Origin of the sequence: Desulfovibrio sp. SGI.230 (genome assembly GCF_050313065.1) — a bacterium.
GTDB lineage: Bacteria > Desulfobacterota > Desulfovibrionia > Desulfovibrionales > Desulfovibrionaceae > Desulfovibrio.
This window is the reverse complement of record NZ_JBNPKS010000002.1, coordinates 283,485-340,571: the sequence shown is the minus strand read 5'-3', so window position 1 is coordinate 340,571 and position 57,087 is coordinate 283,485. Positions and strand designations below refer to the sequence as shown.

48 protein-coding genes and 1 pseudogene (1 of these 49 cut by a window edge) are annotated in these 57,087 nt (G+C 64.6%); 25 read left to right on the top strand and 24 right to left on the bottom strand.

Going from position 1 to position 57,087, the window contains the following annotated elements; all coding sequences use genetic code 11:
* Positions 1-351 precede the first annotated feature (351 nt).
* From gatA to dnaK, 5 genes are all read right to left on the bottom strand, one after another.
* A complete protein-coding gene (gene gatA, locus ACQRAG_RS03520; RefSeq protein ID WP_168936169.1) occupies positions 352-1,812 on the bottom strand; it encodes an Asp-tRNA(Asn)/Glu-tRNA(Gln) amidotransferase subunit GatA in 1,461 nt (486 codons plus the stop codon).
* A gap of 12 nt (positions 1,813-1,824) precedes the next feature.
* Positions 1,825-2,121, bottom strand: coding sequence for an Asp-tRNA(Asn)/Glu-tRNA(Gln) amidotransferase subunit GatC (gene gatC / locus ACQRAG_RS03515; protein ID WP_304044341.1), 297 nt, complete (start codon positions 2,119-2,121; stop codon positions 1,825-1,827).
* Between the two features lie 23 nt (positions 2,122-2,144).
* On the bottom strand, positions 2,145-3,551 hold the full coding sequence (locus ACQRAG_RS03510; protein ID WP_303934700.1) for a hypothetical protein: 1,407 nt from the start codon (positions 3,549-3,551) through the stop codon (positions 2,145-2,147).
* Between the two features lie 544 nt (positions 3,552-4,095).
* Positions 4,096-4,389 (bottom strand): hypothetical protein, encoded by a 294-nt coding sequence (locus ACQRAG_RS03505; protein WP_303930715.1) that lies wholly within the window; start codon positions 4,387-4,389, stop codon positions 4,096-4,098.
* Positions 4,390-4,506: 117 nt separating this feature from the next.
* A complete protein-coding gene (dnaK, locus tag ACQRAG_RS03500) occupies positions 4,507-6,423 on the bottom strand; it encodes a molecular chaperone DnaK (RefSeq protein ID WP_304044342.1) in 1,917 nt (638 codons plus the stop codon).
* Positions 6,424-6,847: 424 nt separating this feature from the next.
* On the opposite strand from dnaK, the gene ACQRAG_RS03495 reads away from it, so the two are divergent.
* The gene (locus ACQRAG_RS03495) at positions 6,848-7,684 is read left to right on the top strand and encodes a split-Soret cytochrome c (protein WP_304020089.1); all 837 of its coding nucleotides are present in this window, start codon (positions 6,848-6,850) and stop codon (positions 7,682-7,684) included.
* A 172-nt stretch (positions 7,685-7,856) separates the two neighbouring features.
* Here the strand turns inward: ACQRAG_RS03495 and ACQRAG_RS03490 are convergent, their stop codons facing one another.
* The 5 genes from ACQRAG_RS03490 to ACQRAG_RS03470 all read right to left on the bottom strand — a co-directional run bounded on the left by ACQRAG_RS03490 (position 7,857) and on the right by ACQRAG_RS03470 (position 13,005).
* Positions 7,857-8,672, bottom strand: a complete 816-nt coding sequence (locus ACQRAG_RS03490; RefSeq protein WP_168936080.1) for a ZIP family metal transporter — start codon at positions 8,670-8,672, stop codon at positions 7,857-7,859.
* 438 nt (positions 8,673-9,110) lie between these two features.
* Positions 9,111-9,719, bottom strand: a complete 609-nt coding sequence (gene recR / locus ACQRAG_RS03485) for a recombination mediator RecR (protein WP_168936081.1) — start codon at positions 9,717-9,719, stop codon at positions 9,111-9,113.
* Between the two features lie 3 nt (positions 9,720-9,722).
* Positions 9,723-10,034: a YbaB/EbfC family nucleoid-associated protein gene (locus tag ACQRAG_RS03480; RefSeq protein WP_006007936.1), complete on the bottom strand. Its 312-nt coding sequence runs from the start codon at positions 10,032-10,034 to the stop codon at positions 9,723-9,725.
* The gene (gene dnaX, locus ACQRAG_RS03475) at positions 10,027-12,024 is read right to left on the bottom strand and encodes a DNA polymerase III subunit gamma/tau (protein ID WP_427804125.1); all 1,998 of its coding nucleotides are present in this window, start codon (positions 12,022-12,024) and stop codon (positions 10,027-10,029) included. The genes ACQRAG_RS03480 and dnaX overlap by 8 nt, the downstream gene beginning before the upstream one ends.
* Positions 12,025-12,084: 60 nt before the next feature.
* Positions 12,085-13,005, bottom strand: a complete 921-nt coding sequence (locus ACQRAG_RS03470) for a branched-chain amino acid transaminase (protein WP_006007938.1) — start codon at positions 13,003-13,005, stop codon at positions 12,085-12,087.
* A 410-nt stretch (positions 13,006-13,415) separates the two neighbouring features.
* Here ACQRAG_RS03470 and ACQRAG_RS03465 point away from each other — a divergent pair, with 410 nt between their 5' ends.
* From ACQRAG_RS03465 to ACQRAG_RS03385, 17 genes are all read left to right on the top strand, one after another.
* On the top strand, positions 13,416-15,152 hold the full coding sequence (locus tag ACQRAG_RS03465; RefSeq protein WP_427804126.1) for a hydantoinase/oxoprolinase family protein: 1,737 nt from the start codon (positions 13,416-13,418) through the stop codon (positions 15,150-15,152).
* A gap of 268 nt (positions 15,153-15,420) precedes the next feature.
* Positions 15,421-15,906 (top strand): tRNA (cytidine(34)-2'-O)-methyltransferase, encoded by a 486-nt coding sequence (locus ACQRAG_RS03460; RefSeq protein WP_168936084.1) that lies wholly within the window; start codon positions 15,421-15,423, stop codon positions 15,904-15,906.
* Positions 15,907-16,248: 342 nt separating this feature from the next.
* Entirely contained in the window at positions 16,249-16,989 is a 741-nt protein-coding gene (locus ACQRAG_RS03455) for a sulfite exporter TauE/SafE family protein (protein WP_006007943.1), read from the top strand.
* Positions 16,990-17,130: 141 nt separating this feature from the next.
* Positions 17,131-20,283 (top strand): efflux RND transporter permease subunit, encoded by a 3,153-nt coding sequence (locus ACQRAG_RS03450; RefSeq protein WP_427804131.1) that lies wholly within the window; start codon positions 17,131-17,133, stop codon positions 20,281-20,283.
* Positions 20,273-20,899 (top strand): YkgJ family cysteine cluster protein, encoded by a 627-nt coding sequence (locus ACQRAG_RS03445; RefSeq protein WP_168936087.1) that lies wholly within the window; start codon positions 20,273-20,275, stop codon positions 20,897-20,899. The genes ACQRAG_RS03450 and ACQRAG_RS03445 overlap by 11 nt, the downstream gene beginning before the upstream one ends.
* Positions 20,900-21,075: 176 nt before the next feature.
* Positions 21,076-22,290 (top strand): bifunctional 3,4-dihydroxy-2-butanone-4-phosphate synthase/GTP cyclohydrolase II, encoded by a 1,215-nt coding sequence (locus tag ACQRAG_RS03440; RefSeq protein ID WP_204625544.1) that lies wholly within the window; start codon positions 21,076-21,078, stop codon positions 22,288-22,290.
* Between the two features lie 741 nt (positions 22,291-23,031).
* The gene (locus tag ACQRAG_RS03435) at positions 23,032-24,012 is read left to right on the top strand and encodes a lipoate--protein ligase (protein ID WP_204625887.1); all 981 of its coding nucleotides are present in this window, start codon (positions 23,032-23,034) and stop codon (positions 24,010-24,012) included.
* Positions 24,013-24,157: 145 nt separating this feature from the next.
* Positions 24,158-25,240: a glycine cleavage system aminomethyltransferase GcvT gene (gcvT, locus tag ACQRAG_RS03430; RefSeq protein WP_427804127.1), complete on the top strand. Its 1,083-nt coding sequence runs from the start codon at positions 24,158-24,160 to the stop codon at positions 25,238-25,240.
* Positions 25,241-25,474: 234 nt separating this feature from the next.
* Positions 25,475-25,858 (top strand): glycine cleavage system protein GcvH, encoded by a 384-nt coding sequence (gene gcvH / locus ACQRAG_RS03425; protein WP_040369793.1) that lies wholly within the window; start codon positions 25,475-25,477, stop codon positions 25,856-25,858.
* 77 nt (positions 25,859-25,935) lie between these two features.
* Positions 25,936-27,267: an aminomethyl-transferring glycine dehydrogenase subunit GcvPA gene (gene gcvPA / locus ACQRAG_RS03420; RefSeq protein WP_204625885.1), complete on the top strand. Its 1,332-nt coding sequence runs from the start codon at positions 25,936-25,938 to the stop codon at positions 27,265-27,267.
* Entirely contained in the window at positions 27,264-28,715 is a 1,452-nt protein-coding gene (gene gcvPB / locus ACQRAG_RS03415) for an aminomethyl-transferring glycine dehydrogenase subunit GcvPB (protein ID WP_427804128.1), read from the top strand. Before gcvPA ends, gcvPB begins: the two co-directional genes overlap by 4 nt.
* A 662-nt stretch (positions 28,716-29,377) precedes the next feature.
* Positions 29,378-29,839: an EVE domain-containing protein gene (locus tag ACQRAG_RS03410; RefSeq protein WP_006007954.1), complete on the top strand. Its 462-nt coding sequence runs from the start codon at positions 29,378-29,380 to the stop codon at positions 29,837-29,839.
* A gap of 522 nt (positions 29,840-30,361) precedes the next feature.
* On the top strand, positions 30,362-31,747 hold the full coding sequence (locus ACQRAG_RS03405) for an FAD-binding oxidoreductase (RefSeq protein WP_006007961.1): 1,386 nt from the start codon (positions 30,362-30,364) through the stop codon (positions 31,745-31,747).
* 11 nt (positions 31,748-31,758) lie between these two features.
* The gene (locus ACQRAG_RS03400) at positions 31,759-33,051 is read left to right on the top strand and encodes a heterodisulfide reductase-related iron-sulfur binding cluster (protein WP_427804129.1); all 1,293 of its coding nucleotides are present in this window, start codon (positions 31,759-31,761) and stop codon (positions 33,049-33,051) included.
* 29 nt (positions 33,052-33,080) lie between these two features.
* A complete protein-coding gene (locus ACQRAG_RS03395) occupies positions 33,081-33,719 on the top strand; it encodes a lactate utilization protein (RefSeq protein ID WP_204625883.1) in 639 nt (212 codons plus the stop codon).
* A gap of 3 nt (positions 33,720-33,722) precedes the next feature.
* A complete protein-coding gene (ldhH, locus tag ACQRAG_RS03390; protein WP_303739792.1) occupies positions 33,723-35,879 on the top strand; it encodes an L-lactate dehydrogenase (quinone) large subunit LdhH in 2,157 nt (718 codons plus the stop codon).
* A 390-nt stretch (positions 35,880-36,269) separates the two neighbouring features.
* Positions 36,270-37,967: an L-lactate permease gene (locus ACQRAG_RS03385; RefSeq protein ID WP_204625882.1), complete on the top strand. Its 1,698-nt coding sequence runs from the start codon at positions 36,270-36,272 to the stop codon at positions 37,965-37,967.
* Between the two features lie 134 nt (positions 37,968-38,101).
* Here the strand turns inward: ACQRAG_RS03385 and ACQRAG_RS03380 are convergent, their stop codons facing one another.
* The 3 genes from ACQRAG_RS03380 to ACQRAG_RS03370 all read right to left on the bottom strand — a co-directional run bounded on the left by ACQRAG_RS03380 (position 38,102) and on the right by ACQRAG_RS03370 (position 40,405).
* Positions 38,102-38,506 (bottom strand): hypothetical protein, encoded by a 405-nt coding sequence (locus ACQRAG_RS03380; RefSeq protein ID WP_204625881.1) that lies wholly within the window; start codon positions 38,504-38,506, stop codon positions 38,102-38,104.
* Between the two features lie 165 nt (positions 38,507-38,671).
* On the bottom strand, positions 38,672-39,271 hold the full coding sequence (locus ACQRAG_RS03375) for a hypothetical protein (RefSeq protein ID WP_168935628.1): 600 nt from the start codon (positions 39,269-39,271) through the stop codon (positions 38,672-38,674).
* Positions 39,272-39,346: 75 nt separating this feature from the next.
* Positions 39,347-40,405: an alpha/beta hydrolase family protein gene (locus ACQRAG_RS03370; protein WP_204625879.1), complete on the bottom strand. Its 1,059-nt coding sequence runs from the start codon at positions 40,403-40,405 to the stop codon at positions 39,347-39,349.
* Positions 40,406-40,538: 133 nt separating this feature from the next.
* Between ACQRAG_RS03370 and ACQRAG_RS03365 the strand changes: the two genes are divergently transcribed.
* Positions 40,539-41,222, top strand: coding sequence for a DedA family protein (locus tag ACQRAG_RS03365; protein ID WP_300644291.1), 684 nt, complete (start codon positions 40,539-40,541; stop codon positions 41,220-41,222).
* A 325-nt stretch (positions 41,223-41,547) separates the two neighbouring features.
* Here ACQRAG_RS03365 and ACQRAG_RS03360 read toward each other — a convergent pair whose 3' ends face one another.
* From ACQRAG_RS03360 to ACQRAG_RS03330, 7 genes are all read right to left on the bottom strand, one after another.
* A complete protein-coding gene (locus ACQRAG_RS03360; protein WP_320619832.1) occupies positions 41,548-43,023 on the bottom strand; it encodes an ATP-binding cassette domain-containing protein in 1,476 nt (491 codons plus the stop codon).
* A 419-nt stretch (positions 43,024-43,442) separates the two neighbouring features.
* Positions 43,443-44,270: a histidinol-phosphatase gene (locus ACQRAG_RS03355; protein ID WP_204674748.1), complete on the bottom strand. Its 828-nt coding sequence runs from the start codon at positions 44,268-44,270 to the stop codon at positions 43,443-43,445.
* Between the two features lie 150 nt (positions 44,271-44,420).
* The gene (gene gltA / locus ACQRAG_RS03350) at positions 44,421-45,836 is read right to left on the bottom strand and encodes an NADPH-dependent glutamate synthase (protein WP_204625875.1); all 1,416 of its coding nucleotides are present in this window, start codon (positions 45,834-45,836) and stop codon (positions 44,421-44,423) included.
* The gene (locus tag ACQRAG_RS03345; RefSeq protein ID WP_040369795.1) at positions 45,826-46,665 is read right to left on the bottom strand and encodes a sulfide/dihydroorotate dehydrogenase-like FAD/NAD-binding protein; all 840 of its coding nucleotides are present in this window, start codon (positions 46,663-46,665) and stop codon (positions 45,826-45,828) included. The genes gltA and ACQRAG_RS03345 overlap by 11 nt, the downstream gene beginning before the upstream one ends.
* 268 nt (positions 46,666-46,933) lie before the next feature.
* The gene (cobM, locus tag ACQRAG_RS03340; protein ID WP_168935634.1) at positions 46,934-47,686 is read right to left on the bottom strand and encodes a precorrin-4 C(11)-methyltransferase; all 753 of its coding nucleotides are present in this window, start codon (positions 47,684-47,686) and stop codon (positions 46,934-46,936) included.
* A gap of 122 nt (positions 47,687-47,808) precedes the next feature.
* Positions 47,809-49,230, bottom strand: a complete 1,422-nt coding sequence (gene cbiE / locus ACQRAG_RS03335) for a precorrin-6y C5,15-methyltransferase (decarboxylating) subunit CbiE (protein WP_427803819.1) — start codon at positions 49,228-49,230, stop codon at positions 47,809-47,811.
* Between the two features lie 103 nt (positions 49,231-49,333).
* On the bottom strand, positions 49,334-50,182 hold the full coding sequence (locus ACQRAG_RS03330) for a hypothetical protein (protein WP_427803820.1): 849 nt from the start codon (positions 50,180-50,182) through the stop codon (positions 49,334-49,336).
* Between the two features lie 274 nt (positions 50,183-50,456).
* Here ACQRAG_RS03330 and ACQRAG_RS03325 point away from each other — a divergent pair, with 274 nt between their 5' ends.
* Together ACQRAG_RS03325 and ACQRAG_RS03320 are read left to right on the top strand one after the other, a co-directional pair.
* Positions 50,457-51,452 (top strand): OmpA family protein, encoded by a 996-nt coding sequence (locus ACQRAG_RS03325; RefSeq protein WP_168935637.1) that lies wholly within the window; start codon positions 50,457-50,459, stop codon positions 51,450-51,452.
* Between the two features lie 73 nt (positions 51,453-51,525).
* On the top strand, positions 51,526-52,026 hold the full coding sequence (locus tag ACQRAG_RS03320) for a translation initiation factor 2 (RefSeq protein ID WP_168935638.1): 501 nt from the start codon (positions 51,526-51,528) through the stop codon (positions 52,024-52,026).
* Positions 52,027-52,319: 293 nt separating this feature from the next.
* Here the strand turns inward: ACQRAG_RS03320 and ACQRAG_RS03315 are convergent, their stop codons facing one another.
* The 4 genes and pseudogenes from ACQRAG_RS03315 to thrB form a co-directional block, all read right to left on the bottom strand.
* On the bottom strand, positions 52,320-53,432 hold the full coding sequence (locus ACQRAG_RS03315) for an HlyD family secretion protein (protein ID WP_427803821.1): 1,113 nt from the start codon (positions 53,430-53,432) through the stop codon (positions 52,320-52,322).
* Positions 53,433-53,448: 16 nt separating this feature from the next.
* Positions 53,449-54,342, bottom strand: a complete 894-nt coding sequence (locus ACQRAG_RS03310; RefSeq protein ID WP_427803884.1) for a hypothetical protein — start codon at positions 54,340-54,342, stop codon at positions 53,449-53,451.
* Positions 54,343-54,427: 85 nt separating this feature from the next.
* Positions 54,428-54,886 (bottom strand): annotated as a pseudogene (locus ACQRAG_RS03305) (MFS transporter); the annotation flags it as partial.
* Positions 54,887-55,207: 321 nt separating this feature from the next.
* Positions 55,208-55,765: a homoserine kinase gene (gene thrB / locus ACQRAG_RS03300; protein WP_168935641.1), complete on the bottom strand. Its 558-nt coding sequence runs from the start codon at positions 55,763-55,765 to the stop codon at positions 55,208-55,210.
* A 325-nt stretch (positions 55,766-56,090) separates the two neighbouring features.
* On the opposite strand from thrB, the gene rpmH reads away from it, so the two are divergent.
* The 4 genes in view from rpmH to yidC are tightly spaced (at most 42 nt apart) and all read left to right on the top strand, a layout consistent with a single transcriptional unit that may run on beyond the window.
* Positions 56,091-56,225, top strand: a complete 135-nt coding sequence (gene rpmH / locus ACQRAG_RS03295; RefSeq protein WP_006007995.1) for a 50S ribosomal protein L34 — start codon at positions 56,091-56,093, stop codon at positions 56,223-56,225.
* A 42-nt stretch (positions 56,226-56,267) separates the two neighbouring features.
* Positions 56,268-56,663 (top strand): ribonuclease P protein component, encoded by a 396-nt coding sequence (gene rnpA, locus ACQRAG_RS03290; RefSeq protein ID WP_168935642.1) that lies wholly within the window; start codon positions 56,268-56,270, stop codon positions 56,661-56,663.
* Between the two features lie 2 nt (positions 56,664-56,665).
* Complete coding sequence (yidD, locus tag ACQRAG_RS03285) at positions 56,666-56,896, top strand: membrane protein insertion efficiency factor YidD (RefSeq protein WP_006007998.1); 231 nt, start codon at positions 56,666-56,668, stop codon at positions 56,894-56,896.
* 27 nt (positions 56,897-56,923) lie between these two features.
* Positions 56,924-57,087, top strand: the start of a protein-coding gene (gene yidC / locus ACQRAG_RS03280; RefSeq protein ID WP_297137693.1) for a membrane protein insertase YidC. 1,486 nt of this gene lie beyond the right edge of the window; 164 of the gene's 1,650 nt are visible here — the first part of the coding sequence; its start codon is at positions 56,924-56,926; the stop codon falls past the right edge of the window.

Below are 57,087 nucleotides of genomic sequence, written 5' to 3'. Positions count from 1 at the left end.
ACTGTGTACCATGTCGTCCACTTGGGGCAGTCGGGGGGCTGCGGCCCAAGGGGCAGGAGGACTGCAGGACGCCTTTGCTCCCTGCAAAAAAGCTCAGACGAGAGGAGCCCGGTCAGGAACTGACCGGGCTCCTCTCGTCTGGCGGTCCTTCATCCGAAGACGGGGACCTGCATGCAGATCTGAAGAAAAGGTTTTGGAAGGGAGGGGAAAGGCCAACCAGGGGCGGGCCGCAGGGCCGTGCCCGTTACGACGAAGGAAGCTACGGGCATCGAGAGCTGGCTGGAGGGAGGACCTTTTCCCTGAAAAGGTTTCCCTCCCCCTCAGCTTTCTCTTTGAGTCTGACGTTACGACCTACAGCTGTGCCAGACCGATGCCGGGCAGGGCGGCTTCGAGACCGGCGCCCAGGCGGAAGAGGCCGGCTTCGTCAAAGGCCTTGCCGATGAGCTGCATGCCCACGGGCATCCTGCTTTCGGCGGCCATGCCCACGGGCAGGGACAGGCCGGGCAGACCGGCCAGGTTCAGGGACAGGGTGTAGGCGTCCATGAGGTACATCTGCAGCGGATCGGCGCTGTGGCAGCCCATTTCCCAGGCCGTGACGGGGGAGACGGGGGCCAGCAGGGCGTCGCACTGTTCGAGGGCGGCCAGATATTCGTCGCGGATGAGGCGGCGGACCTGGGCGGCCTTGCGGAAGTAGGCGTCGTAGTAACCGGAGGAGAGCACATAGGTGCCCAGCAGGATGCGGCGCTTGACTTCCTGGCCGAAGCCTTCGCTGCGCGAGCGCACATAGAGCTCGGCCAGCTGCTTGACGTCGGCGGCACGATGGCCGTAGCGCACGCCGTCAAAGCGGGCCAGGTTGGAGCTCGCTTCGGCCATGGCGATGATGTAGTAGGTGGCGATGGCCGCATTGGTATGCGGCAGGCTCACTTCCACGATCTCGGCACCTTCGGCGCGGGCCGTTTCGATGGCTTTTTCGCACACGGCGCGCACTTCGGGGGCCAGACCTTCGGCATAGAATTCCTTGGGCAGGCCCAGGCGGGCGCCCTTGAGGGAAGGCGCGGCGGCAGCGGCGTCATAGTCGTCCACGGGGCGGGGATCGCAGGTGGCGTCGCGCTGGTCATGACCGGCGATGACGCCCAGCACGCGGGCGCAGTCGGCCACGCTGCGGCCCAGGGGGCCGATCTGGTCCAGGGAGGAGCCGTAGGCGATGAGGCCGTAACGGGACACGCGGCCGTAGGTGGGCTTGATACCGGTGCAGCCGCAAAGGCTGGCGGGCTGGCGGATGGAGCCGCCGGTATCGGAGCCCAGGGAGGCGAAGCACTGGCAGGCGGCCACGGATGCGGCGGAACCGCCGCTGGAGCCGCCGGGCACGCGCTGGAGATCCCAGGGGTTGTGCGTGGTCTTGTAGGCGGAATTCTCCGTGGTGGAGCCCATGGCGAATTCATCGAGGTTGTTCTTGCCCAGGATCACGGCACCGGCCTCACGCAGGCGCTGCACGGCAAAGGCGTCGTACACGGGCATGTAGCCTTCGAGGATGCGGGAACCGGCAGTGGTGGGCATGCCCTGGGTGGACAGGGCGTCCTTGACGGTGACGGGCACGCCCCAGAGGGGCTGGGAGGCGTCGGGGCCCTGGGCGTCCAGCTGGCGGGCACGGGCCAGAGCGCCCTCGGCATCCACATGGAGCAGGGCGCCCACGCGTTCTTCAGTGGCGGCGATGCGGTCGAGGCAGGCGCGGGTGGCTTCTTCGGCACCGATCTCTTTCTTTTGCAGGGCATCGGCCAGCGCGGTCAGGTTCAGCGAGCAGATCTCGTTCATGATGCGTCTCCTTTAGACGATGCGCGGCACGATGAAATAGTCTTCATCATGTTCGGGAGCGTTGCCCAGCACCTCCTCACGGCGACGCTTGCGCTCGGGCTGGTCGTCGCGCATGGGGGTGGCATGGCTCACGGGGCTGTAGAGGGGTTCCACGGCGCTGGTGTCCACCTGGGCCAGCACATCCATATAGGCGAGGATGTCGCCGAACTGGCGGGCAAAGAGGGCCTTTTCCTCGTCACTGACGGCAAGGCGGGACAGTTGGGCCATGTGGGCCACGACGTCCTGGCTGATATTCTTGTTTTCGGACATGGGATCTACCTTGAGGTGCACCGTTATCGGGCGGTACGGGTTGTGCCGGTGGTGGCCGGCGAAAGGCGCAGTTTGTACGACGGCTGGGGCGTGGTGGACAGGGGCGCCACACCGGGCGTCGGGGACGTGGCCGCGGGCGTGTTGAGCACGGCAGGGCCGGCCGACATGCCGGGCAGGCCCGGGATGAGGGAGTTGCCCTGCTCGTCCACGGTGGGCAGCCCCTGCATGCGCAGGGCGGCACGCTGCAGGATGGCTTCACGCATGTTGCGGAAGCGGGTCAGATCCAGCGGCTCCATACCGTTGGCGCCGGGCTGGAACAGATGCAGTTTCTGGTGGGCGATGCCTTTTTCGTCCCAGGAAAGGGGAGCCATGGCCCACTGGATCTTCATGTTGGCAGCCTGGGCATTGACCGTGGCGGCCGGGGGGCGGCTGTCGAAGGCCATGCGCACGGCAAAGCGCACGAAGTCATAGCCCAGGGCCACCCAAAAATCGGTGCCGGGGGCCCGCAGGGCGGCGGGGGCCTGCGTGGCGTCCCAGGCGGCGGGGAAGACGGCCAGGGCATAGCGGTCGGGCTCGGCCACGGTCTTGCCGTCCAGGCCCTGCTCCCACAGGGTGGTGCCCAGCAGCACGAGGCGGTCCTCGCCGTTGTACATCAGGCTGGTGGTCAGCAGGTTCATGTTCTTCCAGGAGTCGGGCAGGAAGAGCGCCTCGAACTGCGTCTGGGGGATGGGCGCGGTGATGTTCTCCTGGGTGGTCGGATTGATGAGCGTGGCGGCCTGGCCGCTCCAGGTGCTGGACTGGCCGGGCGTGTAGCTGGCCGAATGCAGGGTGATGCCCATGCCGGTGAGCTTCTGGTCCAGCAGGCCGGTCATGCGGGGGCCGTAATTGTCCGTGGGATAGAAGGCGCCAAAGGTGCGCAGGCCCAGGTCTTCGGTGACGAAGCTCACCAGACGGTCGATCTGGTCCTGGGGGCTGGGGAAGAAGCGCCAGGCCCGCACGCCTTCGTCACCGGGCAGCAGGCTGGGCATGAAGGCGAAGAAGACGCGCTTTTCCAGCATGCCGGACGTCTGGAGCTGCTTGAAGACGGGGGCCTGCAGGGGGCCGCCCACCATGACGCAGTTGGGGGGCAGGGCGGCAAGCTGGGCGTTCCAGTCGGGCTTGCTGGTATCCACCATATGCAGCTGGGCCAGCAGACCGCCGGCCTGGAGTTCACGCAGGGCGATCTCGGCGCCGTTGCGGATCTTGGCGCTTACGCCGGCATAGGGGCCGCTGCTGGGCAGGGCCAGGGCGATGTGAGGCCCCGTGGGCGTGGCGGGCTTGGGAGCCGGAGCCTTGCTGGGAGCGGAGGAAGAGAACTGGCAGGCGCTGAGCGCCAGAGCCAGGAGCAGCAGGATCGGGAGAAAAACGCGGGACGAGCAGCTGTTTTTCATGGCAGTACAGGGCTGAAAGGATGCGTCGTTTCCGGACGCGGGACGGGCCGGGACCGGATGGCCGGTGATGGCATGCCTCAGGCAGGCGGCATGACGGACATGCTGCCGGGCACGGGACGGGCAGGAGCGGCGTTCCCGGGCAAGTCTGGAATCATAGCTCGCTCTGCGGCGTGGCGCAAGGGGCGGGAGAGAGGCAGGCGGGGAGGGGAAAGGGACAAAAAAACGCGACGCGCCCAAGGATTGGATTGGAGCGGAGCGCGTCGCGGCTGTGCCTGTGGGAGGCACAAATATGAAGGTCTTCCGGCGTGCCGGAAGGGGGGACCATCTGCAAATCCAGAAAGTTATGCAGCAAAAAAAAAATTTTGTAAAGATGCGTCATGGCAGGAAATATCCTTGTCCCGACAAAGCGTTTCCCGGCAGTGGCCGGCGGTGTGCGCAGGGCCTGTTGCAGGCCGTATGCGGGGCTGCGGCCATCCCCGTTCCATGCCCTGTGCGGGGCCGGAGACGAAAAATGCGGAAGCTCCGGGAGCTTCCGCAAAGGGGATCAGCGGCGCGGGGGATGGTCCCGCCTGTCGTCGCGGCGGTCATGGACCGGGACGGGCTTGTTGTCCCCGTGGCGGGGGTCCGGGCGGGGAGACACATGGGGCGGCGGCGCAGGCTTGCTGGGCTGGGCCCTGTGCGGCGGTGGCGGCGGTTGCCGGTGATGGCGCGGCGGTGGCGGGTCGTCATACCAGGGGTCATTGTCATGCACACAGCCTGTCCCCAGGACGAAGAGCCCGGAGAGCAGGATCAGGGCCAGGACATGCAGGAGCCTGACAAAAGCGGGATGCGTACGCATAGGCACTCCTTGGTTCCCTCCAGGATAGCACCCCCGGCCAAGGAACAAAAGAGGCCGCGGGCATAAAAAAAGGGACGGCCCCGAAGGGCCGTCCCTGAGATGCATAGGGTATGGGGATTATTTCTTCACTTCGGTGAAGTCGGCGTCCACCACGTCGTCGTTGTTGTTGCCCTGGGCGGCACCGGCGCCGGGGTTGGCGCCCGCACCGGGCTGCTGGGCACCGCCGTTGGGGGCCTGCTGCTGGTAGAGCTGTTCGGCCAGCTTGTGGGAAGCCTTGGCCAGCTCTTCGGTGGCAGCCTTGATGGCGGCGGCGTCATCGCCTTCCATGGTCTTGTGCAGGGCGGCGATCTTGCCTTCCACGTCGCTCTTCACAGCGGCGTCCACCTTGTCGCCCAGATCGTTCAGGGACTTTTCGGTGCCGTAGATCAGGCTGTCGGCGTGGTTGCGGGCCTCGATGGTCTCCTGCTTTTTCTTGTCTTCGCTGGCGTGGGCTTCAGCTTCACGCACCAGGCGCTGGATGTCTTCTTCGGACAGACCGGAAGAGGACTGGATCTTGATGGACTGTTCCTTGCCGGTGCCCATATCCTTGGCGGACACGTTGACGATACCGTTGGCGTCGATATCGAAGGTCACTTCGATCTGCGGCACGCCACGGGGTGCCGGCGGGATGCCGGTCAGGTCGAAGCGGGCCATGGTCATGTTGTCGGCCGCCATGGGACGTTCGCCCTGCAGCACGTGGATGGACACGGAGGGCTGGTTGTCAGCGGCCGTGGTGAACACGTTGCTCTTGCGGGTGGGGATGGTGGTGTTGCGGTCGATCAGCTTGGTGAACACGCCGCCCATGGTCTCAATACCCAGGGACAGGGGCGTCACGTCCAGCAGCAGCACGTCCTTCACGTCACCGGCCAGGATGCCGCCCTGGATGGCGGCGCCCATGGCCACCACTTCGTCGGGGTTCACGGAACGGTTGGGATCCTTGCCGAAGAACTCGCCCACCTTCTTCTGCACCAGGGGCATACGGGTCATGCCGCCCACCAGGATGACTTCGTCGATCTGGTTGGGGGAAAGACCGGCGTCGGCCAGAGCCTTCTGGCAGGGAGCGATGGTGCGGTCCACCAGGTCGCTGACCAGGGCTTCCAGTTTGGCGCGGGAGAGCTTGACCACCAGGTGCTTGGGACCGGTCTGGTCGGCGGTGATGAAGGGCAGGTTCACTTCCGCTTCCATGGAGGTGGACAGGTCCTTCTTGGTCTTTTCAGCGGCTTCTTTCAGGCGCTGCAGGGCCATGCTGTCCTTGGACAGGTCGATGCCGTTTTCCTTCTTGAATTCTTCCACCAGGTAGTTGATGACGCGCTGGTCGAAGTCTTCGCCGCCCAGGAAGGTGTCACCGTTGGTGGCGAGCACTTCCACCACGTTGTCGCCCACTTCCAGGATGGAGATATCGAAGGTGCCGCCGCCCAGGTCGAACACGGCGATCTTTTCGTTGGCCTTCTTGTCGAAACCGTAGGCCAGGGAGGCGGCCGTGGGTTCGTTGATGATACGCTTCACTTCCAGACCGGCGATGCGGCCGGCGTCCTTGGTGGCCTGACGCTGGGCGTCGTTGAAGTAGGCGGGCACGGTGATGACGGCTTCGGTCACGGGTTCGCCCAGGTAAGCTTCGGCGTCGGCCTTCAGCTTGGCCAGGATCATGGCCGAAACTTCAGGAGCGGTGTAGGTGCGGCCGTCCACTTCCACACCGGCGTCGCTGTTGGCGGCGGAGGTGATGGTGTAGGGGGAATGTTCCTTCCAGCGGTCCACTTCAGGAGAAGCGTACTTGCGGCCCATCAGACGCTTGATGGCGAAGATGGTGCGCTTGGGGTTGGTCACGGCCTGACGTTTGGCGATCTCGCCCACCAGGCGTTCCTTATCGGTGAAAGCCACCACGGAGGGAGTGGTGCGGCCGCCCTCAGGATTGGTGATGCACTTGGGGTCCTTGCCTTCCATGACGTAGACACAGGAGTTGGTGGTCCCAAGGTCGATGCCGATGATTTTGGACATATGTGGATCCTCCTCGGAGAAATAAAAACTGTATCGGTGAACGCCTTAGCGGCGTCTCTTTCGCTTGCGTCCTCTAAGTAAGTCTTTCTGCGTGCTCGTCCAGTGGCAAATGAAAATTTTTTTCTGTGGGCCCGGCATACGGGCAGGGTGGAGAGAGGAAGCGCGGAGGATGGACAGCCATGAAAAGACAGCCGTCCGGCACTGGCGGCAGGCCCTGTCCACAGGCCGGGAGGGGCGGGCGGAGCCCCTCATACCGGCATGACCGGCAGGGGAGCGGGGCTGTTTGTCGGGGGCGGGCCCGGCCGGAGCGGAGGAAAAGTACCCCTGTTCCATGCGATACGGCCTTGCTTTCCCCATTGGAAAGGTGTAGTGAAAAAAGTAACGACTAACATGAAGGGCGCAACGCGCCGAAGAAGGAGGATATATGGACAACAGCAGACGCAATTGCCTGTGTGGCCTCGGTGGTCTGGCCGTGGGCGGGGCTGTGGCGGCCCTGGTGGGTACCGGCGGCAGCATCGCCCAGGCGGCGGCTCCGGCCAAGCGCTTCGAGCAGGTCAACGGCGAATTCGGCTGGAAGCCCCACAAGCTGGATCCCAAGGAATGCGCCAAGGTGGCCTATGAAGGTTACTGGTACAAGGGCTACGCTTGTGGTTACGGTGCCTTCTACAGCATCATCGGTGTGCTGGGCGAAAAATACGGCGCCCCGTACAACCAGTTCCCCTTCAGCATGCTGGAAGCCAACAAGGGCGGCATCTCCGACTGGGGCACCATTTGCGGCGCCCTGTACGGCGCCGCCGCGGCCTATGCCCTGTTCTGGGGCCGCAAGGAACGCACCCCCATGGTCAACGAGCTGTACCGCTGGTACGAAGTGACCAAGCTTCCCGTCTACAACCCCGGCGACCTGGCCCAGGGCGTCAAGGGCGACCTGCCCAACAACGCTTCCGGCTCCGTGCTCTGCCACATCTCCGTGTCCAAATGGTGTGCCGCCAACAAGATCGAAGCCACCAGCAAGGCCCGCAGCGAACGTTGCGGCCGTCTGACCGCCGACGTGGCCTACAAGGCCGTGGAGATCTTCAACGCCAAGATCGAACAGGGCAAGAACTACAAGGGCACCTTCGCCGTGCAGCCCGCCGTGAGCGGCTGTGGCGAATGCCATCAGACCAAGGGCAACGATGCCAACTGGGCCAAGGGCGTCATGGACTGCACCCCCTGCCACAACGGCGCGGAACCCCTGCTGAACAAGTTCGAAAACCATCCCTAGGTCCGGGACCCCGCTGCCGGGCATACCTGCCTGAAAGCATAGGATAAAAGAAGGGCGCGGCTCCAAGGAGCTGCGCCCTTTTCGTTTGGCTGGTTCCTGTCGGCCGTATGGCCGGACGCCCTGCCCGCCGGTCGAAGGTCGACGCCGGCGGCCTGCGGGCTTTCTCTTCGTTCTAGCCCACCAGGCTGGAGAAGCTCATGACCAGGCAGAGACCGCCGATGCAGGCCACCGTGGCGGCGTTGCCGTTGCCGGAGGCATTGGCTTCGGGGATGACTTCTTCGATGACCACATAGACCATGGCGCCTGCCGCCGCAGCCAGGGCAAAGGGCAGCAGGCTGCCCGCCACCTGGGAGGCGACGGCGCCGAGGATGGCGCCGATGGGGGCCGTACAGCCGGAAAAGACGCCGCACAGCCAGGACCGTTTGGCCGAGAAACCTTCGGCCCGCAGGGCCGTGGCCACCACCAGGCCTTCGGGCAGGTTCTGGAGCAGGGTGGTACCGGTGACCATGAAAGCGGAGCTCATCTCCAGGGCCACGCCCGAGGGCAGGGTGCTGCCCGCGGCCACGGCGCCGTACCCCACGCCCATGGTCAGGCCTTCGGGGATGTGGTGCAGGGCCATGGCCGTGACCAGCAGGACGCTGCGGCGCCAGCTGGTGGAAAGGCCCTCCTGCTGCTTCTGGCGGATGTGCAGATGGGGCAGGAGATGGTCAAGGCCCATGAGGAAGGCGGCACCGGCCATGAGGCCGCAGACGATGGGGATGAAATGCAGGCGGCCCATATGGGAGGCCATCTCGGCCGCGGGCTGCAGCAGGCCCAGGAAGGCTGCGCCCAGCATCATGCCGCCGGCGGCCCCCAGCATGCAGTCCATGGCCAGACGGGAAAACTCGCGGCGCAGGAAGATGGCACTGGCCCCCAGACTGACCGAGATCCAGGAAAGGATACCGGCAAGCAGGGACTGCAGGATGGGATGACCAAAAAGTGCTTCCATGAAACATTCTCCTTCTGGTTGGTCAGACCGGGCCCGATGTGTCACGCGCTGTTGCAGCAACGCGCGACCGGATGGCGGCCGTAAGGCCGTGCCCGTTGGCCAAGACTCTCGGCAAAAGGCCGGGCGTGGCATCCGGGGCCGTCGGTATGACCGGCAGGGGGCTGTAAGGCGAAAGGTCCACGGAACACACCGCAAAACGGCATCCCTGCGGCCTGCCGCGCCCCCCGGAACGGCAGCCGCCGGACATGCGTACATGACGGCGTGATGAAGACGCCTTCCCGGTATGTGCGGGAAGGAGGGGACGGCGCTGGCCGTCCCTGCGGGAAGATCCCCGTGCCGGGACAGGGGCGGACGGGCCGCCGCCGTTCCCGGGCATGAAAAAAAGAAAGGGCGCCTTGGGCAAGGCTCCCTTTCCCGTCTGGAAATTGCCGGGACGCGCTAGATATCCTGCCGGTATTGCAGGGACTGGCGCAATGTCTCCCGGTCCATGTATTTGACCTCCGCGCCCAGGGGGATGCCCTGGGCCAGACGCGACACCCTGATGTGCGGGAAACGCTTGCGGACGAGGTTCCTGATGAACGACGCCGTGTTCTCCGCATCGATGGTGGCCCCCAGGGCCAGGATGAGCTCGTGGATCTCGCCTTCCTCCAGCCGGGAGATGAGGCGGTCGAGGTCGAGGCTGTCGCTGTCCATGTTGGCCAGCGGGGCCAGCAGGCCGCCGAGGATCATGTACTGGCCGTGATAGAAGCCGCCTTCGTCCAGGGTCAGCATGCTGTCCCACTCGTTGACCAGGCAGAGCGTGTCCCGGGAGCGGTTCTCGTCCTTGCAGATGTCACAGGGATCGGTGGCCGAAAGGCCGCCGCAGCGCGAACACAGGTGCAGATTGTCCCGCAGGTCGTGGATGCCCTTGCCCAGGCGCCGGGTCTCGGCCTCGGGCCACTTGAGCAGGGTCATGGCCACGCGCATGGCCGACTTGGGGCCAAGCCCGGGCAGGCGCGCCAGCTGTTCCACCAGGGCGCGCAGCGGTTCGGGAATCTGGCTGTGCATGGCCTAGAACACGCCGGGAAGGCGGATGCCGCCGGAGATGGCGCTCATCTCGCGGTCCAGGGTCTCGCGGGCGATGCGGCCGGCTTCATTGACGGCAGCCATGATGAGGTCCTGCAGCATTTCCACGTCGCCGCCTTCCAGGGCCTTGGGGTCGATGGTGAGGCCGCGCAGTTCCTGCTTGCCGGAGACCACGGCCTTGACCATGCCGCCGCCGCTGCTGGCTTCGTAGGTGCGTTCGTTGAGTTCGTTCTGCAGCTTGGCCAGCTTGTTCTGCATGACCTGCGCCTGGCGCAGGATATCGTTCATGTTACGCATGGGTATCTCCTTGGTTGGATTCGGTACAATGTTCGATATTGGCGTTGAGCAGACGGAGGCAGGCCTGCATCTCGGGCCTGTTCCGAAATTCTTCTATCAGTTCCGCCTCGGTACGGGCCTGACGCGGGGCCACGAACTCCAGGCGCAGATGCCCGGCGCCCCAGGCCGCCAGGGCCTGTTCCAGCTGGGGCCGCTGCTTCTCGGTCTGATGCAGCAGGGTCTCGGCCCGCGGGGTCAGGCGCAGGCAGTCCGCTTCCCAGCTGGCGCGCAACTGGCGCAGCAGATGGAGCTGCGGCGCGGCCTCGCCCTTTTCCAGACGCTGGGCGCAGAAATCACAAAAGGCCTGCCAGTCGGGACGGAAGCCTTCCGCAGCCGCAGGGGCTGCCGGACGCGTCTCCACGGCAGGGGCTGCCGGAGGCACGGGGGCCGTCGTCGCGGTCGGTGCCACAGGGGCGGCCGGAGCTGCGGGCCGGGCAGGTTCCACCGGCGCGGCGGCCGGGATGTCGTCAGCTTCGATCATGCCCGCTTCGCTGGGCCCCACATGCTCCGGATGTTCCGGGGCCTCGGGTCGGGGCTGGGCGGCTTTCGGGGCCGAGGTTTCCGTCACCCGTGCGGGACGGGCTGTCTGTCCGGCGGGCATTTCCCGCTGGGGCCGGGCGCAACTTCCGGGCTGCCGGGAGGGCGCAGGCTCGGGAGCGGGTTCGCTGCTGCCGGCAGCGGCGCTCTTTTCCGCCGGGGTCCCGTGTTCACGGGCGCGGGTCGCCGGGGCCCGGACAGGTGCGGCATGGCCCATGTCCCGGGGCGGGAGGGGGCTGCCTTCCTGCCTGTCGTGAGCGGGATGCCCCTGTACGGGCGCGGACGGTGCCGGGACGCTGTCCATGCGCTCCAAAGGCAGCAGCTGCGGCAGCAGGGCCAGGTTGAGCAGCAACAGCTCCAGGGCTGCGGCCGGCTCGGGATTCTGCACGATGCCGCGCTGGGCGTCCAGTACCATCTGCCAGGCGGCGTGCAGGTGTCCTGCGGAGAAGCGCGGGGCCAGGCCTTGCCAGAAAAGGATCTCCTCGCCGGGCAGGCCCAAAGTGGGCGCCACGGCCTCGCCGCCCTGCCGCAGCAGGAACAGGTCACGCAGATGTCCGGCCAGCTCGCGCACGAAAAATCCGATGTCCACCCCCTGGCGGAACAGGCTGGCGCACAGCTGGGAGACGGCGGCGCAGTCCCGGGCATGGAGGGCGTCGAAGAGGTCGGCGAACAGTTCCTGTCCGGCCAGTCCCAGCACTTCGCGGGTCACGGCGCTGGTGAGGTTGTCGCCGCCCAGGGCCAGGGTCTGGTCCAAAAGGGACATGCTGTCGCGCACGCTGCCCGCGGCCCGGCGCGCGATGAGGCGCACGGCGCCTTCCTCGAAGGGGACGTTCTCCTTGTTCAGGACCTGGGAAAGGTGCTGCACGAGGGCGTCCTCGCCCAGATGGCGGAAGACGAAATGCTGGCAGCGGCTGACGATGGTGATGGGGAACTTGTGCGCCTCGGTGGTGGCGAAGATGAAGACCACGCGCGCGGGCGGCTCCTCCAGCGTCTTGAGCAGGGCATTGAAGGCGCTGCGCGAGAGCATGTGGGCTTCGTCGATGATGAAGACCTTGTAGCGGCCCTCCATGGGGGCGTAGCCGATGTTCTCGCGCAGGGCGCGGGCGTCTTCCACACTGTTGTTGGAGGCGCCGTCGATCTCGGTGACGTCCACATGGCTGCCCTGGGTGATCTTGCGGCACTGGTCGCACTGGTTGCAGGGCTCGGGGCCCGGCGCATGGCGGCAGTTGAGGGCCTTGGCGAAGATGCGGGCGATGGTGGTCTTGCCCACGCCGCGCGTGCCGCTGAGCAGATAGGCGGCGGCGACCCGGTCTTCGGCGGCGGCACGGGAGAGCACGGCCTTGACCATGTCCTGTCCGGCGACCTGGGCAAAGGTCTGGGGGCGGTATTTTGCGGCGAGGGAGAGGTGCTTCATGAAAAAAACGGCAGGGCGCGCCTGTCCCCCTGAAGGTTACAGGCGCGCCGGAAGAGAGTGCTAGAACGTGTAGTGGCTCAGCCAGTCGGCGTACTTGGCGTTCTGGCCCTTGACCACGCCGAAGTATTCCTTCTGCAGGTGCTTGGTCACAGGACCGGCATGGCCGGCGCCGATGGTGCGGTTGTCCACTTCGCGGATGGGCGTGATCTCGGCGGCGGTACCGGTGAAGAAGGCTTCGTCGGCGATGTACAGCTCGTCACGGGTGAACTGCTGTTCTTCCACGGTGTAGCCCAGGTCGCGGGCCACCTTCATGACGGAGTCACGGGTGATGCCGCCCAGGATGGAGGTCCAGGGCGTGGTCTTGATGATGCCGTCACGCACGATGAAGATGTTTTCACCGGTGGCTTCGGAAACGAAACCGTTGGTGTCCAGCATCACGGCTTCGTCGTAGCCGTCTTCCTTGGCTTCGATCTTGGCCAGGATGGAGTTCACGTAGTTGCCGGCGGCCTTGGCCTTGCTCATCAGGGTGTTGACGTGCATGCGGGCGAAGGAGCTGGTCTTGGCGCGGATGCCCATTTCCAGGGCTTCGGGGCCGAGGTAGGCGCCCCAGGGCCACACGGCGATGATGGTGTGGACCTTGTTGTTGCCGGGGTAGACGCCCATTTCGCCATCACCCACGAAGGACAGGGGACGGATGTAGCCTTCCTTCATCTTGTTGGCCTTCAGGGTGTCCAGGATGCCCTGGCTGATCTCGTCGACGGTGTAGGGAATGTTCAGACGCAGGATCTTCGCGGAATTGAGTAGGCGCTGGCTGTGTTCCTTCAGGCGGAAAACGGCGGAAGTGCCGTCAGCACAGGCATAGGCGCGGATGCCTTCGAAAACGGCGCTGCCGTAATGCAGGGCATGGGTGAGAACGTGAACCTGGGCGTCGGCCCAGGGGACCATTTTGCCGTCAAACCAGATGAAATCGGTCGTTTGCATGATACATTCCTCAATATATTCCGCGATATTGGCCAGGCCGGATCTTCCGCGCGCGGCGGGGCCTGTCCGAAGGGTAAAAATTTACTGGAAAGCGCCGCGTATGGCAAGCGTCCGCGGGCAGGAAGATGCGCTGCCCGCAACGGGAAGAGGCGGGAGCCCGCTACCGGGCGCGGGCTGCCGTGCCGCAGAGAGGGGAGCTCCGGCACCCTTCCGGCGGGGCATCCCGGGCCGCTTTCCTGCATCCCGGCGGCAGTTGGGCATCCTCCGGCGGTCTTTCCGGCCCCTCCCCGTATGCCGGGCCGGGGATTCCCCCCGTCAGGGCAGTGGACGGGCCTTGCTTGTCAGTGGCGGGACGAAAGTTTACAACCCAGCAGACAAACATTTCAGGCAGCGATGCCTGTGGAGGCAGCATGACAGCGCAGACGTTTCTGGGGATCGATGCGGGCGGCACGCATACCGATGCCGTGCTTTGCGGGCCGGAAGGCATCCTGGCCGGGGCCAAGGCGCCCACCTGCCACGAAGATCTGCCCTCTTCGGTGCGTGCGGCACTGGCCGCTCTGGAAAAGGCTCTGGAAGAAAAATTCGGCCCCGAGGGCCCGGCGCGCCTGCGTGCCGCGGATCGGGTGACCGTGGGCACCACCCTGGCCGTCAACGCCCTGGTGCAGGGCCGGGCAGACCGCGTGGCCCTGGCGCTGAGCGCCGGGCCTGGTCTGGCGCCCGCCCGTTTCGCCATCGGGGACGACGTCTGCATCCTGCCCGGCGGTCTGGACCATCGCGGCGTGGAAGTGACGCCGCTGGATACCCGCCCTCTGGCCGACGCCTGCGCCGCCTGGAAAAAGAAGGGCGTGCGGGCCGTGGCCTGCGTGGGCAAGTTCTCGCCCCGCAATGCCGCGCATGAGCTGGCCATGGCCGACGTGGTGCGCGCTGCCGGGCTCACGCCCGTGTGCGGGCACAGCCTGTCCGGCGAACTCAATTTCCCGCGCCGCATCGCCACGGCCTATTACAATGCCGCCGTGGCCCGCATCGTGGACGGCTTTTTGACCGCCGTGGAGCAGAGCCTGCAGGCAGCGGGCATCCGGGCCCCCCTGCGTCTGCTCAAGGCCGACGGCGGGGCCGTCCCGGCGGCCCTGGCCCGGCAGGAACCCGTGCAGTCCGTCCTGTCCGGCCCGGCGGCCAGCGTCATGGGCATACTGGCCCTGTGTCCCGCCGTGGCGGAAGATGCCTGCTCCGTATTGCTGGACGTGGGCGGCACCACCACGGACGTGGCCCTGTTCGCCCAGGGCTCGCCGGTGGTGGACCGTGACGGCATGAGCGTGCGCGGCCGCCGGACGCTGGTGCGTTCGCTGGCCTCCCTGTCCATCGGCGTGGGCGGCGATTCCCTGCTGGGCGTGGAAGGGCAGGGCGCGGAGGCCCGCGTGCATACCGGTCCCCTGCGCGAAGGCCCGGCCATGGCGTTCGGCGGCACGCGTCCCACGCTGCTGGATGCCCTCAACGTCTGTGACCGGGAGCGGCCCGGCAATCTTTCCGGGGATGCGGCGGCCTCCCTGCGCGGCGTGGCGGCCCTGGCCGGGGAACACGGCATGGAGCCCGAAGAGCTGGCGGCCCGGGCCGTGGCCGATGCCCTCGATCAGGTGGCGGCGGCCGTGCGCGAACTGGTGGACGGCGTCAATGCCCGCCCCGTCTACACGCTGGCGGCCCTGCGCGGCCTGCGCGACATCGCGCCGGAGCGGGTCTGGCTGGTGGGCGGTCCGGCGGAGCGTCTGCGCGAGCGTCTGGCCGGACGGCTGGCCCTGCCCGTGGACTGTCCGCCCCATGCGCCGGTGGCCAATGCCGTGGGCGCGGCCCTGACCCTGCCCACCGCCGGTCTGGAAGTCTATGCCGACAGCGGCCGTGCCCTGCTGCGCGTGCCCTCGCTGGAACTGGAAGAAAAATTGCCGCGTGCGGCCACCCTGGAGACCGTGAAGGAACGCGCCGTGGCCCTGCTGGAAGAGCGGCTGGCCGTCCATGACGCGGCCGGTGCCCGGGTGGAGGTGGTGGAAGCCGACCTCTTTGCCGTGCTGGACGACAGCGGCCGTGCCTCGCGCGACATGCGCGTGCGCTGTCAGGCCGTGCCGGGCATCGCCGGACAGGTGGGGACCGCCGGGTAGGCGGGACGCTTCTCCCGGCCGGTACGTATCGTTTTTGGGGGAGGGGAGTCCCCTGCCCGCTGCCCTTGCCTGCAAGGCCGGCGCCGGCGGGTACGGCCCTTCGTTTTTGGGGAGCCTCCGCATCTCTGTCCATGCCCGTGACGCCTCCGCGTGGCCGGCGGGCAGGGAGGAGCGTCAGCAGACCGCTGCCGCGAGGAAGTGGTCCCCTTCAAAGCCCTCTTCCCGCCACACTTTAGTTACCGTCGTCATCAACAAGGGACGCCATCCTATGAAGATCGTCTTGTTCGAGCCGGAGATCCCGCCCAATACCGGCAACATCGCGCGCCTGTGCGCCTCCACGGGCATCCACCTCAACCTCATCGAGCCGCTGGGCTTCAAGCTGGAAGACCGCTACCTCAAGCGTGCCGGGCTGGATTACTGGCCGCATGTGCGCATGGATGTCTGGCCGGACTGGGACAGCTGGCTGGCCGCGGCCACGGCGGAGAACGGCGGTACGCCGCCGCGCTGTGTGCTGACCTCGGCCCGGGGCGGGGAGCCTTTGCAGCACTTCGCCTTCGCGCCGGACGACTGTCTGGTCTTCGGGCCCGAGACGCGCGGCCTGCCGCCGGAGATCCTGAAGCGCTCCCCGTACAAGGTACGCATCCCCATGCTCAAGGACAGCGTGCGCAGCATCAACCTTTCCACGGCTGCGGGCATCGTGCTGTTCACGGCCATGAGTTCCTGCGGGCTCATGGAGGGCCCGGAATGGCAGTAGCCGGCTGCCTCGTGCCGTACGGGGCAGGGAACGCTTTTCCCAAAAGCCATACGGGCAGGGTATGATCCCTGCCTTTTTTCATGCCCTTTGCCGGGACGGCGCGCCTGACGTGCTCCCCTGCAGGGCGGGCGCTCTGTCGGGGATACGCGGAAACTATCAGTAAAAAGAATCTATTGCCTTTTTATGATGCACGGATGCAACGTATTTTGAGCCTCGAAGAAGGCTGGGGACGCATCCGCGCAACATTCTCGCCGTATCTTGCCAGCAGGGCCAAAAAGGAGAATAAGGCATAGAAGGTGCGGCCAGCGTGCCGCATCGATTTTTGCACATCCGGGGGTCGTGATGATCGTTGTTTTGCTGGTATGTCTGCTGGTGGGCTTTCTTGTGGGGCTGGCCGGGGTGGGCGGCATCCTGGTGCCGCCGGTGCTCATCCTCATGAGCGGTCTGGAGCCGCACACGGCCATGGGGACGGCGCTGGCCTCCTTCATCGGCACGGGCTTCGTGGGGACATGGCTCTATCACAAGAACGGGCACTACCGTTTTATGGAGGCCGTGCCCTTTGCCCTGGGCAGCTTCGTCTGTGCTGCGCCCGGTGCGCTGGTCAATGCCCGCATCGACGCCGGACCGCTGGTCATGATCCTGGCGGTCATCATCGTTTTTGCCGGTGCCTGCACCCTGCGTCCGCCCAAACCGGGCCGCAAGGGCAGCCCCTTCTGGCTGGGCTGGAAGGGCAGGGCGGTCATCGGCGGCGCCACGGGCTTCATGGCCGGGCTCACCGGTGCGGGCGGTCCTGTGGCCTCCATCCCCTGGATGGTGCTGGTGGGCTATTCCCCCATCCATGCCGTGGCCCTGTCCATGCCCTACCAGATCGCCACCTCGTTTTCCGGCAGCGTGGGCAACATGATGGGCGGCCATGTGGACTGGATGCTGCTGCCTGCCCTGTGCGCCGTGCAGGTGGTGGGCCTGCTGGGCGGCATCGCCATGGCCCAGCGCGTGTCGGCGCCGTTTTTGCGCAAGGTCATCGGTGCCCTGTGCATCGGGCTGGGGGCCTTCCTCTTCCTGCGTCAGGCGGGCTGTTTTTAACAGAAAAAATTCCCGAGCTGCTTCTTGGGGATAATCCCCTTGAATCTCAAATAAAATACCGTTGCAGACGCAACATTTGTGCGGGCGGGCCAGGGGCTCGCCCGCTTGTGTCCTGCGGGACGGGCAGGTATGCTGCAGCGTATGAATATCGCTGCCCTTTTCATCCGCCGACCCGTGGCCACGGCACTCATCATGCTGGGCATGCTCTTCTTCGGGGCTGCCAGTTATGTGAACCTGCCGGTCAACCAGTTGCCCAACGTGGACTTTCCCACCATCCAGGTGAGCGCCGACCTTTCCGGCGCTGACCCGGAGACCATGGCCGCTTCCGTGGCCACGCCGCTGGAAAAGGAATTCTTCACCATCGCGGGCATCGACTCCATCTCGTCCGTCAATGCCACGGGCCGAACACGCATCACCATCCAGTTCGCCCTGGACCGTGATATCGACGCCGCGGCCCTGGACGTGCAGGCCGCCATCGGTCTGGCCCAGCGCCGTCTGCCCACCAACATGACCAATGACCCCAGCTTCCGCAAGGTCAACCCGGCAGACTATCCCATCCTCTATCTGCGCGTGGGCTCTCCCACCCTGCCGCTGTACGAGCTCAACGAATACGCCGATACCCTGGTGGGGCAGCGACTTTCCATGGTCAAAGGGGTGGCCCAGGTGGTCATCTACGGGCAGAAGAAGTATGCCGTGCGCGTGCGTGTGGACCCCGACGCCCTGGCCAGCCGCGGGCTGGGCATCGACGAGGTGGCCGATGCCGTGAGCAATGCCAACAGCAAGCTGCCCACGGGTTCGCTGGAAGGGGAGCGACGCGCCAGCGCCATCAAGGCCTCGGGCCAGCTGGAAGACGCCGAAGCCTTCCGCGATGTGGTGGCGGCCTACCGCAACGGCGCGCCCGTGCGCCTTTCGGACATCGGCGAAGTGGTGGACAGCGTGGAGCAGGACAAGCAGCTCTCCTGGGCGGATGACGGCAAGCCCTGTATCATGCTGGCCGTGGAACGCCAGCCCGGCGCCAACACCGTGCAGGTGGTGGACGACATCAAGACCCTGCTGCCCGGCCTGACCCGCCAGCTGCCGCCCTCGGTCAAGCTGGAGATCTTCTATGACCGTTCGGAATCCATCCGCGAGTCCGTGGCCGAGGTGAAGTTCACCCTGGTGCTGACGGTCTTCTTGGTGGTGCTGGTCATCTTCCTGTTCCTGCGCAACCTGCCGGCCACCATCATCCCCAGCCTGGCCCTGCCCATGTCGGTCATCTCCACCTTTGCGGTGATGCTGGCCATGGGATTCAGCCTGGACAACCTGTCGCTCATGGCCCTTACCCTGGCCGTGGGCTTTGTGGTGGACGACGCCATCGTCATGCTGGAGAACATCGTCCGCCACCAGGAGATGGGCAAGGACCCGCTCACGGCGGCCTATGACGGCTCGGGCGAGATCGGCTTCACCATCCTTTCCATGACCGTCTCCCTGGCGGCGGTGTTCATCCCGGTACTGTTCATGGGCGGCATCGTGGGCCGTCTGTTCTACGAGTTCGCCGTGGTCATCATCACGGCCATCCTGTTCTCGGGCGTGGTCTCCCTGACCCTGACCCCCATGCTCTGCGCCTACTTCCTGCGCCATTCGGGCAGCAAGCACCGCGTGGGCTATGAGGGCATCTACGGCAAGCTGGAGCGCGCCTTCGAATGGCTGGCCGACAAGTACGCCCGCTCCCTGGATGTGGTACTGCGGCATCGCCGCACCACGCTGATCTTCTCGCTCCTCTTGCTGCTGGCCACCGGCTGGCTGGGCGTCATCGTGCCCAAGGGCTTCCTGCCCAGCGAAGACATGGGCTTTGTGGTGGCCACCACCGAGGCGGAGCAGGGCATCTCCTTTGAAGGCATGGTCAAGGCCCAGCACAAGCTGGACGAGGTGCTGCGCAACAACCCGCATGTGGACCGTTTCAATTCCGTGGTGGGTATCGTGGGCAGCAGCCAGAGCATGAGCAACGGCACGCTCATGATCCACCTCAAGCCCCACGGCGAGCGTCCGGACATCCAGACCGTGGTGCAGCGCCTGCGCCGCGAGCTCAACACCTCGCCGGCCATGCAGGTCTTCCTGCGCGTGCCGCCGGCCATCAACATCGGCGGGCGTTCCACCAAGGCCCTGTACCAGTACACCCTCACCGGTACCAATATGCAGGAGCTCTTCGAATGTGCCCAGAAGGTGGAGGCCGCCCTGCGCCAGGTGCCGGAGATCCAGGACGTCAACAGCGACCTCCAGCTCAAGAACCCCGAGATCCGGGTGACCATCGACCGTAACCGCGCCTCGGCCCTGGGCATCAGCGCCGGGCAGATCGAGCTGGCCCTGCAGACGGCCTACGGCTCGCGCGAAGTCTCCACCATCTACGCGCCCACCAACGACTACACGGTCTTCGTGGAAGTGCGCAAAGACTTCCAGCGCAACCCCGACGCCCTGACGCGCCTGTATGTGCGCTCTTCCAGCGGCGAGCTGGTGCCCCTGTCCACCGTGGCCAAGATGAGCCCGGGCGTGGGCCCCATCGCCGTGAACCATGACGGCCAGTTCCCGGCCGTGACCATCTCGTACAACCTGCGTCCCGGCGTGGCCCTGAGCGAAGGCGTGGCCGCCGTGGAACGCGTCAGCCTGCCGCTGTTGCCCGACTCGGTGAGCGCCAAGTCCCAGGGCACAGCCCAGGCCTTCCAGGATTCGCTCAAGGGCATGGGCTGGCTGCTCCTGCTGGCCATCGTGGTCATCTATCTGGTGCTGGGCATCCTCTACGAGAGCTTCATCCACCCGCTGACCATCCTTTCCGGCCTGCCGTCGGCGGGCTTCGGGGCCCTGTTCACCCTCTGGATCTTCGGCCAGCCGCTGGACCTCTACGGCTTCGTGGGCGTCATCATGCTGCTGGGCATCGTGAAGAAGAACGCCATCATGATGCTGGACTTCGCTCTGGAAGCCCAGCGTCATGACCCCTCGCACACGCCGCTGGACGCCATCACCGAAGGCTGTCATGTGCGTTTCCGTCCCATCATGATGACCACTATGGCGGCCCTCATGGGCGCGCTGCCCATCGCCATCGGTATGGGCGCCGGCGCCGAGGCCCGCCGTCCCCTGGGCCTGGCGGTGGTGGGCGGCCTGTGCTTCTCCCAGCTGGTGACCCTGTACATCACGCCCGTGTATTACGCTTATATGGAAGACTTCTCGCGCTGGCTCACCCGCCGCTTCGGACAGCGTTTCGAGGCCAACCGTGCCGCCCGCGCCGAGCATGAGAAGGAGGAAGGCAGCCATGCCGGATAACGCGCCTGTGTGCCGCCGTTGCGGCCGTTGCTGTGAACTGGGCGGGCCCGGCCTGCTACGGGACGATGCCCCGCTGCTGTCCTCGGGCGCCCTGAAGCCGGAGATGCTCGTCTGCCTGCGTCGCGGCCAGTGGGCCCGGCAGGACGGCATGGGCGGCGGCCTGGCCCAGCTGGAGAACGAGATGATCAAACTGGCCGGTACGGGCAAGGCCCCGCATCCGTGGCAGTGCCTGGCCTATGCGCCCGGCACGGGCTGTACCATCTATGAGCGGCGTCCCGTGCAGTGCGGCGTGCTGTTTTGCGAGGATACCCGGCCGCTGGAGGCCCTGCTGCGGGACGTCCCGGCCCTGGACCGCCGGGCGGCCATCGCCCTGCTGCCCCTGCCCGACGCGCAGCGCCGTTTGTGGGAGGAGCTGGTGCAGGCCCATGAGGAAGCCTGCGACGTGCGCCAGTACTTCGTCCTGCTGGACATGGGCGACCGTGAGGCCGCCGCGGCCATGGAGCGGTACGACGCCGCCTTCCGCCAGCTCTGTGTGGAGCGCGGCGCGCTGACGGCAGCCGAACTGCCCTTTTTGCTGGGGCAGCCCCTGCGCGATCTGCCCCGCAACGAGGGCTAGCCGCGGCTCCGGGCCGCCGGATGCCCCTGCCCGCCTTCGGGCTCCCTGCGGAGGGCATGCCCGGCCACGGCCCGGCCCCAAAGCGCGTCCCCCGTTGACAGGACGGCAGAGCGGCCCTACCTTTAGGCACAAACGAAGATAACGCCGTCCCGTACGGCACAAGCCAAGGAATTGACATGCCTCTGTGCAGCACTGAAGAAGCCATTGCCGAGATCCGGCAGGGCAAAATGATCATTCTTGTGGACGATGAGGACAGGGAAAACGAAGGCGACCTGACCATGGCCGCCGAATTCGTGACCCCTGAAGCCATCAATTTCATGGCCAAGTTCGGCCGTGGTCTCATCTGCCTGCCCATGTCCGGCGAAATGGCCGACAAGCTGCAACTGCCCCTGATGGCCAAACATAACGGCTCGCGTTTCGGCACCAACTTCACGGTGTCCATCGAGGCCCGCGAAGGCATCACCACCGGCATCTCCGCCGCCGACCGCGCCACCACCATCAAGACCGCCGTGGCCGACGGCGCCCGTCCCGACGACCTGGTGACCCCCGGTCACGTCTTCCCCCTGCGCGCCCGTCCCGACGGCGTGCTGGCCCGCGCCGGCCAGACCGAAGGCAGCGTGGACCTGGCCCGTCTGGCCGGTCTCAAGCCCGCCGCCGTCATCTGCGAGATCATGAAGGACGACGGCACCATGGCCCGCATGCCCGACCTGGAAGTCTTTGCCGCCGAGCACGGCCTGAAGATCGCCTCCGTGCGCGACCTCATCTGCTACCGCATGCGTCGCGGCCAGGTGTCCGTCAAATGCGATGCCAAGGCCCACCTGCCCAGCCTGTACGGTGACTTCACGGTCTACGCCTACGAGAGCGACCGCGAGCCCGGCACCCATCTGGCCCTGGTCAAGGGCGACATCACCACGCCCGAACCCGTGCTGGTGCGCGTGCACAGCCAGTGCCTCACCGGCGACGCCCTGGGCTCCCTGCGCTGCGACTGCCGTGGCCAGCTGGCCGCCGCCCTGCGCCAGATCGAAAAGGAAGGCCGCGGCGTGCTGCTCTACATGCGTCAGGAAGGCCGCGGCATCGGCCTGGCCAACAAGATCCGCGCTTATGCCCTGCAGGACGAGGGCTACGACACCGTGGAAGCCAACCGCAAGCTGGGCTTCCCCGATGACCTGCGCGACTACGGCACCGGCGCCCAGATCCTCGTGGACCTCGGCATCACCAAGATCCGCCTGCTGACCAACAACCCCAAGAAGATCGTGGGTCTGTCCGGTTACGGCATGGAGATCGTGGAACGCGTGCCCATCGAGATCGAAGCCTGCCCCGAAAACGAATCCTATCTGCGTACCAAGAAGGAAAAGATGGCCCATCTGCTGACGGGCATCCGCTGCCACTAGGCCGCAGGACGAAGCGTCCGCATGGCGGGGAAGAGGACTTGTGCCTCTTCCCCGCTTTTTTTGTGCCCTTGCTCCATCCCCGGCTGCGGAAGGAGCGGATCGGGCCCTGCCATGGCCGGGCCGCAGGGACAAACGGGGCTGATGGCGCAAAGATGTACCCGCCATCACAGATGAATGTTTGTAATCGATAGATGAAATTTATAAGATATTTAAAAAAAATTTTATAAGAAAATCATTTCACATGATTGCATAAATTATTTTTTATGACAGTCTGTCTTCTGATAGAGTGATATTTTTTGCCTATTCTCTCTTTATTCCTGCATTGGTATCGCAAAAAATGAACAGGAAAAATCGACGCAGTATGCGGATAGTATGCGTGAGACTGCGTTGGCGAACGTCGTTTTCCTGAGAAGGATGATTCCTTTTCACCTCTGCATCCAAACATGGCACAGCGGCGTCAGCCTTGCGGCCGGTCCCGTGTGCGGCCTTTTGGAATGGGCGTATCTTTCCGGGCGTGCCGGAAGGTGGCGTTCCCTTTTTTCTCACAGCAGGTTATGCTCCTGCACTGTCTCGGGATGGCAGGAGGCGGCCTGTGCCGCCCTTGCCGTCAGACGGGCATGGGCTCGACCTCACGCCATATTTCACAAAGTATTTTCTGAAATATTTCTTGTTGGGCCCCTGCAGCTATGCTATTTTTATGCCGGACCCGGCACCGGTCGGCTGTCTTTTCAGGAGCGCCCCATGCAGTTTCTTTCCCTTTCTTCCACCGATCCTGCTCTTAATCTCGCTCTTGAAGAATGCCTGCTGCAATGGCTGCCCGCGGATCATCCGGGCCTGTTTTTGCTCTGGCAGAACGCCCCCAGCGTCATCGTGGGACGCCATCAGGTCACGCTGGACGAGATCGACGCTGACTTCGTCCGCCGGCGCGGCCTGCCCGTGGTGCGCCGCATGACCGGCGGCGGCGCGGTCTATCATGATCTGGGCAACCTCAATTTTTCCTTCATGGAGAATGCGCACGGGCGCAAGACCGTGGACTTCGCGCGCTACCTGCGTCCTGTCTGCGCGGCGCTGGCCGAGCTCGGCGTGCAGGCCTCCCTTACCGGACGCAACGATCTGGAAGCCGGGGGCCGCAAGATCTCGGGCAGCGCGCAATCCCTGCGGCAGGGGCGCATCCTGCATCACGGCACCCTGCTGGTATCGCTGGATTTTGGCGAGCTGGTGCAGGCCCTGCATGTGGACCCGGACAAGATCCGCTCCAAGGGCATCGCCTCGGTACGCTCGCGGGTGGCCAACATCTCCGAGTTCTGGACGCCGGGCAGCGGCATGGAAGACCTGCGGGCCGCGCTGCTGCGCCACTGCGCCGACGGGGAGGGGAGCCTGGAGCCGGAGGTGCTGCGGGCCGCGGAAGAACTGGCGGAACGCAAATACCGCAGCTGGGACTGGAATTACGGCGCCTCGCCGGCCTTCACCCTGCAGCGGCGCGAACGTTTCCCCTGGGGGCTGGTGGACTGGCGCCTGGACGTGCGGGACGGCATCGTCCGGGACTGCCGCATCTGCGGGGACTTTTTCGCCGCCGCGGACATCGCCGGGCTGGAAGAGCGCCTGCGCGGGGTGCGCTGCCGGAGCGACGCGCTGGCCGGGGCCCTGAACGGGGTGGCCTGGCAGGAATATTTTTCCCATTGCGATCCGCAGCGCATGGAGCAGTTTTTTACGACGTTGTAGGCCATCCCTCCGGGCGTTCCGGGACAGGTCCCGCACGCTTCGGGGAGGAGCGACCTCTCTGCGCTAACATCAGGCCGGTCGGGCCCTGTCCTGACCGTGTCATCCGTCATCCGGCCGGAGCCGCGCCGGAAAGGAGGAAGGAACCGTGGCCGAACTCAAGACCCCGCTCACGGACTGGCATGTGGCCCACGGCGCCAAGATGGCGCCTTTCGCGGGCTGGCTGATGCCCATCCAGTATGAGGGCATCCTCGTGGAGCACCAGCATACCCGTCAGCATGCCGGTCTGTTCGATATCTGCCATATGGGCGAGTTCCGCATCCGGGGCGCCGGTGCCGATGCGGCGCTGGCCGCCGCCGTGAGCCACAACCTGGCCACGCTGGCCCCTGGCCGTTGCCGCTACGGCTTCCTGCTGACGGAAAAGGGGACGGTGCTGGATGACTGCATCGTCTACCGTTTCGGCCCGGACGACTTCATGGTGGTGGTCAATGCCGCCTGCGCCGCCGGGGACTTTGCCACCCTGCGTGCCCGCCTGCCCGAAGGCGTGGCCCTGACCGACATCTCGGAGCAGACCGGCAAGATCGACCTGCAGGGCCCCGAAGCCGTGGACGTGCTGGAAACCCTGCTGGGCCGCAGCCTGCGCGACATGCCCTATTTCGGCTTCCGCAGCGAGGCCTGGCAGGGCTGCGAGCTGCTGGTGAGCCGCACCGGCTACACCGGTGAGCTGGGTTTCGAACTCTACGTGCCTGCCGGACAGACCCAGGCCCTGTGGGAAGCCCTGCTGGCCGATGAGCGGGTCAAGCCTGTGGGCCTTGGCGCGCGCGATACCCTGCGTCTGGAAGCCGGTCTGCCCCTCTATGGCCACGAGCTGGACGAGAACCACACCCCGGCCGAGGCGGGCATGGGCCGCATGCTGACCAGCATCGCCCCGTATGTGGGCCGTGAAGGCGCGCAGGAAGTGCGCCAGAAACTGCTGGCCCTGAGCATCGAAGGCCGCCGCGCCGCCCGCAACGGCGATGCGCTCCTGCTGGAAGACGGCACCCCGGCGGGCGTGGTCACCAGCGGTTCGTTCGCGCCTTCGCTGGGCCATGTGGTGGCCTTTGCCTGGGCCGACGCCGACAAGGCCGATGCCGCCACCTATCTGGTGCAGGCCTCGCGCAGCCAGCTCAAGGCCACGGTCACCGAAGCGCCCTTCTACAAGGAAGGCACGGCCCGCCAGAAGCTGGCCTAGGCACGGGGCGTCCCGGCTTTCGCGGGCCGGTACGGAGCCTGTCCGCCGTCCCTTGTCCGGCGCGGCCGGACGAAGAAAGACGGTACTCCGGCCATATTTCAGGAAAGATCCCGGCAGGGCAGGGGAGGCCCGGCAGCACCATGCGGATGGCGGACTGCCGGGGCCCCTCGCCCCGCCACAGATGCTGACATCAACTTCCGGGACAGCGCATCGCCCCGGACCAAGGAGAAGACCATGAGCAATCCCGAAGACCTCCTGTACAGTGCGTCCCACGAATGGGCCAAAGTCAACGGTGAAGAAGCTGTCCTCGGCATCACCCATTTCGCCCAGGAATCCCTGGGTGACATCACCTATGTGGACATGCCCGCCGAAGGTGACGAACTGACCGCCGGCAGCGAGTTCGGCGCCGTGGAATCCGTGAAGGCGGCCAGCGATCTGATCTCGCCCGTCAGCGGCACGGTGGTGGCCGTGAACACCGAGCTGGAGAACGCTCCCGAAGTCATGAACAGCGATCCCTACGGCGCCGGCTGGATCGTGCGCGTGAAGCTGTCCGCCCAGCCCGAAGGCCTGATGGACGCCGCGGCCTACGAAGAACACTGCAAGAACGAGCAGCACTAGTCCGTGGAGCGGCAGGGCTCCGGCCCTGCCGCCTTTTTTCCACCAGCACGGCAGCCTTCGCTGCAAGGAGCTCCCCTATGCCATTCATTCCCCATACGCCGGACGAAGTGCAGGAAATGCTCTCCGTCGTGGGTGTGCGCAACCTTGATGACCTTTTTGCGGACATCCCGCCTGAAATGCGCCCCAAACATTTCGATTTGCCCAAGGGGCAGAGCGAATTCGCCGTGTGCCGCTACTTCGAGGACCTGGCCGCCGCCAACGTCTCGCCCTCCGTCTCCTTCCTGGGCGCGGGCTTCTATGCCCATTATGTGCCCCGCGCCGTGGACGCCCTTTCCGGCCGCAGCGAGTTCTATACCTCCTACACGCCCTATCAGGCCGAATGCTCGCAGGGCACCCTGCAGGCCATCTTCGAATACCAGACCGCAGTGAGCCGCCTGCTGGACATGGATTGCGCCAATGCCTCCGTCTATGACGGCGGCACGGCCCTGTTCGAGGCCTGCATGATGGCCGTGCGCGCCACCCGCCGCAAAAAGCTGGTGGTGGACCAGTGCATCAATCCCATCTGGCGGGCCATGCTGGAGACCTACTCCTCCAGCCTGGACATCACCCTGGTGACCGTGCCCCACAAGGACGGCCTGAGCGACATGGAAGGCCTCAAGGCCGCCGTGGACGCCACCTGCGCCGCCGTGCTGGTGCAGAACCCCAACTTCTTCGGCGCCGTGGCCGACTTCAGCGAGCTTTTCGCCCATGCCCGCGCCTGCAAGGCTCTGGGCGTCATCTCCGTCTATCCGGTCATGCAGTCCGTGCTCAAGACCCCCGGCGAGATGGGCGCCGACATCGCCGTGGCCGAAGGCCAGAGCCTGGGCCAGCCCCTGAGCTTCGGCGGCCCCTATCTGGGCATCATGACCTGCCGCAAGGAGCATATCCGCCAGTTCCCCGGCCGTATCGTGGGCCGCACCACGGATCTGGAAGGCCGCACCGGCTATGTGCTCACCCTGCAGGCCCGCGAGCAGCACATCCGGCGCGCCAAGGCCACGTCCAACATCTGCTCCAACCAGTCCCTGTGCGCCCTGCGCGCGCTCATGTACCTTTCGCTGGTGGGCCCGGACGGTCTGGCCCGCGTGGCCGAACACGGCATGGCCCTGGCCCGCTACGCGGTGGAAAAGCTCACGGCCCTGCCCGGTGTCTCGCTGCTCAATGACGCGCCCTTCGGCAACGAAGTGGCCCTGCGCCTGCCGCGTCCCGCCGAGGAGGTGGTGCAGGCCCTGCTGCGTCAGGGCGTGGCCGCCGGTTATCCTGTGGGCCGTGCCTATGCGGGCATGGATGATGTGCTCTTGCTGGCCTGCACCGAATGCAATACGCGTGCGCAGGTGGATGCCATGGTCGAAAAGCTGGGAGGTCTGCTGTGAAAACCATCTTTGCCGAATCCGTAGAAGGCCGCCGCGCTCCCGGTCTGGCCCTGCCTGTGGACGACGACGCGCCCCGCGCCGCGCAGATGCTGCCCGAAGCCCTGCTGCGCAAGAGCGCGCCGCGCCTGCCCCAGTGCTCCGAGCTGGACGTGGTGCGCCACTTCACCAATCTGTCCAAGCTCAACTACAGCGTGGATGCCAATTTTTATCCCCTTGGCTCCTGCACCATGAAGTACAACCCCAAGTTCACGGAATACGTGGCCGCCTTGCCGGGCTTTGCCCGCATGCATCCCCTGCTGGCCCAGCTTTCCGGCGAACTGGCCCAGGGCGCCCTGCAATGCCTGTATGACGCCGAACGGTGGCTGTGCGAGGTCACGGGCATGAAGGCCTTCACCTTCCAGCCCATGGCCGGGGCCAACGGCGAATATACCGGCGTCAAGCTCATCGCCGCCTACCACAAGGCCAAGGGCCGCAACCGCACCAAGATGCTCATCCCCGACTCGGCCCACGGCACCAACCCCGCCTCGGCCGTGCTGGCGGGCTTCGAGATCGTCAACGTGCCTTCGCGTGACGGCATGGTGGACCCCGCCGCCCTTGAAGAAGCCATGGCCAAGTATCCCGACCAGGTGGCCGGTCTGATGATGACCAACCCCAACACCCTGGGCCTGCTGGAGCTGCATCTGCCGCGCATCGTGGAAGTGCTGCGCCGCGAAGATGCCCTGCTGTACTACGACGGCGCCAACATGAACGCCATCCTGGGCAAGATGCGTGTGGGCGACGTGGGCTTCGACGTGGTGCACCTCAACGTCCACAAGACCCTGGGAACGCCCCACGGCGGCGGTGGCCCCGGCTGCGGTCCCGTGGGTGTGGGCGAGCGCCTGCTGCCCTTCCTGCCCGCGCCGCGTGTACGCAAGGCCGAAGACAGCAGCTATGCTCTGGACTACGATCTGCCGCAGAGCATCGGCCACATCGGTCCTTTCTACGGCAGCTTCGCCGTGGTGCTGAAGGCCCTGGCCTACATGATGCGTCTGGGCGCCGAGGGCCTGACCCGCGCGGCCGAGTTCGCCAGCCTCAATGCCAACTATCTGCGCAAGAAGCTGGAGGGCGTGCTCGATGTGCCCTTCGACCGCATCTGCGCCCACGAGTTCGTGGCCTCCGCTCCCGAAGGCCTGCGTGCCCTGGACATCGCCAAGGCCCTGCTGGACCGCGGTTTCCATGCGCCCACGGTCTACTTCCCGCTCATCGTCCATGAATGCCTCATGGCCGAGCCCACGGAGACCGAGAGCAAGCAGACCCTGGATGCCTACATCGAGGCCCTGCGCGAGATCGTGGCCCTGGGCAAGTCCGATCCCCAGCAGCTGCTGGATGCTCCGGTGAAGATGCCCGTCCGCCGTCTGGACGAGACCGCGGCCGCGCGCCACATGATCCTTACGGAAGATATGGAATAACAGGCAGGACGGCCGTGCCCCCTGTGAGGGCGCGGCCTTCCGCGTGTCATGCCTTCGTCACGGCGGCCTTTCGGGGCCGCCGTTGTTTTTGGGAGATGGGTGTTGTGGGAGCCGTGGAGTAGGGGGGACGAGAGGGGAAGGGGCGTTTTTTGTAAAAACTGCCCCTTCCCCTCTCGTGCTCTCCCCAACCCCGAAAAAACTTTTGTCAGGGGCTGGCCGTCGGTCCCCGTCGTTGTCCGTCAGTTGCCGGCGACTTTTTCGTGACCCGGAAAGGATGGAGGGCGGAGGGGATGCCCGTTCTTCCCGGAGGCAGGGGAGGGGGCTGCCGTGGCTGGGCGTGAAACGCTGGAACGGTATGCAGGGGAATAAGTGACGGTGGCGTCCGTATCACCACGTCACGGGGGAAGCAGGTTTTCCGTCTATGGTTTGGCCGCTACATATCTCGTGACTTCCTGTCCGTTTGCAGAGGACGATGCTGACGCTTTTTGTCCGGCGACGGGGACTTTTCCTATCGTTCAGAGAAAAAGCTTTGGGAGGGGAGGGGGATGCAAGGAGGAGGCCTTTTCCCAAAAAGGTCTTCCCGCCCCCTGCGTGCCCCGCATCTTTCCAGAACACTTGCTACTTTCTTTTTGAGAATATATCCTGATAAAAAAGGAGGTACCATGAACTACTGGTTGTTCAAGAGCGAGCCGGGCTGCTACTCCTGGCAGGATCTGGAGGCCGCGCCCGGGCAGACCACGTCCTGGGACGGCGTACGCAACTATCAGGCCCGCAACTTCATGAAGGCCATGAAAAAAGGCGACCTGGGCTTTTTCTATCACAGCGGTGCCGACCCCTCCATCGTGGGCGTGGTGGAAGTGGTGCGCGAGGCGTACCCCGACCATACGGCACAGGACCCTGAGAACAATCATTTCGACCCCCGGGCCACGCCGGAAAAGCCCATCTGGGAGATGGTGGACGTGCGCCTGCACAAGGCCCTGCCTGCCCTGAGCCGCAAGGAACTGTCCGCGCATGCGGCCCTGGCCGGTATGGAGCTCATGCGCCGGGGCAGCCGTCTCTCCGTTCAGCCGGTGAGCGCAGAAGCCTTTGAATATATTATGCATTTGGCAAATGAGAAAAAATAGACAATCTCAAAGCCTGCATGGGGAGCAGAAAAAGTGTTTCCGGAAGATTCTGGACAGGATATAGAAAAATTTTTTGTTTTGATTTCTTACCAGTAAGATAAGTGTGCATGAAAGAGACTGCAGTAATGTGCAAAATGAAGAGCATATTGCATATCTATTCTTTCTCTTTTGTGTGGACGTTCTTTGGAAAAGAGTGATTGTATCATCTGTGTTGCCGCATTTTTTGTACATTTTACCTTAATAAAAGAAGAGAAGGAGTTTATGGCCGTATTTTATAAAATATTTTTAAAAATATAAGAAAAAGAGGATCCTCTTTTTTCTTTGCAACAGCAGGTTGGGGAGCAGTTTTACCTTTTCAAAAAAAGAAATTCTTGCTAAAAAAATTCATTCGGCCCGGATCAACCTATTCTTCGGAGCAGGTCTTGCTGCGTGCTCTTTTTTTCGTGTTCCGGGTAGATTGGGTGCAGGCCCGGTCGGGAGCCCGGGTTGATGAGCATATTTCATGAGTAACAGGAGGCCCTTATGGCAAGCCAGGCGCTTATCAAAGAATTTGAAGATCTCCTCGGCAAGGAAAACGTGTTCAGCTCCGAAGCTGACCGCCAGAGTTATTCCTATGATTCCGCGGTGCTGCCCCCCGTGGTGCCCGCCTTTGCGCTGCGTCCCACCACCACCGAGCAGCTCGGCATCTGTGTGAAAAAACTCTATGACTACGGCATTCCCATGACCGTGCGCGGTGCCGGTACCAACCTGTCCGGCGGCACCATCCCGGACAGCAAGGAAAGCGTGGTCATCCTGACCAACGGCCTGAACCGCATCCTTGAGATCAACTCCGACGACCTGTACGCCGTGGTGGAACCCGGCGTGGTCACGGCCACTTTCGCTGCCGAGGTTGCCAAGAAGAACCTGTTCTATCCCCCGGATCCGGGTTCCCAGGCCGTGTCCACCCTGGCCGGTAACATCGCCGAGAATGCCGGTGGTCTGCGTGGCCTGAAGTACGGCGTCACCAAGGACTACCTGATGGGCCTGGAATTCTTTGACGCCACCGGCGAGCTGGTCAAGAGCGGTTCCCGTACCGTCAAATGCGTCACCGGTTACAACCTGGCCGGCATGATGCTGCAGTCCGAAGGCACCCTGGGCATCATCTCCCAGGCCGTGCTCAAGCTGGTGCCCCCGCCGCAGGCCTCCAAGGCCCTGATGGCCGTGTTCGATGACATGCAGAAGGCCGCCGAAGCCGTGGCCGGCATCATCGCCGCCCACGTGGTGCCCTGTACGCTGGAATTCCTCGACAACAACACCATCGTGCGCGTGGACGACTACACCAAGGCCGGCCTGCCCCGCGACGCCGCGGCCATCCTGCTCATCGAAGTGGACGGTCATCCCGCCCAGGTGGCTGACGAAGCCGTGGTCGTGGAACGCGTGCTGCAGCAGACCGGTGCCGTGGCCGTGCATGTGGCCAAGGACGCCGCCGAAAAGTTCAAGCTGTGGGAAGCCCGCCGCCAGGCCCTGCCCGTGCTGGCCCGCTGCAAGCCCACCACCGTGCTCGAAGACGCCACCGTGCCGCGCTCCCAGATCCCTGCCATGATGAAGGCCGTCAACGACATCGCCAAGAAGTACAATGTCGAAGTGGGCACCTTCGGTCATGCCGGTGACGGCAACCTGCATCCCACCTTCCTGTGCGACAAGCGCGACAAGGAAGAATTCGCCCGCGTGGAAGCCGCCGTCGACGAAATGTTCGATGTGGCCATCAGCCTGCACGGTACCCTGTCCGGCGAACACGGCATCGGCACCGCCAAGTCCAAGTGGATGGAAAAGGAAACCTCCCGCGGCACCATCCTCTTCTCGCAGCGCCTGCGCCGCGCTCTGGATCCCAAGGGTCTGCTCAATCCCACCAAGCTGGTGGGCATTTAGGGAGACACGCCATGAGCGACCTGAAGAAACTGGCAAAGCGTCTGATGACGCTTGACGACCGCATCATCGCCTGCATGAAGTGCGGCATGTGCCAGGCTGTCTGCCCCATGTTCGGCGCCACCATGATGGAAGCCGACGTGGCCCGCGGCAAGCTGGCCCTGGTGGACAATCTGGCCCACGAAATGATCGCCGATCCCGAGGCCGTGGCCGACAAGCTGGGCCGCTGCCTGCTGTGCGGCTCCTGTGAGGCCAACTGCCCCTCCGGTGTGAAGATCATGGACATCTTCATGGAGGCTCGCGAGATCGTGAACACCTATCTTGGCCTGCACCCGGTCAAAAAGATGGTGTTCCGTGCCCTGCTGCCGTACCCCGGCCTGTTCAACTTTGCCATGCGGGTGGGCGCGCCCATGCAGCGCGTCATCTTCCGCAGCAACAAGGACACCCAGAACACGGCCTGTGCTCCCATGCTCAACTTCATGCTGGGCGACCGCCACATCCGTTCCCTGGCCCTCAAGCCCCTGCACGCCATCTACGGCAACCTGGACGAGCCCCGCGTCATGGGCGGTCTGAAGGTGGCCTTCTTCCCCGGCTGCATGGGCGACAAGCTGTACGTGGATGTGTCCGAAGCCTGCATCAAGGTGCTGCACCACCATAACGTGGCCATCTACATGCCCAGCAGCTTCACCTGCTGCGGTATCCCGGCCCTGTCCTCCGGCGACGCCGAAGGCATGGTGAAGCAGATGGCCAAGAGCCTGGCCGCCTTTGGCGAAAGCAGCTTCGACTACGTGCTGACCGCCTGTTCCTCCTGTACCTCCACCATCAAGGAACTGTGGCCCCGCTACGCCGCCCGCCTGGGCAGCGTGGAACAGCATCAGGCCGAGGCCTTGGCCGCCATCACCATGGACATCAACGAATTCCTGGTGAAGGTACTCAAGGTCGAAGCCGTGGAAAGCCTGCCCGGCGCCAAGACCGTGACCTATCACGACTCCTGCCACCTCAAGAAGGCCCTGGGCCTCTCCGAGGAACCGCGCACCATCATCAAGACCAACCCCAACTACAAGCTGGTGGAGATGAAAGAAGCCGACCGTTGCTGCGGTTGCGGCGGTTCCTTCAACCTCTTCCACTACGACCTGTCGCGTGTCATCGGCCAGCGCAAGCGTGACAACGTGGTGGCCACGGGCGCCCATGTGGTGGCCGCCGGCTGCCCCGCCTGCATGATGCAGCTGGAAGACGTGCTCTCGCACAACAATGACCCCGTGCAGGTCAAGCATACTATCCAGATCTATGCCGAGACCCTCAAATAGGGTGCGGCATTCATTATAAGGAGACATCAATGGCCCCTGAAGAAATCCAGGATCTTGTTCAGGACTTCACCGCCAAAGCCACGGCCGTCAACGCCGTGGTGCAGGAGCTGCCCAACATGGCCGCCGCGCTGCAGTACGTGGTGGACGTGTGCGAAAACAAAGCCCCGTGCGAACTGATGGCGGACGAGGATGTGGAAAAGGGCCCCAACGGCCCCAACGGTGTGCCCACCCGCGTGCAGCGTATCGTGGCCGCCCCTGTCCTGAACGATGAAGACTTCGCCACCCTGGAAGCCGCCTGCAAGGAAAAGGGCTTCCTGTGCATCCGTGAAGGTCTGCGCAACCATCTGGCCGGTATCGACGTGGGTCTGACCTTCGCCGAGATGGGCGTGTCTTCCAGTGCCACCTGCCTGGTGAACACCGACAACGAAGATGCCCGTCTGGCCGGTATGATCAGCGAGATCCACGTGCTGGTGCTGGCCAAGTCCAAGCTGGTGCGCACCCTGCCCGAGATCGCCGGTCGCATGCGTGAGCTGCTCATGGCCAATCCCAAGGGCGGCAACTACACGACCCTGATCAGCGGCCCCAGCCGTACCGCCGATATCGAGCGCGTGGCCGCCGTGGGCGTTCATGGCCCGCTGGAATTGCATATCATTCTTCTGGAGGACTAAGCCATGAGCCACACCGCACCCAAAACCCTTTCGGATTACCGCAAGGATATTGATTCCGCCCTTGAGGACAGCTTCCTGCGCCGTACCCTCGACACTTTTGCCGTGGCCTACCGCGCCAACCGTGAAGCTGTGTTCAAGGAAGTGGACGAACGCGGCCTGATCAAACAGATCGCCGACGCCAAGGACGACGCCTGCAAGCACATGGAAGAACTGTACGAACAGTTCCGCCGTGTGGCCGAAGAACGCGGCGTGCACGTGCACCGTGCCGCCACTGCCGAAGATGCCAACCGCATCATCGCCAGCATCGCCCGCGAGAACAACGTCAAGCGCGTCATCAAGTCCAAGTCCATGACCGCTGAAGAAATCCAGCTGAACCCCTACCTGGAAAAGGAAGGGTTCATCGTGGACGAGACCGACCTTGGTGAATGGATCATCCAGCTGCGCCACGAAGGTCCCTCGCACATGGTCATGCCCGCCATCCACCTGTCCCGCTATCAGGTGGCCGACGACTTCACCAAGGAGACCGGCGTCAAGCAGGATGCCGAGGACGTCCAGCGTCTGGTGAAGGTGGCCCGTGTGCAGCTGCGCCGCAAGTTCATCAACGGCGACATGGGCATCTCCGGCTGCAACTTCGCCGTGGCCGAAATGGGCGCCGTCAGCACCGTGACCAACGAAGGCAACGCCCGCATGGTCACCACCCTGCCTCGCGTCCATGTGGCCATCGCCGGCCTGGACAAGCTGGTGCCCAACCTGGAAGTGGCCCTGACCGCCCTGCAGGTGCTGCCCCGTAACGCTACGGCCCAGCGCCTGACCGCGTACGCCACCTTCATGGCCGGTGCCGGCGAATGCGGCGCCTGTGAGGACAACAAGAAGGTCATGCACGTGGTCTTCCTGGACAACGGCCGTACCGAGATCGCCCGTGATCCGCTGTTCTCCCAGATCTTCCGCTGCGTGCGCTGCGGCGCCTGCGCCAACGTCTGCCCCGTGTTCCGTCTGGTGGGCGGCCACAAGATGGGCTACATCTACATCGGCGCCATCGGCCTGATCCTGACCTACTTCTTCCATGGCAAGGACAAGGCCAAGGTGCTGTGCCAGAACTGCGTGGGCTGCGAATCCTGCAAGAACGTCTGCGCCGGCGGCATCGACCTGCCCCGCCTGATCCGCGAGATCCGCTCCCGCCTGACCGACGAGCAGGGCGGTGGTGTGGAAGGCACCCTGATGGCTGCTGTGATGAAGAACCGCAAGATGTTCCACAGCCTGCTCAAGTTCGCCTCCTACGCCCAGAAGCCCTTCACCGGCGGCACCCAGTTCCAGCGTCACCTGCCTGCCATGTTCCTTGGCAAGCACGGCTTCAAGGCCCTGCCCGCCATCGCCAACGAAGCCTTCCGTGACCGCTGGGCCAAGATCGCCCCGCGCGTGGCCACCCCGCGTTACCGTGTGGCCATCTTCGGCGGCTGCGCCCAGGACTTCATCTATCCCGAACAGCTGGAAGCCTGCGTCAAGGTGCTGGGCGCCCGCGGCGTGGCCGTGGAATATCCCATGGCCCAGACCTGCTGCGGCCTGCCTCTGGAAATGATGGGGCAGCGCAAGACCTCCGTGGATGTGGCCAAGCAGAACCTGGAAGCCTTCGACGCCAGCAAGTACGACGCCATCATCACCCTGTGCGCCAGCTGCGCCTCCCACCTGAAGCATGTGTACCCCCACATCCTGGAAGGCAAGGCCGACGCCGCCCGCGTGCAGCTCTTCTCCGACAAGGTGACGGACTACAGCTCCTTCGTGCATGATGTCCTCGGCCTGACCGAGAAGGACTTCAACAACAGCGGTGAAAAGGTGACCTACCACGCTTCCTGCCACATCTGCCGTGGCCTGGGCGTGACCAAGGCCCCGCGCGACCTCATCGCCGACGCGGCCACCTATGTGCCGTGCGCCGAAGAAGACGTGTGCTGCGGCTTCGGTGGTACCTACTCCATGAAGTTCCCCGAGATCTCCGGTACGCTGCTGGCCAAGAAGCTGAAGCACATCGAAGAGACCGGCGCTTCCCGCGTGGTCATGGACTGCCCCGGCTGCGTCATGCAGCTGCGTGGTGGTGTGGAAAAGCAGGGCATGAAGGTCAAGGTTTCGCACATCGCGGAACTGGTGGCCGAAAACCTGAAGCACTAACCGTAAATGAGCGGCGGCGTGCCTTGTGGCGCGCCGCCGCCTTGCCATGCGGGCCTGACCTGTCCGGGCCTGCAGGGATCGCCGGCCTTGTGCCGGGCCGGGTGCAGCCCAGGGCGCCCCGGCAGCAGGGACAGGAGGGATTTTTGAACGGACACCGGGTCTCCCGGGCGGTTTTGAGGAAGACCGCGGTCTGTTCGAAAACGCCGTATGATCAAGGCCTTTTCCTGGCGAACCTGAAGGAGCGCCGGTGGGTCCACGGCCATGCGGCAAGGTCACGACCGTAATGCGGCATGATGACATGCCGCCGGTTTGGGGAAGGTCACGGCTGCGTGTGGTGCGAAAATATGCGGCCGGGACATGTTCAACATGGACACTTGCAGAGGAGGTCTCATGTCCATCGGTCTTCTGGCATTTCTTGCCTTCATCCCGATCCTGATTGCCCTGATCCTCATGGCCGGCATGCGCTGGCCCTCCACCCGCGCCATGCCCATCGCCTGGCTTGCCGGTGTGGTGCTGGCCTTTGCCTTCTGGGGTCAGGAACCCCTGCGTCTTGTGGCTCTGTCCATCGAAGGCACCATCACGGCTGTGGGCGTGCTGATCATCGTGTTCGGCGCGCTGCTGATTTACTACACCATGCAGTACAGCGGCGCCATGGAAACCATCCAGGCCGGCATGAAGAAGATCAGCCCCGACAAACGTCTGCAGACCATCATCATCGGCTTCATGTTCGCCGCCTTCATCGAAGGTGCCGCCGGTTTCGGTACGCCTGCCGCTCTGGCTGCTCCCCTGCTGCTGGGCCTGGGCTTCCCGCCCCTGTGCGCTGCCGTTATCTGTCTGGCCTTCAACAGTGTGCCCGTGACCTTTGGCGCCGTGGGCACCCCCGTGCTGCAGGGCTTCAAATCCATCGAGACCTTTGCCATGCAGGCCATGAACTTCTCTGACCCCGCCATGGCCTACAAGACCATCGGTGAATACGTCACCCTCATGCACCTGCCCATGGGCATCATCCTGCCCATCTTCATGCTGGGCTTCATGACCCGCTTCTTCGGCAAGAACAAGTCCTGGATGGAAGGTTTCCGCGCGTGGAAATACTGCATCATGGCCTCTGTCTGCTTCCTGGTGCCCTATCTGATCCTGGCCTGGACCGTCGGCCCCGAACTGCCTTCCATGGTGGGTGGCCTGCTGGGTCTCGGCGCCCTGGTGTGGCTGACCAAGAAGGGCTTCTGCGTGCCTACCGACGGCGTGTGGGACTTTGCCCGCAACGATGAATGGGATCCCGAATGGACCGGTTCCGTGGAAGCCAGCTCCGCCACCGAATACAAGGAACACATGAGCCAGACCATGGCCTGGCTGCCCTATGTGCTGTGCGGCCTGCTGCTGGTGCTGACCCGCGTGCCCGCCTTCCACCTGAAGCCCATCGTCACCGACCCCATCTTCAGCGTGGGTCTGACCAACATCCTGGGCTACCAGGGCGTGACCTCCAAGATCGCCCTGCTCAACCTGCCCGGCACCATTCCCTTCATCCTGGTGTCCATCATCACCATCGGCCTGCACAAGATGAGCGGTGAAAAGGTCCGTCAGGCCTGGGGCACCGCTCTGGAAAAGATGTCCGCTCCCACCATCGCCCTGGTGGCTGCTGTGGCCCTGGTGTCCATCCTCAAGGGTTCCGGCGTCAACACCGCCGGTCCCGACGGCGCTGCCCTGCCTTCCATGCCCATGGCCATGGCCATGTTCGCCTCTGACGTGGCCGGCGGCATCTGGCCCATGCTGGCCGCTGTGGTGGGTGGTCTGGGTGCCTTCATCACCGGTTCCGCTACCGTGTCCGACATGCTGTTCGGTAACTTCCAGTGGGATATGGGCGGTCTGCTGAACTATCCCGCTCTCGGCAAGTACATCATCGTGGCTGCCCAGGGCGTGGGTGGCGCTGCCGGCAACATGATCTGCATCCACAACATCGTGGCCGTGTGCGCCGTGCTGGGCATGATCGGCAAGGAAGGTATCATCCTGCGCCGGACCATCTGGCCCTTCCTGCTCTACTGCCTGGTCGTGGGCACCGTCTGCTCCTACCTCATCAGCCGCGTCCTGTAACGGCTGCTGTGATCCTGTAAAAAAAGGCCCGCTCCGGCGGGCCTTTTTTTATGCTGCCTTGAAACATCCGGACAGCGTACTGCAATAAAAAACCACCCGGCAGGGTGGTTTCGGCATATCAAAACGGGGGAACTTTAGTGGCTGAGGAGAGCGGCTGATGTCCGCCAGTACCAGTCCGCTACGAGGGTCGTGTCGTCCGGCAGCCATTCCCCGCTGTGCTCGAACTGGAACAGCAGCTCTTCTTCGGCCGCGTCCAGCGGGATGGCCGGATGGGCCAGTTTGCGCAGATGGACCAGGACAGCCAGACATTCGAAAAGCGAGAACAGCGCTTCAGAAGAAAGGTCCGCAGCAGCAATGGTGCGCAGCAATTCGGGATGGAAGGGATTGCTGCTGACACGGGCGGCATCATACAGGTCGCAGTGCCGGCACAGGGAATCCAGAGTATCGGCGACCAGCAGATCCCGTTTTTCCTGAGGGGATCGTTGCCGTAATGCTGCGGCGAACTGGCTGATGGGGGTACGTTTTTCGCGAATGGTCACCGGAAACTCCTGTTTTCTGATGATTATAGGATAACACATATATAAAAGCAACGTTCTTTAGCACAAGTACGGGGCTGAAGAGCGTACTTTCCTCTCCGGCGGACTGTAACTGGGCACTCGCAACAGTGCACTACGATGCGGCCTTTGCGCAGGGGCAGGATCCCTTTAGTGGCGAGGGTCGAGATAGCGGGGATCTATATGCAGGCGATAGCTCCGTGCCGCCGGATTGCGGCGGGGCGGCAGGGAGATGTTGCCCTCGATGGACAGGGGCTTGTCCGAAAGGCCGAAGGGCTGGAGGCCCTGCAGGCCCTGGGGCATGGCGGCCAGCCGGTCGCCCAGGACGTAGAGGACGGGCATGCTGCGCTGGGCGCGGCCTGCCAGGAGCATGCTGCCGCCATGGCTGCTGCCCAGGATGCTGGTGAGCAGGGAGGGCAGGCGCACGTCGGCGCGGCGCAGCAGCTCCAGAAAGTCATTGCCTGTCTGTCCCACGAAGGAGACCAGGGACATGCCGTCGCGGCTCACCAGCAGGCTCACCGGCACGGTACCGCCGTGGATGCCCAGATAGGTGGAGCGGGCGCCCGCGGGCATGGCTGTCCAGCCTTCCGGGAGGGATTGGCCGCTGACGGTGGCCGTTTGCTGGGGCGTATCGGCGGTGGTGCTGCCGGCTGCGGTGAACAGGGAACTTTTGTCCAGCGCGGGCCACGCACAGGCCAGGGCGGCCAAGGCCAGCAGGGCGCAGGCCAGCAGGGATTGGAGATGGCGCATGCCGTTATGTCCTTGATACGGGGGTGATTTCCCTTCCTAGGAAGAATGGCGGGACCTTGTCAAGCCAGGGACGGTCTACTCGCCGGTACCGAGGGAGAAGAAGCTCTCCGGGCCTTCCTGGGTACCGAGCCATTCCAGGAAGAATGAGGCCAGTCTGCGGGTCAGCGTGCTGAACAGCTGCTGGCGCAGGGGATCCAGCTCGTCATGGCACATCTCGGGCAGCTCATTGGCCAGGCTGGGCGGACAGGGGGCCATGAGCAGCGACATGTCCGCTTTGTCCAGGAACAGATGGGCGGGCTTTCTGTCCATGCGTTCATACAGGGCCTCGGCATGCAGCGAGGAGATGCTCAGGTCGTCATGCTCAAGGCCCACCAGCAGCAGGTGCGGCTGCAGGCCGGCCAGCCCCTGATGGCTGAACAGCATGCCGAAGGTGGGGCCCACGGCGGCGATGGCCTTGACGCGGGGATCGGTCAGGCTGCGCGGATCCAGCGGGAAATGGCCGCACATGCTGTCCATGCGGGCCCTGGGCTGATCATAGCAGTAGGCATCGTCCTGGGGGGCCTTGCGACAGTAGTCCATCCAGCCGGAGCAGTCGGGCAGGGCGCCGCCCAGCAGCAGGGCGGCCGTAGCGCCGCTGCCGTAGCCCAGGACGCCGATGCGCTTGGGATCGATGCTGGGGCCGATGTCTTTGTCGGCCAGCAGCAGGTCCATGGTGGCCGACAGTTCCAGAGCCCTGTCCTTGAGCTGTTCCCAGAGGAAAAGATGGTCCATGTTCTCCATGCAGTCGCGGGGATGGGTGGGCGCGGCCACCACGAAGCCGCGGGCCGCCAGGGCTGCCGCCGTATCGTGGAAGGAAAAGCGCGTCCCCGACGAGGGATGGGAGAGCAGGATCAGAGGAAAGCGGCCGGGTACGGGCTTGCCGTTGCGGGCGCCGCGGATGGTCCAGGGCGCGTAGGACAGGGAGCGCGGTGCGCGCACGGACGGATACCAGACGTTGACGTCCACGCGGATGCCGCTTTCCTGCTGCCAGAAGCCCAGAGTGCGGAAACCGGGATTGTAGCCGTTATCGGCCAGGGCCGGGACGGTGATGAACAGGCAGAGCAGGGCCATGATGACGGCGGAACGGACAGGCATGGGACCTCGCGAGACAGGAAAAGGGGTGGAGGCGTCCCCGCAGCGGGAGCAGGGCCGCTGTAGGTGTTGTGCCACAGGCATGGCTGGGATACAAGGGAAAGGCTTTCAGTCTCAAATCCCTATCGAGGTGTACATGGAATTTTTGACATATCTGGTGGACTTCATCCTGCATATCGACGCCCATCTCTTCGAACTGGTGGAACAGTACGGGATGTGGATCTATGCCATCCTGTTCATCATCGTCTTTTGCGAGACCGGCCTCGTGGTCACGCCCTTCCTACCGGGGGATTCCCTGCTCTTCGCCTCCGGCGTCGTGGCCGGTGCCGGGCTCATGGGCTACGGCCATGTGCTGCTGGTACTGCTGGCCGCCGGTATCATGGGCGACGCGGTGAACTACTTCATCGGCCGTCATGTGGGCCCGGCCATCTTCCAGCGGGATTCCCGCTTCATCAAGAAGGAGCACCTGCTCAAGGCGCATCACTTTTATGAGAAGCACGGCGGCAAGGCCATCATCCTGGCCCGCTTCGTGCCTATCGTGCGGACCTTCGCGCCCTTCGTGGCCGGTATCGCCCTCATGTGCCCGCACCGCTTTTTCCTGTTCAACATCACGGGCTGTGTGCTCTGGGTGGGCGGTCTGGTCTCGGCCGGCTATTTTCTGGGCAACCTGGAATGGGTGCGCCAGAATTTCAGCATCATCGTCTACCTGATCATCATCATCTCCGTGCTGCCGGTGGCCATCGAAATCCTGCGCGCCAAGCTGGGCAAGAAGCCGGAACATGTGGAAGAGCTGAAGAACCCCTTCGAAAAGAAGGATTAAGGCAGTTCTGCGGGGGAAGGGAGGCCCCTTTTGGAAAAGGGGCCTCCCTTCCCCCGGACCCCCATCCCTCTCCGAAAACTTTTCTTCTGGTCCCTGACGGACAGGGCAGCACGGAAGGATGTGCCCTCGGCATCTGTCCCCCGGTGAAGCTGAAAACAGTCTGTCTGTTCTTCACGGTTGTCCGCTATCCCGTCGTCATACTGAAAAAAGCCCCGCACTGTGCGGGGCTTTTTTGTGGGCGGGTTTTGGGGAAGGAGGGGGGACTGGGGGGAGGAAGACCCTTTTTGCCGCGAGCAAAAGGGTCTTCCTCCCCCCAGAGAATTCCCTATGCCAGAATCTCCAGACGTCCCTGATGCATGCGCGCCCGGCGGTTGATGCAGGACGGCGCGTCGCCCTCGAAGTGGGAGACGAAGACCAGCGAGATGCCGCGGGCGGCCAGCTGGTCCAGCAGATCCAGATACTGGCGGCGGGAGTCTTCATCCAGGGCGGAGCAGGGCTCGTCCAGCAGCAGGATGTCCGGTTCGCCCATGAGGGCGCGGGCCAGGAACAGGCGGCGCAGCTGTCCGGTGGAGAGCAGGCGGATGGAGCGGTCAGCCAGATGGCCCACGCCCAGTTCGCGCATGACGCGGCGGGCCTGCTCCTGCTCGGCCTTGCTGTAGTCGCGGTAGACGCCCACGGTGTTTTCCAGACCGGTACAGACCAGTTCCAACGCCGTGATGCTGTAGCCGTAAAGGGCCTGGGAGAGGTCGGAGACCAGACGCACGCCCTTGCGGATCTCTTCCAGCAGCACGGTCTCGCCGCCGTGATGGGGCAGATGACGCACCAGCGTACCGCCCACGGCCACGAATTCGTCCCCGGCCAGCAGGCGCAGGAAGGTGGACTTGCCCGAGCCGTTCTCGCCCTCGATGCGCCAGTGTTCGCCCTTGCGCAATGTCCAGTCCACATCGTGCAAGATCTCCTGCCCGTCGATGAAGACCGTGGCATGGCGCACGTCCAGCAGCGGCGCGGAGGGTTCCGGGGCGGACGTCACGGCGCCGGCCAGGCTGATGTCCTCATATTCGCCTTCCTGCGGCGGCAGGGCGCTTCCCGGGGCCAGCAGACGGCCCTGATGGATGACGCGCGTCTTGCGGCACCAGTCCGGCACCTGTTCCGGGCGGTGGCTGCTCATGATGACCGTACAGTGCTCGCGCACGCTGTCCAGCACTTCATAGAAGCGGCGGCTGTGGTCGGCATCCAGACCGTCGCTGCATTCGTCCAGCAGGAGCAGATCCGGCTGCCGGACCAGGGCCCGGCCCAGCAGGAGCAGGCGGAGCTGGCCCTGCGAGACTTCCGGCACCATCCTGTCCAGAAGGTCCAGGGCGCGCAGGCGCCGTGCCATGTCTTCCACCTGCGCATGACGCTGCTCGGAAGTGTTGGTGTAGAGCAGGGGGGTATCTTCGAATGCCGTGAGCAGCAGTTCCCGGCCGGTGATGTACCAGCGCTGGCGCTGGTAGTTCTCCTGCTGGTCGGGCGAGACCAGGGCGCTGACGGCACGGCCCGCGATGGGCGAGGTCTCCTCGCCTTCGCTGGTGAGCCAGACGATGCGGCCTTCCGCCGGCCAGAGCAGGCCGTGCATGAGGCGCATGAGCGTGGTCTTGCCGGCACCGTTGTGGCCCAGCAGCAAGTGGTGCTCGCCGCGGCACAGATGCCAGTCGATGTGGTGCAGGATCATTTTCTGCCGGGCATCGCCGGGCAGGAACAGGCTCAGGTCTTCGATGTCCACCAGGGGACTGCCGGGAAGGAGGGGAGACTGGGTTTCCATGAGAGGCTCGTAAAACTGGCGGTACGCATCCGTCCTGCGGACCGCTGAGAGATAGAGAACTGTCCGAAGGACAGCCTGAAAACATATGTACGCGACCGGGCGGGGCCTGTAGCCGTCGGGCCCAGGGAGACCGGAGACGGACGGGTCATCGACTGGGGAGAGTGGGGGAGCGGCCTTGCCCGAGGGTGACCGGGAAATCCGGGCTGGAGGAAAGCCCGGGCCCTCCTGCGCGCCATCTTTGGGATAAAGCGCGCCGGGAAGGGGGGCGACTGGGGAAAGGGGGATCCTTCCCGTGCGGGCAACGACCCAATGGCGGCCCGCAGGGCCGTGCCCGTCAGCGCCGGAGCGGCGTCACGGGCATCGGCAGCGGAGAAGATCTCCCTTTCCCTCCCCAAAATATCCGGGCGCCGTGTCCTTTCCTACAGCGGCAGCACGTACTGCCGGCCCTGCTTGTACCAGACGCTCTGGGTGAAACCAAAGGCGCGGGCGTAGCTTTCCAGGCGGGGGAAGGCAAAGGCCACGTCGGTGGTGATGTGGGCGTCGGAGGCGAAGGTCACGGGCACGCGGAGCTCGGCGGCCAGCTGCATGATGGGCGCGCAGGGGTAGATCTCGCGGCAGGGCTTGCGCAACCCGGCGGACGAGATCTCCATGGCCATGCCCGCATCGCGCAGCTCGGTGAGGGCCGTGCGGATGATGTCGAGGCTGCCGGGCTTGTTGAGCCAGATGTGGAAGCGGTCCACGGAGAAGATCTTGATGAGGTCGGGGTGGGCGGCGATCTGGAACATGCCCGAGGCGATCATCTCGCGCCAGCTCTGGAAGTAGCGCACATAGTTCCGCTCGCACTCTTCCTGCGAAAGGATGTCCCAGTCCGAGGCCTGGTCGTCGAAGCCCCAGTGACCGATAAAATGCACGCTGCCCAGCAGATAGTCGAAATCATAGGCGGTGCAGGCCTGGCGGGCAAAGTCCGCCTGCCCTTCCAGCCAGTCCATCTCCATGCCGAACAGCACCTGGCAGGCATCGGGAGCGGCGTTGTCGCGCAGCTCGCAGACCTCGCGGGCATAGGTGGGCATGAAGCGGCTCAGCTGTTCGCGGTATTCGTTGGTATAGTCGAAGCCCAGCGGACGCGGGGAATGTTCGGTGAAGCCCAGCAGTTTGAGCCCGGCCGTGCAGGCGGCGGCGTACATCTCCTGGGGCGTGCTGGCGCCGTGGGAATAACGGGTATGGCTGTGGAGGTCGGCGGTGATCATGATGGTCTCCGGGAGCGCCCCGGCCTGTCAGGGACAGACGGGATGGCCGTGATGACGGCAGGTCGCGGACGCGCTGAGATGGGGGCAGGGCCCGAGGGAAAAAAACGGGGAGGGCGGACCCTCCCCGTGATGTGCTGACGCTATGGCCGGTTAGCCGAGCAGACGGCGGCAGATCTCCTGACCGGCCCGGCGTCCGGCGCCCATGGCCAGGATGACCGTGGCCGCGCCGGTGACGATGTCGCCGCCGGCGAAGACGTTGGGCAGCGAGGTCTCGCCCGTGGCTTCATCCACCTTGATGTAGCCGCGTTCGGTCTTTTCCAGGCCTTCGGTGGCTTCCAGCAGGATGGGGTTGGAACGGGTGCCCAGGGCCACGATGGCCAGGTCGGTGGCCAGTTCGTAGGTGGCGCCTTCCACGGGCACGGGGCGGCGACGGCCGGAGGCGTCGGGCTCGCCCAGTTCCATCTTCTGCAGGGTCACGGACGTGAGCTTCATCTCGGCGTCCCCGTTGAACTTCACGGGGGAGGCCAGCATCTCGAACTTCACGCCTTCTTCCTCCGCATGTTCCACTTCCTCGCGGCGGGCGGGCATCTCGGCCTTGGTGCGGCGGTAGACGATATGCACGCTTTCCGCGCCCATGCGCAGGGCGGTGCGGGCGGCGTCCATGGCCACGTTACCGGCACCGAACACGGTCACATGCTTGCCGAGGTAGGCGGGGGTGTCCTGTTCGGGGAAGGCATAGGCGCGGCCCAGGTTCACGCGGGTCAGGTATTCATTGGCGGAGAACACGCCCACCAGGTTTTCGCCGGGCACGCCCAGGAAGACCGGCAGACCGGCGCCCACGCCGATGAAGACCGCGTCATATTCCTTGCGCAGTTCGTCCACGGTGAAGGTGCGGCCGCCCACGCTGTTGAGGTGAAAGTCCACACCGGAACGGCGCAGGCCGTCCACTTCGGTGGCCACCACGTTCTTGGGCAGACGGAAGGAGGGGATGCCGTAGATGAGCACACCGCCGGGCTCGTGCAGGGCTTCGAACACATCCACCTTGAGGCCGTTGGCGGCGCAGACGCCCGCACAGGTCAGGGAGGAAGGACCGGAACCGATGCAGGCCACCTTCTTGCCCTTGACGGGCATGGCACAGGAATTGGTGCCGGTCACCTGTTCACAGGCGCTGGTGGCGATGTAGGTATCGGCCACGAAGCGTTCCAGGCGGCCGATGGCGATGGGCTGGCCCTTGGCGTTGAGGATGCACTTGCCTTCGCACTGGTGTTCCTGCGGGCAGACGCGGCCGCACACGGCAGGCAGGCTGTTGGTGGTCTTGATGATGCGGTAGGCGGCGTCGAAGTTGCCGCGGGCCACTTCGGCGATGAAGTCGCGGATGGGCACTTCCACGGGGCAGCCCTTCATGCAGAGGGGCTTTTTGCACTGCAGGCAGCGGGAGGCTTCCTGCATGGCCATCTCTTTGGTGTAGCCGGTGGCCACTTCGTCGAAATTGTGAGCGCGCACGTCCGCGGGCTGGCAGGGCATGTCCACGCGCGGAGCAATGGTCTTTTTGGGCTTAGTTTCCATGGGTGCTCCTGTACTGGTCGATGGAGACCTTTTCCTGATCGCGGTAGGCGCCCAGACGGCGGCGCAGTTCGTCGAAGTCCACCTTGTGGCCGTCGAATTCGGGGCCGTCCACACAGGCGAACTTGGTCTTGCCGTCCACGGTCACGCGGCAGGCGCCGCACATGCCGATGCCGTCCACCATGATGGGGTTGAGGCTGACGGTGGTGTGCACGCCGTAGGGACGGGTGGTGTTGGCCACGGCGGCCATCATGGGCACGGGACCCACGGCCACCACTTCAAAGACGTCCTTGTCGGATTCCAGGCGGTCGCGGAGCAGGTCGGTGACCAGGCCCTTGTGACCGTAGCTGCCGTCGTCGGTGGAGATGAGCAGCTCGTCCACGAAGCTGGCCAGTTCCTTTTCGAACAGGAGCAGGTCCTTGTTGCGGGCGCCGATGATGCCCACGACCTTGTTGCCGATGCGCGAATGGCCCTTGGCGATGTGGTGCATGGCGGCAATGCCGGTACCGCCGCCCACGCAGATGACGGTGCCCTTTTTCTCGATGTGGGTGGGCTTGCCCAGGGGGCCGCAAACGTCCAGGATCTCGTCGCCGGCCTTGAGGTCTTCAAGGATGGCCGTACTTTTGCCCATGACCAGATAGACGATGGTGATGGTGCCCTTTTCGGCATCCGTATCGGCGATGGTCAGGGGGATGCGCTCGCCCGTGGGGCTCATGCGCAGCATGACGAAATGACCGGGCCGGGCGTGGCTGGCAATGGCCGGCGCATGCAGCACCAGTTTGCTGGTCTTGCCCGGGATGAGGCTTTCTTTTTCCAGAATGGGGGTTGGCATGATGTTCCTGCACTCCTGCTGCGGGATAATGGAAAGTGCCAGCTTACCCAAGCTTTTTGCCGCTTGCAAGCATTGCGGTATGAAATGAGGAATTGTGAAAAGCGGGGCGTCCCGTGGGCGTGGGGCATGGGTACCCTCGACGTATGCCGCGCAGGCTGGGCAGGGACGCGGCCATAGCACGCTGCCGTGCATGGCTGGTGACGGATGGGAAGGATGACTGAGTGATACGGCGATCCGGGAAAAGCCTTGGGCGCTTTCCCCGGGCGCGTCAGTCATGATCGGTGTGCGGACCGCAGGTGCGCGGTAGCGGGGCGTCTTCCCCCTCGCCGGGCAGGACGAGAACCACGGTCTGGCGGGAGAGGCCGTTCTTTTCGATGGTCTCGGCCAGCAGGTCGAGGCGGGTGCGGATGAGCTGCTGGTCGGGCCAGCCCAGGCGGAAGGCGCAGATGACGGGCGTGGCGGCGGGCAGGGACTGTTCCAGCTCCTCCTGCATGGCGCGGGCCTGCATGGCGGAAAGGTAGACGGCCAGCGTGGTGCCGTGCTTGGCCAGATGGCGCAGGGCCTCCTGTTCGGGCATGGGCGTGCGGCCGGGCATGCGGGTCATGATCAGGCTCTGGGTGGCGCCGGGCACGGTGAAGCTGCATCCGGCAGCGGCAGCGGCGGCGCTGGCGGCCGTGATGCCGGGCACCACCTGCCAGGGGATGCCGTCCCTGTCCAGCAGGGCCAGTTGTTCGCGCAGGGCGCTGTAGACGGCAGGGTCACCGGTGTGCAGGTGCACCACGGGCTGACCGGCGCGGGCGAACTGGAGCATGAGGGAATGGCATTCTTCCAGATCCAGCGGGGCGGCGTCGATGACGCTGGCCCGGGGCGATGCCAGATCCAGCAGGGCGGGCGGGATCATGGAACCGGCGTAGAGCAGCAGGGCCGCCTCTTCGATGAGGCGTTTCCCCTTGAGGGTGAGCAGTTCCGGGTCACCGGGACCCGCGCCGACGAAACTGACCATGCCTGGCTGCTTTTCCATAGTCTCCTCCAGTAGACGGGGCCTGTTGTCTCCGCCCCGCGTCCCCGTAATGTCATGCCGGGGGAACGGCGTCCAGAAGGAGGGCTGCCTCCTCCATAAATATACGCCCCCAATGTCCTTCTCTAGTCTTCGTCCTTCTCCTGTTCGGGCTTGTCCACAGCCAGCAGGAAAACAGGATTGGCGGCGGCCAGGAAAATGTCCTGCCCCAGTGGCCGGGACTGGGCGGACTGTATCTGCATCACCTCGGCGGGCCAGCCTAGGCCCTCGAAGAAGGCACGGCAGCGGGCCAGCGTGTCCAGCAAGATGCAGCTCACCACCAGCCGTCCGCCGGGCAGCAGGCGACGGCAGACCTGTTCCAGCAGGTTGTGGGCCCCGTCGCCGGAAAGACCGCCGCCGATGAAGACCCGGTGCGGGTCAGGCAGGCGCGGCAGGCACTGGGGCACCGTACCCAGACAGACGTCCACCGAGGCGGCCCCGAAGCGGCGGCGGTTCTCCTGGATGTCCAGAGCGCGGGAAGGGGTCCGCTCCACGGCCACCACGCGGCCTTCGTGGGCCAGGCAGGCCGCCTCCAGCGCCACGGAACCGGAGCCGGCGCCCAGATCCCAGACCGTATGCCGGGGCTCGGGCCGCAACAGGGCCAGGGCGGCGGCACGCACGGCGGGCTTGGTCAGCAGGCCGTCCTCGTGCCGCAGTTCGGCGGGCAGCAGGCCGGGATGCGGACGGCGCATCTCGCCCGCGGGCGTCAGCAAAACGGTACAGACGGCGCCGAAGCGGGCCGCGGCGGCTTCTTCCAGGGGGAAATGATGTTCCTTTTCCCCGTCGCTCCCCATGTTTTCAAAAACATGCATGGCGAACCAGTCCACGCCCCTGTCCAGCAGATGGCGGGCCAGCAGGTCGGGCGTCATGCGGGCATCGGTGAGCAGGCTGATGGGCCGCTGCCGGTGGATGGCCGCATGGAGGGGCGTCAGATCGTCGCGGCCGTGCAGGGAAAGGCAGATGACGTCATGCCAGGGCAGGCCCAGACGGGCGCAGGCCTGCTGCAGGGAGCTGACCCCGGGCAGGATGCGCACGGCTTCGGGGCCCAGCTGGCACAGGAGCGTAGTGCCGATGCCGTAGAACAGGGGATCGCCGTCGGCCAGCACGACAACTTTTTTGCCGCCGGCGCGCAGGTGGCTGATGCGGGCCAGCACCGGTTCCAGCGGCGCGGTCAGGGGAAGCTGACGGGCGGGGAGGTCGTCGAAGGCCGCCAGCAGGCGACGGCCGCCACACAGGACGTCGGCCTGTTCGATGAGGTGCAGCCGGGCGGGCGAAAGGCCCTCGCGCAGGGGCAGGGCGCAATCCAGGCCCAGGACCAGCACGGGCTCGGCCGCCGTACCGGCAGGTTCGAAAACGAAGGCGGAGTGCAGCAGGCTCTCCTGCGGGGACCAGGTATCCGTATCGGGCACGGCCGGAGCGGCCGGGGACGGTGCCGGCGGGGTATCGGCCGGACGGGAAGGACGGGGAGCGGGCAGGCTGATGCCGGGGAGGAGGTTCTGCTGTTTCATGTATCTCTGGTTGGAAAGGAACGGGACAGGACGCGCGGAGCGCGCAAAAAAGGGCAGCCGCAGCGACCGGGCGCGAGCCCGGCAGACGGCCGCCCTGAAAAGATCAGGCCTGGGCGTCGGGCAGCCAGACGCGGCCGCGGGCCACGAGGTCCACAGGACCGTCGATGAAGGCCTTGCCCTGGTCATCGTCGGGGATGTGGACATGCAGGGAGCTGCCGCCGGGCTGCATGATGTCCAAAGGCTTGCGGTTGCCCTTGGCGGCCAGCAGCAGGGCCAGGGCCAGGGCGCCGGACCCGCAGGCATTCTCGATGCAGGTGGTGTGGGCATCGCGCACGTGGACCACGGGCAGCATGTCCAGCATGCCCGCGCGGCGGCCCCACCAGATGACGCCGCTGGCCACTTCGCCGGTCATGCCGTACTGGCGGCGCAACATGCGCGAGGCGGCGATGCAGTCCTCGGGCTGCATGTGCACCTCACCGTCCAGCAGCAGATGGCAGATGCCGGGCAGGCGCACCAGATGGATGCCCTGTTCCGGGTGGGTGATGGGGCAGGGCAGCAATTGCAACTCGGCGCGCACCTGCCAGTGGGGAGAGGTGCCGCGTACCTGGAGCCGGATGGGGCTCTGCCAGCCGGAGACCTGCACCTCATAGCGGTGCTCTTTGGTCAGCTTCTGGCGGGCGATGCCCTGGAGCGTGGCCTCGGGCGAGGCGCTCTCGCGGAAGGCCAGCAGGGCGCCGAAGGCCCGTGTGGCGTTGACGCAGAACTCACCGCCCGCCATGCGCAGGCGGCGTTCCTCCACAGAGACGAAACCGGCCTGTTCCGCCCCCAGGCTGTCAGGACGCATGGCCTGCCGGGCCAGCTCCGCCTGCCGGGCCGCATCCAGGCCCGCGGCAGGGAAAAAGATCGTCGTGTTGCCGCCGGGGCTCCATTTGGAAAAATCGAGTGCTGGCATAACCCATCCTTTTGTATCTATTCAGTATGCTACAGGCGGGCCCGACTGTCCAGCCACCGAGCATCCCCGGCGGACATCGGCGCTGCCGGGTCGCTCCGTGGCCTGCCGGGAGCCGCGGCACGGGAGGGGCGCTGAAAGAAAGAACGCTTGCCCTTTGCTGCGAAACGCGCTAATTTTTAAAGGTGTCAATACCCTTTCCAATAAAGGCAAAAGGTAGCTGGCGCATATTGCCTGGCATGTTGCAGGCAAAACAATAACTTTTTTGGGAGGCATCATGAAATCTTTCCGCCTGCTGGCCCTTACCGCCGCGGTTCTTCTGAGCTTCGCCGTGGCTGCCGTGGCCGCTCCTGTCTGCAGCAAGAAGGTCAACAGCTTCGACTTCGTCGTGGACTACTCCGGCTCCATGATGATGAAGAATGACAAAATGAAGCAGGACAAGATCGAAGTGGCCAAGATCGCCCTGAAGCGCGTCAACGCCGCCATCCCCGCCCTGGACTTCAAGGGTGGCCTGCATACCATCGCTCCTAACGGCACCGTCATCGAACAGGGCCCCTGGAACCGCGCCGCCATGGATAGCGGTATCAACACCCTGCGCAGCGGCTTTGCCACCTTCGGCCGCATGACTAACATGGGCGACGGCCTGCAGACCTACGAGCCCTTCCTGAGCTCCATGGAACGCAGCGCTGCCCTGATCCTGGTGACCGACGGCGACAACAACCGCGGTATGGATCTGGTGGAAGTGGCCCGTCAGGTGTACGCCACCCAGCGTAACATGGTCATCCACGTGATCTCCCTGGCCGACACCCCCCAGGGCGAAGCCACCGTCAAGGCCATTGCCGGCATGAACCCCGCCTCCGTGCTGGTTCGCGCTGAAGACCTGGCCACCAGCGACGCCGAAGTGGAACGCTTCGTGCTGGCCGTGTTCTGCCAGGAAGAAACCGTGATCGTGCTGCGCGGCGTCAACTTCGCTTTTGACTCCTATGCCCTGGACAGCAAGGCCATGGGCATCCTGGACGAAGCCGCCGGCCTCATCAAGTCCAAGCCCAACACCAAGATCGTGCTGACCGGCTGGACCGACTCCCGTGGTACCGACGCCTACAACGCCAAGCTGTCCAAGAACCGCGCCGAAGCCGTTAAGGGCTACCTGGCCAAGCAGGGCGTGCCCGCCAGCCGCATGACCGCCATCGGCAAGGGCAAGTCCTTCAAGTACAGCAACGACAGCGAAGAAGGCCGCTACATGAACCGTCGTACGGAGATCTCCTTCGACTAAACGACGCCCCCTTTTCCCCCTTCTAACAAAACCCGGCGGAAACGCCGGGTTTTCCATTAAGGAGTGATGACAGATGAAAAAAATCCTGGCAGTCAGCCTGCTGACCAGTCTGTTGTGCGGCGGCTGCGCCCTGTTCGGCGGGGACGAAGGCTCCAGCCCGGCTACGGCCGCCCCTGCTGAAGAAGCCGCCACCGAAACCGCCAAAGCCCCTGAAAAGGCTCCGGCCAAGGCGGCCCCCGTGTCCCAGTCCAAACTGGAAGCCGATCTGTACAAGACCGGCCAGAGCCTGGTGGGCCGTGCTTCCCGCACGGTGATGCCCTCCAAGGCCCACAAGGAAGTGCGCAAGGTGGGCAAGGAATACGTGGCCACCTATGTGGAAGTGGATACCGACAGCCTGACCACCGAAGTGCGCAAGGGCGCCCGTGGTTATGTGGGCTTCATCCGCTATTCCGAGCATGTCTATGAATGTCGCGGTGCCAGCAAGAGCGCTGCCCTTTCCGCTCCCTGCGAAAAGATCAAGACCCGCAATCTCAATGAAATGATCCGTCACGACGGCAAGAAGTGGCAGTACTAGTCCTGCCGCAGCCTGTCTGATGCCACAGCCCTCTTCCCTGCACGGGAAGGGGGCTTTTTTCTGGGCTGTGGGGCATCCTGCGGCCGGCAGGCAGCCGCTTTGGCGCGGCTACCTCGGGCCGCGGGAAGCGTCTGGGCCGTGGAATTCCGGCAAAACTTGAGGGCAGGAAGTCTGGGGAAAGAGGCCGGGAGCACGCGCAGGCGGGCCGCAAGGGGCGCCCGCGCCGGGAGGGACGGAGGAGGCCAGCCGTTTTTTGCCGATGCATCCCGTACCGCCCTCGGCTCGTTGCCGGCTCAGGCTCCCGTCTGCGCGCTGCCGGTGTCGATGCGGGTGATGACCGACATGCCGGAGCGGATCTCCGGTAGGCGCTCCTGCCCGGGCTCGAAGGCGATACGCACCGGGATGCGCTGGACGACCTTGGTGAAGTTGCCGGACGAGGTGTCCTTGGGCAGCAGGGAGAAGGTGGCCCCGGTGGCGGGGGAGATGCTCTCCACATGACCCTTGAAGGTGTGGCCGGGGAAGGTGTCGATGAGGATCTCCACGGGCTGCCCAGCCCGGATGTTGCCTATCTGGGTCTCCTTGTAATTGGCCACGATGTAGGGGGGCATGTCCAGCACCAGGGAGACAACCTGCATGCCTTCCCTCACCAGATCACCCACCTGTATCTTGCGGGCACCGGTGTGTCTGTTGCCCGGGGCGGTGATGATGGTGTGCCCCAGGTCGATGAGGGCGCTCTGCAACTGGGCTTCCGCGGCCCGGAGGTCAGCCTCGCGCAGCTGCCTGTCCGCCTTTTGCAGTTCGAGCTTGCGCTCCTGTACCCGGACTTCGGCCAGGGCCTCGCGGTGGCTGTGCTGGGCCGTGCGCAGGTTGATCTCGGCCGAGTCCGCCTCACGGGTGGAGACGGCGTTGCATTTGAAGAGCTTCTGCACGCGGGCGTTCTCGCGGCTGGCCAGATCGAGACGTGCCGCCGCATTTTCCGCAGCCACGCGGGCCTGCCGGATGCAGGCCTCCTGCAAACCTATCTCCAGATCAAGACGCTCCAGATTGGCGGCGCTCTTGTCCCTGACGGCCCGGGCCTGATCCGTGCGGGCCCGGTAGTCGGCATCCTGCACGCGCAGGAGCACGTCCCCGGCCTTCACCTGCTGGAAATCGCCAAAGCCCACCTGGGCCACATAGCCGTTGACCTTGGCCTCCAGCACTACGCGGTCGAGCTGGGTATAGGCATTGTCCGTCTCCTGGATGTGCTTGCCGCTCTCCAGCCGGTTGAAGTTCAGCAGGAAGAAAAGGATGACGAGCAGCAGCATGCCCAGGATGATCCACGGCGAGAGCCGGAAAAGGGCCAGCAGGCGGTCATACAGGGCCAGCTTCAGCAGTTCGTCGGCAAAACCGGGTTTGAGGCTGTTCATGACGGTCCCCGTGCGTTCAGTTTCCCGGCGTGCCCAGATCCACGGGGCTGACCGGCGTTGGTTTCATGGCCTTGACGAAGGCCAGCAGCAGCATGGTGCCCAGAGCGATGCAGACGCAGAGGGCAAAGACATCGTTGATCCCCAGGATGAAGGCATCGGTCTGCAACTGTTGTCCGAGCTGGTCCAGCGAGCCGCCGCTGTCCAGAAAACGGGCCACGGCCGGGGCGTCTACGGTCAGGCGGCTGCCTGTCTGGCTGAAGTACAGATCCTCCCGCTGCCGGATGAGCAGCAGGAACAGGGCATTGCCCTCGATGGGCGTGGAGATGCGCGAGACCTGGATATAGGCCAGCAGTCCCACGGCGGTCTTGGCCGTGAAGCAGGCCATGCAGAAGGCCATCAGGGAAAGGAAGACCAGCGGGTGTCCGATGGCGAACAGGATGGCCATGGGGAAAAAGTCGGCGGCCACCCAGTCAGCGGTGATGAAGGTGCCCTGATAGCAGGCCAGCCCCATGAGCAGGACGCCCGTGGCGCAGAGCAGGCGCGTGTCCGCCTTGAGCACCAGAAAGGCGCAGAAGGGCGTGGCCAGCAGCTGCAGCAGGGGCAGGCCGCTTTGCAGGGGCCGCAGATCGTGCACCGTGTCCAGGAACAGGGTGATGAGCAGGGAATTGGCGGAGAGGATGAATATATAGATGATGACCATGCCCACGGACATGATGATGTTGAAGTCCGCGAACAGCCGGGGCGGGGCCCAGGGGCGTTCCACCAGCGCCTCGTTGGCGAGGAAAAGGAGGAAGCTGACGATACCGCCGGCCAGGAACACCGTGATGATGCCGGAATCGAACCAGCCCAGGCGTTCGCCCTGATCCAGCCCGGCATAGATGAGGACGACGCTCAGGCAATAGAAGGCCATGCCGGAATAGTCCGGCTTGTGCAGCAGCTCCCTGATGCGTATCCGGGGGCAGATGGCGCTGGAGCAGGACGAAATAGACGAACATGATGAGCCCGGACTGCCAGTAGATCCATTGCCAGCCCATATATTCCAGATAAAAGGCCCCCAGCGAGACGCCGGAATTGATGCCCAGGGAGACACGGAAGGTGAAAAAAGCCAGCACCACCACCCACCACGGCGGCGGCAGATGCTTGAGCATGATCTGTATGGTGGCCGTCACGAAGGAGCCGATGAGCAGCCCCATGAGGGCGTGGGCCACGAGCAGGTTCTCGTAGCCGGAGATGAAGGGGATGCAGAAAGCGACGCAGACGAAGCCGAGGGAAAGCGGCAGGAGCAGACGCCGCAGGCCCAGCGCTGTCAGGAAAAAGGGCAGTATGGGCGCAAGGATGAGCTGTGATGCTGATGCAACGGTACTGATGACGGAGCCTTCATCATAAGATAATCCCCATATACCACGCAAATCAGGCAGAGATGAGATAAGAAGACGGCCATGAAAGGTCGTCATGGCTGCGGCAAGACAGATGGCAACAAGTATACCAGCCTGACTTCTGCTCAGTGGAGGAAGAAGATGTTTGCGTGTATCCATATCTTTACAGTGGTCCAAAAGGCTTTTTGCAGATAAAAGTGCCTATTGACCGATGATACATCGGAAACATGCGTCCGGAAAAATGTCAAGCGGAAAGTGTCATCAACCCGTGGAGGACGTTGGCGGCAGGCCGGGGCGCAATGCGCCATCCCGGTCATGGGAAAAGGGCATAAAAAAGCCTCCGCCCGGAAAGGCGGAGGCCCGTCATGCGGGGATGGCCGCGAAAAGCGGCAAAGAGGATCAGGCCGTGGGCAGGCCGGGCAGGGGAGGCAGATGCTCGGCGATCCAGCGGGCACACTGCTGGGGCGTCTTCTGGCGGGCGTCACAGCGCAGGGTGGCGTAGTGGTTGTAGAGGGCCTCGCGCTCATAAAAAATGTCGGCCAGGGTCTGCCCCGGGGCGATGGCCAGGCCGCGGTCGGGATTGCGGGCGATGCGCTCTTCGATGGTCTCCAGAGGTACGTCCAGGAAAACCACGGGCCCCAGAGTGGCCAGATGTGCCATGGCCTGCGGCCGGTAGACGGCGCTGCCGCCCGTGGCGATGACCGTGCGCTGGACGCGGATGGAGCCCAGGACCACGGCTTCCAGATCCAGGAAGGCCTCCTTGCTCAGGGCGTCGGTGACGGACTGCAGGCGGTCGGCGTACAGGGCTTCCATAAGATAGTCGCTGTCCATGAAGGCCCAGCCCAGGGTCTGGGCCAGGGCCATGCCCACAGTGGATTTTCCCGCGCCAGCCATGCCGATGAGGACCACACAGGGACAGGCGGGCGGCGGGGGCAGCAGATGTTCTGGCGTGGACATGCGGTCTCCTTGGTGATAATGAAATAAAAATTGTGCCGTCGCAGGCACATCCTGTCAAGGCGCAAAAGGCCTTTACCGACAGGCAGGGAGCGGTCCCGCCGGCGTTTTTTTGTTCATTGTCCCGCCCGGGGATGGTGAACAAGCCTTGACGGCGGGCCTTATGCCGTGTATGTAACCCTTTCAAATTTACAGGCTGCAAGGCGTATTCCGTGCAGCGACAGTGCTGCGGGCACGGGCAAGCCTTCCCGCTTATGTCGCGCAAAACTCGCGCCGGGCCACTTGGCCTGCTGTCCGTCGCCGCAGCCACACGCAAGGAGCTAGAGCAATGAAGAGAACATACCAGCCCAGTAAAGTCAGAAGAGCCCGCACCCACGGTTTCCGCGCCCGCATGGCCACCCCCAGCGGCCGCGCCATCCTGCGCCGTCGTCGCGCCAAGGGTCGCAAGCATCTGAGCGCCTAGTCGATTGGGGGCTGCGCCCCGCGATCCCAGAAGCGAGCCATCATGGCCGAACGCCTTTTTCTGCCCCGCCAGAGCCGCATCCGCAAACAAGCGGAGTATTCCGCGTGCTACGAGCGGGGCAGGCGTTACCATACGGAGCATTTCCTTGTTTTTGTACGGCCCCGCGAAAACGGGGCCTGTACGCGTATGGGCATGGCTGTATCCCGCAAGGTGGGCAAAGCGGTCACGCGCAACCGGGTCAAACGTCTGCTGCGGGAATTCTTTCGCCTGCACCGGGCACTTTTGCCCGAACATCTGGATATCGTCGCTGTGGCCAAAAAGCACACCGGCGCGGCGGACCTGAGCCAGGACCGCGTCAACGCCCAGCTGCTGCCGCTGCTGCAGCGCCTGCCGGGCCTGCACCCGGCCAGGAACAACGGTGGCCGGAACAGGGACTAGCCATGCTGCGCCGTCTCTTCGTCCTGCCCATCCGCTTCTACCAGCTGTTCATCTCTCCGGTCCTGCCCCCTGCCTGTCGTTTTTACCCCACATGTTCCGCCTACGCCCTGGAAGCCATCATGACCCACGGCGTATTGCGCGGCGGCTGGCTGGCCTTGCGTCGTCTGGCCCGCTGCCATCCCTGGGGCGGCTCGGGATATGATCCCGTGCCCCCTGCGCGGCGTCACCCGTAGTCTCTGCTTCATGGAGTACCTCCCCGCATGCAAGACGGCAAAAATCTTATCATGGCAATTGTCCTGTGTCTGCTCGTGGTCGTCGGCTGGAGCTATCTGGCCGACTATATGGGTTGGGTGGTCAAACCCGATCCGGCCGAGATAGCCAAGATGGAGGCTGCCCAGGCCGAGCAGGCCCAGAAGGCCCAGGC

Bases quoted from the DNA above. Each gene is read 5' to 3' on its own strand.
- gatA (WP_168936169.1), bottom strand. From the start codon at position 1,812: ATGAACGAGATCTGCTCGCTGAACCTGACCGCGCTGGCCGATGCCCTG.
- gatC (WP_304044341.1), bottom strand. From the start codon at position 2,121: ATGTCCGAAAACAAGAATATCAGCCAGGACGTCGTGGCCCACATGGCC.
- ACQRAG_RS03510 (WP_303934700.1), bottom strand. From the start codon at position 3,551: ATGAAAAACAGCTGCTCGTCCCGCGTTTTTCTCCCGATCCTGCTGCTC.
- ACQRAG_RS03505 (WP_303930715.1), bottom strand. From the start codon at position 4,389: ATGCGTACGCATCCCGCTTTTGTCAGGCTCCTGCATGTCCTGGCCCTG.
- dnaK (WP_304044342.1), bottom strand. From the start codon at position 6,423: ATGTCCAAAATCATCGGCATCGACCTTGGGACCACCAACTCCTGTGTC.
- ACQRAG_RS03495 (WP_304020089.1), top strand. From the start codon at position 6,848: ATGGACAACAGCAGACGCAATTGCCTGTGTGGCCTCGGTGGTCTGGCC.
- ACQRAG_RS03490 (WP_168936080.1), bottom strand. From the start codon at position 8,672: ATGGAAGCACTTTTTGGTCATCCCATCCTGCAGTCCCTGCTTGCCGGT.
- recR (WP_168936081.1), bottom strand. From the start codon at position 9,719: ATGCACAGCCAGATTCCCGAACCGCTGCGCGCCCTGGTGGAACAGCTG.
- ACQRAG_RS03480 (WP_006007936.1), bottom strand. From the start codon at position 10,034: ATGCGTAACATGAACGATATCCTGCGCCAGGCGCAGGTCATGCAGAAC.
- dnaX (WP_427804125.1), bottom strand. From the start codon at position 12,024: ATGAAGCACCTCTCCCTCGCCGCAAAATACCGCCCCCAGACCTTTGCC.
- ACQRAG_RS03470 (WP_006007938.1), bottom strand. From the start codon at position 13,005: ATGCAAACGACCGATTTCATCTGGTTTGACGGCAAAATGGTCCCCTGG.
- ACQRAG_RS03465 (WP_427804126.1), top strand. From the start codon at position 13,416: ATGACAGCGCAGACGTTTCTGGGGATCGATGCGGGCGGCACGCATACC.
- ACQRAG_RS03460 (WP_168936084.1), top strand. From the start codon at position 15,421: ATGAAGATCGTCTTGTTCGAGCCGGAGATCCCGCCCAATACCGGCAAC.
- ACQRAG_RS03455 (WP_006007943.1), top strand. From the start codon at position 16,249: ATGATCGTTGTTTTGCTGGTATGTCTGCTGGTGGGCTTTCTTGTGGGG.
- ACQRAG_RS03450 (WP_427804131.1), top strand. From the start codon at position 17,131: ATGAATATCGCTGCCCTTTTCATCCGCCGACCCGTGGCCACGGCACTC.
- ACQRAG_RS03445 (WP_168936087.1), top strand. From the start codon at position 20,273: ATGCCGGATAACGCGCCTGTGTGCCGCCGTTGCGGCCGTTGCTGTGAA.
- ACQRAG_RS03440 (WP_204625544.1), top strand. From the start codon at position 21,076: ATGCCTCTGTGCAGCACTGAAGAAGCCATTGCCGAGATCCGGCAGGGC.
- ACQRAG_RS03435 (WP_204625887.1), top strand. From the start codon at position 23,032: ATGCAGTTTCTTTCCCTTTCTTCCACCGATCCTGCTCTTAATCTCGCT.
- gcvH (WP_040369793.1), top strand. From the start codon at position 25,475: ATGAGCAATCCCGAAGACCTCCTGTACAGTGCGTCCCACGAATGGGCC.
- gcvPA (WP_204625885.1), top strand. From the start codon at position 25,936: ATGCCATTCATTCCCCATACGCCGGACGAAGTGCAGGAAATGCTCTCC.
- ACQRAG_RS03410 (WP_006007954.1), top strand. From the start codon at position 29,378: ATGAACTACTGGTTGTTCAAGAGCGAGCCGGGCTGCTACTCCTGGCAG.
- ACQRAG_RS03405 (WP_006007961.1), top strand. From the start codon at position 30,362: ATGGCAAGCCAGGCGCTTATCAAAGAATTTGAAGATCTCCTCGGCAAG.
- ACQRAG_RS03400 (WP_427804129.1), top strand. From the start codon at position 31,759: ATGAGCGACCTGAAGAAACTGGCAAAGCGTCTGATGACGCTTGACGAC.
- ACQRAG_RS03395 (WP_204625883.1), top strand. From the start codon at position 33,081: ATGGCCCCTGAAGAAATCCAGGATCTTGTTCAGGACTTCACCGCCAAA.
- ldhH (WP_303739792.1), top strand. From the start codon at position 33,723: ATGAGCCACACCGCACCCAAAACCCTTTCGGATTACCGCAAGGATATT.
- ACQRAG_RS03385 (WP_204625882.1), top strand. From the start codon at position 36,270: ATGTCCATCGGTCTTCTGGCATTTCTTGCCTTCATCCCGATCCTGATT.
- ACQRAG_RS03375 (WP_168935628.1), bottom strand. From the start codon at position 39,271: ATGCGCCATCTCCAATCCCTGCTGGCCTGCGCCCTGCTGGCCTTGGCC.
- ACQRAG_RS03370 (WP_204625879.1), bottom strand. From the start codon at position 40,405: ATGCCTGTCCGTTCCGCCGTCATCATGGCCCTGCTCTGCCTGTTCATC.
- ACQRAG_RS03365 (WP_300644291.1), top strand. From the start codon at position 40,539: ATGGAATTTTTGACATATCTGGTGGACTTCATCCTGCATATCGACGCC.
- ACQRAG_RS03360 (WP_320619832.1), bottom strand. From the start codon at position 43,023: ATGGAAACCCAGTCTCCCCTCCTTCCCGGCAGTCCCCTGGTGGACATC.
- ACQRAG_RS03355 (WP_204674748.1), bottom strand. From the start codon at position 44,270: ATGATCACCGCCGACCTCCACAGCCATACCCGTTATTCCCACGGCGCC.
- gltA (WP_204625875.1), bottom strand. From the start codon at position 45,836: ATGGAAACTAAGCCCAAAAAGACCATTGCTCCGCGCGTGGACATGCCC.
- ACQRAG_RS03345 (WP_040369795.1), bottom strand. From the start codon at position 46,665: ATGCCAACCCCCATTCTGGAAAAAGAAAGCCTCATCCCGGGCAAGACC.
- cobM (WP_168935634.1), bottom strand. From the start codon at position 47,686: ATGGAAAAGCAGCCAGGCATGGTCAGTTTCGTCGGCGCGGGTCCCGGT.
- cbiE (WP_427803819.1), bottom strand. From the start codon at position 49,230: ATGAAACAGCAGAACCTCCTCCCCGGCATCAGCCTGCCCGCTCCCCGT.
- ACQRAG_RS03330 (WP_427803820.1), bottom strand. From the start codon at position 50,182: ATGCCAGCACTCGATTTTTCCAAATGGAGCCCCGGCGGCAACACGACG.
- ACQRAG_RS03325 (WP_168935637.1), top strand. From the start codon at position 50,457: ATGAAATCTTTCCGCCTGCTGGCCCTTACCGCCGCGGTTCTTCTGAGC.
- ACQRAG_RS03320 (WP_168935638.1), top strand. From the start codon at position 51,526: ATGAAAAAAATCCTGGCAGTCAGCCTGCTGACCAGTCTGTTGTGCGGC.
- ACQRAG_RS03315 (WP_427803821.1), bottom strand. From the start codon at position 53,432: ATGAACAGCCTCAAACCCGGTTTTGCCGACGAACTGCTGAAGCTGGCC.
- ACQRAG_RS03310 (WP_427803884.1), bottom strand. From the start codon at position 54,342: ATGGCCTTCTATTGCCTGAGCGTCGTCCTCATCTATGCCGGGCTGGAT.
- thrB (WP_168935641.1), bottom strand. From the start codon at position 55,765: ATGTCCACGCCAGAACATCTGCTGCCCCCGCCGCCCGCCTGTCCCTGT.
- rpmH (WP_006007995.1), top strand. From the start codon at position 56,091: ATGAAGAGAACATACCAGCCCAGTAAAGTCAGAAGAGCCCGCACCCAC.
- rnpA (WP_168935642.1), top strand. From the start codon at position 56,268: ATGGCCGAACGCCTTTTTCTGCCCCGCCAGAGCCGCATCCGCAAACAA.
- yidD (WP_006007998.1), top strand. From the start codon at position 56,666: ATGCTGCGCCGTCTCTTCGTCCTGCCCATCCGCTTCTACCAGCTGTTC.